Here is a 43,037-nt window from a genome sequence, read left to right as displayed (position 1 = left end):
TAAACTACAAAACTCCACGGGAACTATTCACTAGTTTCTGTGGAGTTTAGAAATGTACTTTTCTGGTACTGATATATTTCGTATTTATTTTTGGACAAGTGGCTAACTTGTTCTTGTAATTTTCGATAATCATTTAATTCCAATTCTTAAAAATAAAAACAATATATTTTAGGAAGAAATGGAGAGAAGAAAATGAAACGATTAATTAGTTCACTGATTCTGATAACTACTGTCTTATCACTTGGAGCATGTTCAAATAATAAATCAACTGCTTCTTCTAACAAAAAGGAAAATAAATCTTCTTTAATTTCAAAAAAGAAGAAAACCAATAATAAAAAGAAAGTTTCTCCTACCAAAGAAAAAACATCAAAGGAATCTACGGACAAAAATCAATCTAAAAACGATTCTCAAAATACGAATCAAACGGCTAGCAAACAGCCAATAAATAACAATCAGCAGTCACAAGGACAAGTACCTAACCAATCTTCACAATCATCGTACTCATCAAATAACAGCACCCAACAAAGTCAGCAGCAAACTCAGCAAAGTGCTGCACCATCTCAGTCCCAACAAACAAATGATAGTAATATTTCTTATGATGAAAACACTTTGAGTGGTTTTGTTAACAAATATGGCGTATCTCCTGCTCTTTACAAAACGCAACAAGGTATGTCTACATTACAGGCTTTACAAAGTACTCCTGATAACATGAAGACATTTGGAGAAAAACAGACTCAACAGCAAATGGAAAATGGCTCATTAAATTCTAATGGTGATCCATCAAATCAATACGGTTATTAATCGGAAAAATATAAGCCTTTCTAAAGTTTTTTAATCGGTATATTCAAATAAGCACAGATAAGTTTTTTACCTTATCTGTGCTTATTTATATCTAATAGTACATCTAAAAAAAGATCAAATCCTCAAAACTACTTTTCAACAAAATCATGAATTATTGGATTTAGGTGATTGAACGAGTATTCTAATCCTTTTTCAACTTCAGCATTATTTGCTGCAAATCTTCTATCTTCGTGTTCAATACTGAAACAACCATCAAATCCAATTTCCTTCATAACATCATAAAATTGAGACCAATTAATATCACCTAATCCTGGAATAACCGGTGTCCAGAATCCTAAATCTTCTGGTTGAGTTCTATTTAATTTTTTGCCATAAATTCCATAATAAGAAAATTTATTCTCGTCGACAATCATATCTTTTGCATCAATGTGAAAAATTCTATCTTTATAATCTCGTAATGCTTGAAGATAATCAATGTGAAGCCAGTCAAGATGAGATGGATCAAAATTTAAGCCAATACTTTTGCTTGGAATTCTTCTAAACATTTCATCCCATAGTTCAGGAGAATATGAAATCGTTGCTGGTAAACCGTCTTCTTGCCAACCAGGCATTGGACAATTTTCTATCATTAATTTGACATTGCTATCTTCAGCAAGTTTTACATACTTTGTAAAGATTTTTCCATATTCATCAAAGTTTTCAGTTAAAGACTTGGTTTGATCTTTTCCAACAAAACATCCGACCAAAGGGGTACCTAATCGAGAAGCTGCTTTAATCACAGCCACTAAATGATTGGAAAACTTTTTTCTAGTATCTGGATTAGGATCTAGCATATTGTCATAATAAGCCAAGCTAGAGAAACTAATATTATATTTCTTTTGAGCTGCTTTTAAAGTCTCTACATCTTTATCTGTTAAGTTTTCAACATCAATATCGCTACCCGAAAAATCTCTGGAATTTTGCTTAGGCCAACATGAGATATCTAATGCTGTAAAACCCACCTTATGAGCATATTCCATTTTTTCCTCAAGAGTCATATTTTTCAAACAGCCAGTTAAAAATCCAAATTTCATAATTATTTCCTTTCTATTAAAGAATTTGAGCAAAATAACTTAAATTACTCATTACAACAGCACCTAAAACTGCAACCACCGTACCAGCGGTGATTAATTTCATTTGATGATGCGTCTTTGTTTCATGCAGTAGAAAAATCCCACCAAAGGCTCCAACAATAAATCCTAAGGAACTAAGAGTTGATGAAACAGCCTGGCCCAAATTAGGATTAGCAATAGAAACAAATAATGCCACATTACCAATGGCCCAAATAAACCCGGTAATACAATTTTTAAGCGTCGAAATATCAAACATGTTCTTCGTTTCATGCGTAATCAAATATACAAATAAGAAGCCGCCTATTACCATCCCGATTGATTGTGGAAAAATAATAGCAATCATGTATTGAACACCATTATCCGCATTTATAACAGCACTGGAAACATTGAGCCAACGCTGAAGCAATTTAGGAGCAATAAAATAGCCCATAAATCCTAATGTAGAAAAAATTAATGGAATATATCCGCTCAATGAACTGCTCTTTTCTGAGTCTGAGTAACTTTTTTCTTTTGTTTGAATCCAAAAAGCACCAATAACAATTAAAATGATTCCGATGATGCCTACAATCCAAGTTTGAACAGTTTGCCATTCTCCTAAAATTGCAGCACCAAGTAATGCATTCCCGACAATTTGACTTGTCATTGATAATGGAACTGCTCTTGAGACTCCCATAGACTTGATAGCTACAAATTGAAATCCTTGTCCCACGGTCCATAAAATACCCGAAATAAGACCAATTATAATAATCTTGCTATTCATTACGTAACCATGTGGAATAACCCAGAAAAAGTAAGTCAGAAGTCCAAAGATCAAGCCGCCAAATGTCAAACCAAGGGTTTGTTGCGACGAATTGCCTCCAAATTTTGTAGAAAATAATCCAATGGATCCCCAACAAAGCGACGGAATTAATGCGATTAAAATAGCCATTCTTCATCCCTCATTTTTAATTATTTTTATTTATTACAATATTCTTACCTGTTTTGCTTGATTCAATACTTGCAAAAATTGCACGCATTGTATTGATTACTGAGCCAGAATCTGAACTGGGTTCTCTGTCTTCAACTAACGATGAAATAAACTCATCCATTACGCCTGACTTAGTTTGGTTATTATTTGTTTGAATCTGATCGATGTTGTATAAAATTTCTCCACCGTCCTTTAAAATTACTTTGATTGAATATTTGGGGTCATCATAAATTTTCATAATCCCTTTAGTTCCATAAATAATAGTAGAATTGTCTTCTTCACCATAATATGTCCAACTTGATGTGACAGTCCCTAAAGCACCATTTTCAAGTTCATAAATACTGATGGCATTATCGTCCACGCCAATTAAATTACCTTGGGAATCTTTTTTATCTAAAGTTGCCAATTTAGCTGTAACATCTTTGACTGTGCTCTCCAGAAGATATTGAATCAAATCAATCTTATGCACTCCTAAATCAAAAATAGCACCGTATTTGGACTTATTTTTATCGAAAAACCAAGTATTGGGACCACCATCAACGCTCCATGTTTCTGGGCCACCATGTCCGAAGTTTGATTTAAAAGTTAAAACTTTTCCAATTTGACCTTCTTTTAAGAGTTTCTTAGCGTAAACATGCGATTTTGCAAAACGTTGATTTTGATCAATCATCAGTGTCTTGTGATTATCTTCTGCTGCTTTAACCATGGCCTCGCTTTCTTCAAGACTTGTTGCCATTGGCTTTTCGCAAAGAACATTTTTCCCAGCATTTAATGCTTTGATAGAAACAGATGCATGAGCGGAATTAGTCACACAAACGCTGACAGCATCAATATTTGAATCTGCTAGCATTTGATCGACTGAAGCATAAACTTTGCCTCCAAATTTTTTTGCAATTTCTTTAGCACGATCCTCATTAAAATCAAAATATCCAACAATATTAGCATTCTCATTAGATGCATATTCTGGAATATGTCTAGTTTGAGCAATACGACCACACCCGATAATTCCAACATTAATTACTTTTTTCTCCATTTTTCTCCTCAACTTTCTCTTAATTCAACAAAATTAATCTTATTTTATAACCGCTTACATTTCAATAATTACTGAAAAACTTGAAATATTTCATTTAGCTTATAAATGTATTGTTAAGTTAAAGTCAGTATTAATATGATATTGAAACCGTTTTTTCACAATGTTATGATATTTATAATTTATGAAATTTTTTGAAATAATTAGCAATTTTTTTGGAGGTCAAATTAATGGCTAAAATTAATGCTTACCAAGTGGCAAAAGAAGCAAATGTTTCGCCCTCCACTGTTTCCAGAGTCTTAAATCATCGCTCTAAAGTAAATACTGATACTGCTCAAAAAGTTGATGAAGCAATTGATAATCTTAAATTTAATTCAATAAAAAATAATAAGAAAAAAGATTTAATTATTGTAAATGTTCCTGAGCTGACAAATATCTTCTACTCGGAAATACTTGAAGGATCTAAAGCTTCTGCCACTGCAAACAACTTTAGAATCCTTATCGACCAAACTGAAATTTCTAAAGAAACCATCGAAGGATTCATCAATTTCTTAGATACCTCAAATGTTTATGGAATCATTTTGTTAAACCTATTGCCAACCTCTTTATTAAATATGCTATCTAAACATACGAGAGTTATTCAATGTTGCGAATATAATATTGAATCGAATATTCCTTCCGTTTCTGTTGATGACTTTGAAGCTGCTAAAAAAGCCACTAATGAGCTGATTTTTTCTGGGAAGAATAAAATTGCCATTTTAAATGGTCCAACGGACTTCAAGTATTCTAAAGAACGTTTACGAGGATTTAAAAGTTCATTAAAAGAACATAACATTTTATTCAATCCTAAATGGTGTATTTCTCTGCCTTCAATAAGTTATGACATTGCCTACCCAATAGTTTCTCAAATGTTAAATTCCTCTGATCGTCCCAATGCTTTTTTCTGTGTTTCAGATACACTCGGGGCAGCTGTTATATCAGCCGCACGAAAATTCAAATTGAAAATTCCAGAAGACGTTTCTATTATTGGTTTTGACAACACAATAATATCCAAAATCATTAGTCCATCTTTGACAACAATCAATCAGCCAAAGTTTCAAGAAGGATATTCAGCTGTGGAATTATTGCGAAGTAGCAATCATAAAAGAAACCATCTATTCCTAAAAACCGAGTTGATTGGTAGAGAAACTACCTAAACTAAAATGATTATGGGTTCTAACGAACTCTCTCAAAGGGTCATTTTAGATATGTAAGAAACTTTCTCTATAAACTAAACAAGTATTTAGTAAAGGCTCAAAATTGTATTATTTTTAAATTACACGTCCAACATCTGAAGACATTAAAAGCTGAAACCACATTAAAGGGAGATTTATTTATGATCATCAGACTACTAGGTTGGGGGTTAGTACTCTTAGTCATCGTAGCAATAGTAGGTTTTATCAGTAATTCTAAAGAATTCGGCACAAAAATATTATCTGGAAAATTAGGCATGTATATCATTGCCCTACTGGTTGGTTTATATTTAGCTTTGTTCTAAATAGAAAGATAAACTATAAGTGTAAAAGATACGGCCATGTCTACCCTTATTGCTAAAAAAATTTAAATTTCATACAAAAATAGGAATGCTGATTTAACAGCATTCCTATATTCATATATATGAAAACTTTTGTTCTAATAAAGGAGAGTACAGGATTTGAACCTGCGCGCCCGTTATAAGACGGGTTCGTCGGATTTCGAGTCCGATGCATTACCACTCTGCCAACTCTCCATAGATAAGGCTTGAATCGCTTCAAGTCTATTTTAAATTAATATTGCATAAGAGTAAACATGTCGTACCCTTTTATTTTATCACGACCGTGTAAATCCGTTAATTCAATTAAGAAAGCCGTACCTACTACGATACCGCCTAATTTCTCAATCAAATCGATTGTTGCAGCCAATGTGCCACCAGTTGCCATCAAATCATCAACAACTAAAACTTTTTGACCTGGTTTGATTGCATCTTTTTGCATGTACAAAGACCCTTGGCCATATTCTAGATCGTAAGTAACTGAGACGGTTTCACGAGGCAACTTGCCCTTTTTACGAGCAGGTGCAAAACCGATTCCCATCTTATAAGCAACTGGGCAGCCTACGATAAATCCTCGAGCTTCAGGTCCAGCAATCATTTCTGCACCACGACTCTTGGCATATTTAACAATCTCATCAGTTGCGGCAGCGTAAGCTTTACCATCAGCCATCAATGGTGAAATATCTCGAAATAGTACACCAGGTTCTGGAAAATCTTGAACATTAGCTACATATTTCTTAAAATCAATATCCATTTTTTAAATTCCCCATTCAATCTAACAATGGCAATCATAATCACTTATCCAAGACAAGAGATCGTCAAAGTTGGATTCAATTAATATTTTTTCTACATCATTGCGTTTCAATCTCTTCAAGTAAGTCGGAGATTCAATCAATTCGCGTTGTTGTGAAGCATTAGCCTTTTCAACAAAGCCATTTACCATTTTAACAAAATTTAACTCAAAAAACACTTTTAAATAGAAATCAACGTCATTTTTTTGCATTTCTAAATATTTCGCGACCAAATCCATGCCATCAGCTTTGATATCAGGATGGGAGTATAAATATTTCAATAACGTTTTCATCTTTGCCATATCAGGTTCCAAGTATCTTTGCGTCAAATCCGTGTGGAAAAATAGCGCTGTGTGTTGCGTCTTATTATTTTTAATAAATTCTTTGAACAAGTCCAAATTATGTGGGCGGTCATAAATCAAAACATTATTCCCATCACACTTTTCATTGTAGTGAATCAATTTAGCCTTAACGTTAGAACGCTTAGCTGCTTCATAGTAAACATCATTGAAGAAAACAATGTCATCGAAGTGGTCTAAAACACTAGCAGATAAACGTTTATTACGATAATCCAAGTAAACTTTCTTCAATTCGCCAATCTTTTGAGCTTTTGGAGAAACTTGAAAATCATCTAGCATTAACTGGAGATTTTTTCGTCCAGCCCATTCGTTGATTCCCAGTTCACCGTAAACATCGCAAATATCAGAATTAAGATTTTGATACTGACTAAACATCGAAAATCCGATTGCACCAACCTGATGACCATTATCGGCCACCATCGTTTTCAAATGCGTGGCATCTTTTCCAATTGACCGTGCTTGTTCTAAACTGACATTGCTCAATTTCAAAACGGGTTTAGGATTACCCATCCCAAAGGGAGCTAATTGTTGAATCTCTTTTATTAAGTCAAAGTTCAAGTCACTGACCTTTAAATCCAAGTCATACTTTTTAACAATAGGTGCCTTTGGATCAAAATCTTGTTTCTTTGGTTGTGCTTGAACTAGCTTCGTTAATTCATCCAATTTACTCTCTTCAATCGAAAAACCACAGGCTTGGGCATGTCCCCCAAAACTCGTGAATAAATCTCGATGAGAATTTAGAGCTGTAAAAAGATTGAATCCTTCAGGACTGCGACCAGAACCTTTCATAACTTGACTGTTCTCGTCAAATTGCGTGGCTAAGACGGGCTTATTTTCTTGATCCATCGCCTTACTAGCGACGATTCCCAAAACGCCCTGATGCCAATTATTGCCTTTTAATACTAAGACGCCGTTATCTTTTTGGTCAGCAATTTGTGACTGGGCATCAGCAAAAGCTGCGGCAACTAATTCTTGACGTCTGGAATTAATCTCTTCTGTTTCATCAACGATTTCTTTGGCAAAGGAGGCATCCCCAGTCGTCAATAATTCAACGCCAGATGAGGCATTCTCCAAACGTCCTAAAGCATTGATTCGTGGAGCAATTTTAAAGCCAATATCTTCTTCACTAACAGAACTAGCCTTAATTTTACATTTTTTCAACATTGCACTGAGACCGACGTGATGATTTTGTTTCATCTGTTTCAAACCTTCAGTTACAATGACCCGATTCTCGCCCTTTAAAGCCACAGAATCAGCCACAGTACCAATGGCAGCCAAGTCAATCAGCTCCAATGCTTCGTCTCCTAACAGAGCGTCAGCAATCTTAAAAGCCACACCAGCCCCTGATAAGTATGGACAGATGTATTCAGAACCTGGAATGCTTGGATGAACGATTGCATCGGCTTCTGGCAATTCTTCTGGCAAATCATGGTGGTCCGTCACAATCACCTTCACGCCACGATCCTTCAAGTATTTGATTTCATCTTTTCCACTAACTCCGTTGTCGACCGTTATTAATAAATCGATGCCCTGGTCAGCTAAAAACTTATAACGTTCTAAATTAGGCCCGTAGCCATCCTTAAAACGGTCAGGAATATAAAAAATCGGCTTGTTGCCTAATTTTTGCAAAGTCAATTTCATAATTGAGGTACTGGTAACGCCATCAGCATCGTAATCGCCATAAATTGCAATTTTAGCTTGCGATTCAACTGCTTGATCGATTAAATCTAGCGCTTTATCCATATCGTGCAAGCCAAAGGGATCTTGTAATTCATCCGCATTGCTGTGCAAATACGATTCGATGTCGACTGTTTTTGTGATATCACGCTCTAAGAGTAACTCTGAAACTAAAGGTGTCAGTTTCTTCTCTTGAGCAAATTTAGTTATTTCTTCTTTTGTGGGATTTTTACGCTTTTCCCAATTTATTAATGTCAATCCATCACCTACTAACAACTTACTAATTATAGCAATCTTCAAACGTAAAAAAAAAGCCTTGAAAGATCATTTACTATTAATTTCGTAAATCGATTTTCAAAACTTTTCAGCTATCTTTAAGAAAATACTGCTAGAGTCTTTTTATTAGCTGGTTTACTGCTTACTAACGACCCCTGTAAAGCCCAGCGATTGGTCCCTCCATCAGCACAAGTAATCAATGTCAAAATACTTTGATCTTTGACATCATCCAATAAATAAACCGCTGTTGGGGGAACAATTTTTTTATAATAAATCTTATAAGTATAAACTCGTTTCATATTTGTGATATAAGCTAAATCACCAATTTGAGCATTTTCTAAGGGTGAAAACAAGGCACCTTTATTAGTCATATAATGACCCGCCAGTGCATAATTTGATTTACCCATCTTTTGATTTTTTTTCATGGTGCCACCACCAGTTGACAACGCATTGTCGCTTAAACCAACCACGATTGGTAGCTTAAGGTCAACTGAAGGAACGGCCATTTTTCCAATCACAGCTGCATCGTTGTTAACTGAAGCTTTGGCAACTTGTGAAGCTGAAATTGGTTTGACCTTACTAAAATCAAACTGTCCACTCTTCTTGGAATTAGCCTTAGCTTTTTTTGCCGTTAAAGTTGTTAAATTACGTTGTGCGATTCGTTTGACCGCATACTCTTTAATCGGCTGATTAAAAATCAAGACTAATGCAATCAAAAGTAAAAGGACAGTTCCAAAAATTGAAAAGAATTTCTTCATTTTTTTCATTCCATTTCAATGAATTTTGCATTATAAATTAATACTAGCTTATCTCGAAAGAAAAGTTAAGTTTTAAATTTTTCCGACTTTTCTATTATTTAACTCCCTTTAAAACTCGTCAAGTAAGTTATAATAAACCTATAAATGAATCTGGAGGTAATTTTATGAGCATTCTTGTTTTAGGTGGTGCCGGATATATCGGTTCACATACTGTCGACCACTTATGTGAAATGGGATACGACGTCATTGTAGCAGATAACCTATCAACAGGTCACGAACAAGCAATAAATGAAAAAGCCAAGTTCTATCAAGGCGATGTTCGTGATAAAGAATTTTTGATTAAATTATTCCAAAATGAAGATATCACTGATGTCATTCATTTTGCGGCCTTTTCTATCGTTCCTGAATCAATGAAGGATCCATTGAAATACTTCGATAACAACACTTATGGAATGATTTCACTCTTGCAAGTTATGCACAATTTTGGAACTAAGCATATTGTCTTCTCCTCAACTGCCGCAACTTATGGAGAGCCAAAACAAATTCCTATTAAGGAAACTGATCCAACAGTTCCAACTAACCCTTATGGCGAAAGCAAGTTAGCAATGGAAAAAATCATGCACTGGTGCGATGTTGCTTACGGCATCAAGTTTGTTGCCTTAAGATACTTCAATGTCGGTGGTGCTAAGCCTGATGGGAGTATCGGTGAAGACCATAATCCAGAAACTCACTTGATTCCAGTTGTTCTTCAAGTAGCTGCAGGACAACGTGACGAATTGACGATTTTTGGTGACGACTATGACACAAAAGATGGTACCAATGTTCGTGATTACGTCCACGTTGAAGATTTAGCTGAAGCTCACCGTCTAGCGATGGAATACTTGCGTGATGGCAATGACAGCGACGTCTTCAATCTTGGTTCATCCAATGGCTTCTCTAATAAAGAAATCTTGGAAGCTGCTCGTAAAGCTACTGGCAAAGAAATTCCTGCTAAAATTGGTCCTAGACGTGCCGGCGACCCAAGTACTTTGATTGCAGACTCAACTAAAGCTAGAACTGTTTTGAAGTGGCAACCAAAGTATGACGATGTTCAAAAAGTCATCACTGATGCCTGGAATTTTAAGTCAAAGCATCTCAATGGTTATGAAGAAAATTAAATATTAAAAAAGAGCTCAGATATACTGAACTCATGAATTTATTAAAGCCGATTTTTCAGTCAAAAAACTGAGGAAGCGGCTTTTTATTTTCTAAAAAACAATTACTCTTTTGCCTTGATTACTACCTTTTTCAAAATCCAAGTGAGATTGCTTAACATCATTTAAATTAAATTGATATTTTTGACTAATGTTTACTTTAAGTTTGTCGTTACTATACAAATCAATCAATTTTTCTAAAGTGTCTTGTGACAAGTCACCAAAAGCATAAGTAGCCGTAATTCCATATGCAGTAGCCTTTACTTTACTTGGCATTCCATTGACTGAAACAAGTCGACCACCCTTTTTAATAATTTGATAGCTAGATTTTAAGGTTTTAGGCCCAGTTAAATTAACTACTAAATCCAAATCATTAACCAACTTACTAAAATCTTGCGTTTGATAATCAATTACTTGGCCTGCTCCTAAAGACATTAAATAATCTTTATGCTTTGCTTTTGCTGTTGTAATAACATAGGCGCCAAAATCTTTGGCTATTTGAATAGCCATCGTACCAACTCCGCCAGCTCCACCATGAATCAAGACTTTTTGTCCCTTTTTTATTTCACCATTATTTACAACTGCGCTCCAAGCCGTAGCAGCTTCTAGTTCAAATGCTCCTAAAGGTACAAGGTCCAAATCATCGGGAACTTTGGCTACTGAATCAGTCTCGTTCAAGACCAAAAATTCAGCATAAGTCCCATTTTTTGAAAAACCAATTACATGATCACCAACTTTAAACTTAGTAACTGAGGCTCCAACTTCTGAAACAACTCCAGAAAAATCTTGACCTAACATGTGAGGTAAAGTTGGTCTCATTTCTTTTGGCATAGTAGGAAAAGGGCCACTTTTTCTCATCACTACATCGGGATCATTTACTCCAATAGCAGCCGTTTTAACTAAAATTTGATCAGGTTTTAGATTCGGTTTTGAAACTTCAATTTCTTTCATTACATCTACAGAACCATAAGCGTCAACAATAATTTTCTTCATTAAAAATATTTCTCCTAACCTTTTGTATCGGTTCACTATACAATATACAAATAATTTTAAATAGTACTAATAAGTTTAATAGCTACTATCTTTTTAGATTGTAATGAACGATATCAGTACTTATGGCTGAGTGAATTCTGAATTTATTTTTGATTATCTTGTTCGTACTCTATCGCAAATTTTTCTAAAGCATCGAGTACAGGAATAAATTTTTTACCCATTGCTGTTAATGAATATTCAACCTTAGGTGGAACTTGTGGATAAACTTCCCGGTGAATTAAACCATAATTTTCTAAAATTCGTAATTCTTTAGTCAAATAAGCCTGTGTTACCATCGGCATTTTACGATTTAGTTCGCCAAATCGAAGAGTGGACTGACTGAGAAAATATAAAATCACGGTTGTCCATTTACCTTTAATAATATCTTGGATTCCAGCGACTGGACAATCTAAAAAGCTTTTATCTGAATTTTCTTGTTTTAACATCTTCAATACCTCTCTTTTTTGAAAGTACATGCTTTGTAAAGTATACGCAGATATTATCATTATTTAAATAAAAATCACTTGAGCTGATTTTATTCAGGTTAAATGATTGGAACAATTAAATTATAGATTATTAGAATTTACATAGCCATCAATCCAAAAACTGTTCCTGACTTGGTCAAGCAAAGTAACTAAAGTCTTTGGTAAGCCGTCAATATTAGGAATAGTTGAAATTGATCTTTATAATCATTAATAACAAATTAACAAGTAAAAAAGCATCCCATAATAATTATGAGATGCTTCCAATCAATTTATAAATTAATTATTTTTCAATGAAATTCAAGGCTTCTAACAAGCAATCATCTGCTTGAGAGAAATCGCCTACCTTATCCATAAAGGCATGAATCATACCATTATATCTAATGTAAGTAATATCGCCACCAGCTAACTTCATTTTGTTGTAAAAAGCCTCACCTTGTAAACGCAATGGATCAAACTCACCCACCATAAATAAAGTCTTCGGCATTTTTTTCAAGAGACTCTCAGGTGCATTCAGAGGTGACAAATACATGCTTTCAGAATCATTACTCTTAATATACCAATCGTTAATCATTTTTTGACTACCATTAAAATTATTAATAAAAGTATCGATTTCTTTAGCATCTTTTTTAGCAGCTAATTGTTTAGGTGAATCAAAATACTTTCTTCTAGCAGAATCATTTCCTTGATAAGTTACTGGATACAAAGTGATGGCCTTATCAACATAATTTGTTCCAAGTTGTCGATCCAACAGAGATACACTATAAGTCAAATTACCACCTGCAGAATCACCCATGACAGTAATCGTTGAAATATTAAGTTTTTTCTTGTTAGTAGCCAGATAATTCAAAACATTATAACTATCGATCAATCCTTGTGGATAAGGATTTTCAGGACCCAATCCATAATCGACCGAAACCACCTTAACCTGTCCATAATCAGCTAAAGCTTCGCAGGGAAACTCGACATTATCCAAACTGCCACCAATGAAACCACCACCATGAATAAATAGAATCGTCGGCAAAATTTTTGTCTGCAAATCTTCTTGAACATAACTTCTAACCTTGACTCCTTGAAAGACTTGATTCTCAATGTTTAACTTGTTTATCAAAGTGTGATTGGCTTTCTTCCATCCCATTGAAGATCTGATTTCGTCAACATTAACATCTTGTTCAACCTCGCTTCCAAATGAACCAGTGTTAGTTTGTTTAATAGAATCTTCAAGCTCATCTTTTGCCTTAGGATCCAAGTACCCTTCTGAATCCATTCCTGGAACTAATTTCATTTGATAATCTGTATTTAAAACATTAACCTTTTTCATTAATTGCAATTTATTACTTAACAACTTTTTTCACTCCTTGAACAAATTTTTGGTATACATAAACCAATCCAGAAAGAACAAATAAGATAGCAAATCCATATGAACAAACTTTCATGTTGACATCTGGAGTAGTTGATCCAAACAAACTTGATAAATAATTAATTAAAGTTGGCGATAAGAAAACTCCAACATTAGTAAAAATCAACATAATTGACGATGCTAAATTTTTAGACCCAGCTGGTGCAACTGTATTAATAATTGTATAAATAAAGGGAATAACAATTGCAAATCCAAGGCCGATAATTACTGTACCAACTGTAATCATAGTTAAAGAACTTGCGCTAGCTAAAACTAAAAATCCAACTGACATTAGAAAGAAACCAATAATTAAAGTTAAATTTTTCAAAACTTTATGGACAAATCCATAAACAAAACCAACGAGCATTGAAACTAAGGTGAACCCTCCTAAAATAGTTGCTGCTTGGCTGGCAGTGCCAATTCCTTTATAATCCAACAAATTAGCCAATTTAACAGTTACAACCATAAAGAAAACATAGACAAAGAACGTCAAAACAGAAATCAACAAAACTTCCCAATTTATTTTTTGATGGACTTTTTGAGCAGATGATGTCTTTTCTACTTTGACATCAGGGATTACTAAACTAAAAATAATTAAAATTGGTAAAGCTATTGCATAAATCCAGAATGTAGCGTGCCATCCAAAAATCAACAAATAACCAACTAAAAAGGATAAAATCGAACTTCCTAGAGAACTGACAGAACTTTGAAATCCCATCATTGTTGACATTTCATCTCCATGATAAAAATCTGAAATCATACTAATAGCTAAAGAATTGAAAAATCCAATCCCGACCCCAAAAAGAAGTCTAGAGCTCAAAACCAAATAATAATTATTCGAGAAAACTGGAGTAACACCAAATATTAGTGCAATCAATAAACCCAAAATAACTGTTTTTTTCTGACCTAAATAATTAACTAAAATACTACTCAGAAAAATACCAATAATAATACCTACATTAGGAATCGTTGAAATAGTTTCAATAGCTGAATCCGATTGTCCAACAAAGGTTTTACTCATCAAGGGTATTGCAGCTGCAATGTTTGGTGCAGCCATCAATAACATTGAAATAGATAACAAAGCGATTTTAAAAATAAATGACTTTGAATTGACTTTTGTCAAAATTATCAACTCCTTCTTTTTAAAGAACAAGTTAATAATATTATGTAATCGCTTACTGTAAACGTTTTATCTTAACCTATTTTCAGTCAATTACTGACCTTTTTAAATCTAATCGATATTTTCCTGGTGTTTTTTGGTAACTTTTTTGAAATAACATTCGAAAGGCTTTAGGATTAGGAAAACCCACTAAATCAGAGATGGAATCAATCGTTTTATTAGTATTCGTCAACATTTCAAATGCTTTAATCAAACGAACCAAGTTAACATATTTCATGATGCTAGTTCCCATTTGCTTTTTGAATACTCTCGATAAATACCCTTCACTTAAATGAACATTATGAGCAATTTTAGAAACACTTAATTTTTCATTACTGTGCTGGTCAATAAACGTAATGACTTTTGATAGCTTATTTAGAATCGGTGGCGTTACAATATTAGGCCTGTTTTGACGTTTGGTAGCTAAATAATTTACTAAATCTAATAGAATTTGATAGATATCACGCTTCAAGAATAAATTTTTATTTTTAGATAATTTAGTATCTTTAAAATATTGATATAAATGTTTTTCTACGATTGTTTTTTCTTTGGAATTGGGTGAAATTAGCCAAAGACCATCAAGCTGTGAAATCTCCTTTTTCAAAAATTCATATGGTAATAAAAAGGTTAAAGACAATGTATTTTGCTTAACTCCAAGTGGCTGAACTGAATGGATTTCATTCGAGTTAATTACCACTAAGTCACCACTTTGAACAATTATCTCTTCGCCACTAACAACAAATTTTGCCGCACCATCAACAATATAATCGATTTCTACTGCCAGATGCCAATGACGTAAAACTGTTTGCGCTTCAATATTTTTAGTGTGGACAACCAATTTAACCGGAATTTTATTCGTAAGTACTTGCTCATGACGATACATAATTTCTTCTCCTAATAAAAAAATCGTGATTACTCATCACGATTATCTTACTATTTAGCTTTATTATTTAAAACAAATACTCCAAATCACTGGCGTCAGTAGGATAAGCCATAATCTGCTTAGTAACATCCTCATGCGTCATCTTATCTTTAATAGCCATAGTCAACAAATTAATCAAGCTATCAGCTTCACTGCTCAAAACAGTGGCACCAATGATCTGGTCTTCATTATTCAAAACAATTCTAATTTCAGCTTTAGGTTCATTAGTCCGGTGATAAGTAAACCAACTAGTAACATCTTGATCAACGACTTTAGCACCATCTTTAGCGCCTACTTCGGCCAACTTGGGACTGCCATAAACCGTTGTTGGAATCAATGGGAATTCAATATCATCTGAAGTCTTACCCAAAATAACGTCATCGACATAATTTGCTTCAAAACCTGCTACTGGGGTCAATTTAGGCTGTTTTGTCGAAACAACATCCCCAATGGCAAAGATTTTATCGTTACTTGATTGCAATTTACCATTAACAATCACACCGTGACGATCAACTTTGACGTTAGCTTTTTCAATATCCAAGGCATCAACGTTAGGTATCCGTCCTGTTGCACCAAAGACTAAATCAGTCGTCAATTCAAAATCATCCGCTTTAATGATATATTTGCCATCTTTTGCTTCAATCGACTTAGTATCGATATTGAAATTGAAATCAACGCCTTTATTTTCCAATTGCTTAACTAATTCCAAAGCATATTTTTCATTGAATCCTTTTAATGGATGGTCATTATGATGGACAACATGCACTTTAGCACCAGTTGCGTTAGCAATTGTTGCTAGTTCAAAGGCAATATAACCGGCACCAATAATCGTGATGTCTTCTGGCATTTTATTCAATGACAAGAAGTCGGTACTTGATAACAAGAGGTTTTTCCCGGGGATATCCAAATAACTTGGACGTTGCCCGGTCGCAATGATGAAGTGGTCGGCTTGGTAATTTTCGCCATTAACAGTCAACTCATTTTCAGAAACGAACTTGGGCTGGCCATCGATTGCCATAATCCCTGCTTTAACGATTCCTCCACGGCTGCCACGAGAAACGGGATCTGTGAAGGTTTCTTTAAATTCTTCTATCTCTTTCCAATTTAAGTAAGGAACGTCTGAAAAGCCCTTATTTTGCAACTGAAGTACTTTATCACGTGCTTCAACTCCTGCAATGAAGACTTTTTTAGGATCACAGCCCCGATTAGGACAAGTTCCACCCCAGAGGTTATTTTCAATCACGGCTACTTTTTGGCCGCTGCTCTTCAATTTATAAGCAGCTGCAAGTCCGCCAGGGCCGGCACCAATGATAATCGAATCAAATTTTTCCATAAGAATTCCTCCAATTAAAAAAACGCTTATAATGTATTCACTAATTACATTATAAGCGTTTTCTTATTTTTTACTGTCTTCTTTGCCTCGATTGAGATTCAAGACTGACATGAAGGCTTCCTGAGGAATCGAAACTTTTCCGACTTCCTTCATCCGTTTCTTACCTTCTTTTTGCTTGTTCAACAGCTTATCACGACGAGTTCTGTCACCACCATAGAGTTTAGCAGTAACATCCTTACGATAAGCTTTCACGTTCGAACGAGCGACAACCTTGTTCCCAACTGCAGCTTGAATTGGAATTTCAAACATTTGACGTGGAATAACTTCTTTCAAACGAGCCACGATATCACGACCACGCTTTTGCGCAAAGTCTTTATGGACGATAAAACTCAAAGCATCGACTGGTTCGCCATTCAACAAGATATCCATTTTGACCAATTGACTTGGTAAATAATCTTCCACTTCGTAATCAAGTGAAGCGTAACCTTTAGTATTCGACTTCAAATCATCGAAGAAATCGAAGATAATTTCGAGTAGCGGCAACTTGTAAATAACGTTCACACGATATTTATCCAAGTAGTCCATCGTTACGAACTCGCCACGTTTTCTTTGACAAAGCTCCATAACTGGACCCACGAAGTCTTCTGGTACCATGATTTCGGCACGGACATAAGGTTCACGAACTTCTTTGATTTCTGAAGCATCTGGTAACTCGGAAGGGTTATCGACGATGATCTCTTTGCCATCGTTAGTTGTGACATGATAGTCAACTGAGGGCGAAGTTGTAATCAATTCAAGATTAAAATCACGTTCCAAGCGTTCTTGAACGACATCCATGTGTAATAGTCCTAAGAAACCACAACGAAAACCAAAGCCCAAAGCTTCAGAAGTTTCTGGCTCGAACTCTAACGCTGCATCATTTAATTGCAGCTTTTCCAAAGCTTCGTGTAAATCTTCATATTTAGCATTATCAACTGGATATAAACCAGCAAAGACCATTGGCTTACTCTTGCGATAACCAGTCAAAGGTTCATCAGTTGGATTACTTGCTAAAGTAACCGTATCACCAACTTGAGTTTCTCGAACTGACTTGATACTAGCGGTGATATAGCCAACATCTCCTGCCATCAAGTAGTCGCGTTTAACGGCCTTAGGCGACATAACACCAACTTCTGTGACTTCAAAGGTCTTCTTATTGCTCATCAATTCAATCGTGTCTCCGACCCTTACAACGCCTTCACGGACCCTTACATCTAAGACGACGCCACGGTAACTGTCATAAACAGAATCAAAGATTAAAGCCTTCAATGGTTTATCCAAATCGCCGGTAGGTGCTGGAACGTCAGAAACGATTCTTTCAAGCAATTCGTCAACGCCAACACCAGTTTTAGCACTCATCAAAATTGATGATCCAGCATCGATACCAATCATTTCTTCAATCTCTTCTTTGACCTTATCGGGTTCAGCTGATGGCAAATCGATTTTATTGATAACTGGCACGATTTCCAAATCGTTATCAATTGCCAAATAGGCATTAGCTAGCGTTTGTGCTTCAACACCTTGAGCGGCATCGACAACTAATAAAGCTCCTTCACAGGCAGCCAGAGAACGTGAAACTTCATAAGAGAAGTCGACGTGTCCCGGTGTGTCGATCAGATGGAAGATATAAGTCTTGCCATCCTTTGCTTCATATTCTAGTTCTACCGCGTTTAACTTAATAGTAATCCCACGTTCACGTTCCAAATCCATATCATCCAGGATCTGTGCTTTCATTTCACGTTTAGATACAGTCTTAGTTTTTTCCAAAATTCGATCGGCAATGGTTGATTTACCATGGTCGATATGCGCCACGATAGAAAAATTACGAATTCTTTTTTGTCTTTCTTTTAACTTATCAAGATCTAAATCCATAAATTATTCCCTTCTATCAGATATTTTCTCATTCTTTCTATTTTACACTATTGTACCGTGATGTTCTAGATAGCAAAAAAGAAGAAGCTTCTCACTTCTTCTTTTAAGAGCTTATTCGCCTTTAAAGGCATCTTTTACTTTATTGAAAAAATTGCTATCTTTTTCTTTGACCTTGTCGCCACCGGCTTCAGCAAACTTCTTCAAAGCACTTCTTTGTTCGCTGGATAATTTACGAGGTGTAACGATATTAACTGTTACCTTTTCGTCACCGATACTCTTGCTATTCAAAACTGGAGCACCTTTGCCACGCAATCTGAATGTTGTTCCTGTTTGAGTACCACTAGGAACATTCAATTCAACTGGTCCGTGAACTGTATTGACTTTAATCTTATCTCCCAAAGTTGCTTGAGGGAAACTGATATTTACTGAGGCGTAGATTGTAGCGCCGTCACGTCTGAACTCTTTACTTGGAGCGACGTGGAAAACGATATACAAATCACCGTATGGTCCACCGTTAGTTCCGGCTTCACCTTGGCCATCTAAGCGCATTTGTTGTCCGTCTTCAACACCGGCTGGCACAGTAACCTTGAGTTCATGCTTTTCATTTACCTTACCTGAACCGTGGCAAATATTGCACTTTTCTTTGATTTCCTTACCAGTACCATTGCAGACATCACAGACAACTCGAGTACGCATACGACCAAGTGGAGTTTGACGATCAACTTCAACATAACCTGAACCGTGACATTTTGAACAAGTTTGTGGATGTGTTCCAGGTTTGGCACCAGAACCGCCACAAGTTGAACATTCTTCTTCACGATTGTAGGAAATATTAGTCTTTTTACCAAAGACTCCTTCTTCAAAAGTTAGATCCATCCGATATTGTAAGTCAGAACCTTGTCTAGGGGCATTAGGATTTTGACGAGCACCGCCGCCGCCGCCAAAGAATTGACTGAAAATATCTTCGAAACCGCCGAACTGATCTCCGGAAGCTCCGCCACCGAAGCCGCCAAATCCACCTTGGCTACCATTTATTCCAGCAGAACCATATTGATCATATTGAGCACGTTTTTGAGGATCCTTTAAAATCTCATAAGCCGCATTTACTTCCTTGAACTTATCTTCAGCATCAGGAGCCTTATTGATATCAGGGTGATACTTCTTAGAAAGTTTCCGGAAGGCTTTTCTTATCTCATCATCAGAAGCGTTTTTATCAACGCCTAGTACATCATATGGATTTCTATCTGCCATTAAATCACCTTTATGTGACAGGACATTTTTGTCCTATTCCTTTTTAACGCTCAAAAGAGCAGTTATTATTTTACTATACCATAACTGGCTTTAGTAATTAAACCACTGCTCTTTATCACAATAATTAATAATTTTGATTATTTCTTATCTTTATCAGGATCTACTTCTGAGAAGTCGCCATCAACGGTATTGTCGTCGCCTGACTTCTTGCCATCAGTTGAGTCCTTGCCAGTTGCGTCTTTGTCGCCGCCAGCTTTTTGTTGTGCTTGTTGAGCTTGTTGATAAAGTTTTACAGATAAGTCTTGAACGATCTTATTCAAATCGTCACGTTTCTTCTTCATGTCTTCAAGATCGCCAGAGTCTTGAGCTTTCTTCAAAGCGTCACGAGCATCTTGAGCTTTCTTGATTTCATCGTCAGAAACCTTACCCTTAACGTCTTTTAGAGTCTTATCAGTTGCGAACAATGTTTGTTCAACATCATTTTTAACATCGACTTCTTCCTTACGCTTGTTATCTTCTTCTTCGTTTTCCTTAGCTTCTTTCATCATCTTGTCGATTTCTTCATCGCTCAAGCCTGATGAACTCTTGATAGTAATCTTTTGTTCCTTGTTGGTACCCATATCCTTAGCAGAAACATTAACGATACCATTCTTATCAATATCGAATGTAACTTGGATTTGTGGTACGCCACGAGGTGCAGCAGGAATATCTGTCAATTGGAAACGACCTAAGGTCTTGTTATCTGCAGCCATTGGACGTTCACCTTGTAAGACGTGAATATCAACAGCATTTTGGTTATCAGCAGCAGTTGAGAAGACTTGTGACTTGCTTGTTGGAATTGTAGTATTTCTATCGATTAACTTAGTGAATACTCCACCCATTGTTTCAATACCTAATGAAAGTGGTGTGACATCAAGTAGAACAACGTCTTTAACATCACCAGAGATAACACCACCTTGGATAGCAGCACCTAAAGCAACAGCTTCATCAGGGTTGATTGAGTGATCTGGTGTCTTGCCAGTCCACTTAGCAACAGCATCTTGAACAGCAGGAATACGTGTTGAACCACCGTTTAAGATAACCTTGTCGACATCAGCGTTTGTTAAGTTGGCATCTTTAAGAGCACTGTCAACTGGGACCTTAGTTCTTTCAACAAGATCTGATGTTAATTCATCGAACTTAGCACGTGTCAAAGTTTCTTCCAAGTGAAGTGGGCCATTGTCGCCAGATGAGATAAATGGAAGACTGATTGATGTTTGAGCAACACCTGACAAGTCCTTCTTAGCTTTTTCAGCAGCATCCTTTAATCTTTGCAATGCCATCTTGTCTTGACTCAAGTCAACGCCATTCTTAGCCTTGAATTGAGCAACTAGCCAGTCGATGATCTTTTGGTCAAAGTCATCACCACCAAGATGTGTATCACCATTTGTTGAAAGTACTTCGAAGACTCCGTCACCTAATTGAAGGATAGAAACATCAAATGTACCACCACCAAGGTCATAAACAAGAACTTTTTCGTCACCCTTGTCATTATCAAGACCATAAGCAAGTGCTGAAGCTGTTGGTTCGTTAACGATACGTTGAACGTTTAGACCAGCAATCTTACCAGCATCCTTAGTAGCTTGTCTTTGTGAATCGTTGAAGTATGCAGGAACTGTGATAACAGCATCTGTAACTTTTTCACCAAGATAATCTTCTGAGAACTTCTTGATATGTTGCAAGATGAATGCTGAAATTTCTTGTGGCGTATATGATTTACCAGCTACAGTAACTTTGTAATCTGCTTCACCCATGTGACGCTTGATAGATGAAATTGTATCAGGATTTGTGATAGCTTGTCTCTTAGCAACTTCACCAACTTGGATTTCACCATCTTTGAAAGCAACAACTGAAGGAGTTGTTCTTGCGCCTTCTGGATTAGTGATAATCTTTGGAGAGCCACCTTCAAGAACGGCTACAGCAGAGTTTGTAGTACCTAAATCAATACCAATAACTTTTGACATAAACCTAAACCTCTTTTAATTTTATATTATTAAATTTATTAACTTTATTATTGTGCTACAACGACCATTGCTGGACGAAGCACACGATCTTCTAATTTATAACCCTTTTGCAAAACTTGAACGACTGTATCCTTTTGATGTTTGTCATCAGCGGGAACAGTTTGAACGGCTTGACTTGATGCTGGGTCAAATTTTTCACCAGCATTATCGATTACAGTCACATGATTATCTTTGAGAGCTTTCATCATATGTTGTTGCACCATTTCGATACCCTTCTTTAGTTGCTTGCTAGATTCATCATCAGCTTTAACATCTAGGGCACGTTCAAGATTATCGATCACTGGAAGAATTTCAGTTGCCAATTTTTGACCGTCATACTTCAGAATGCCAGCAACTTCTTTCTTATGACGATTATTCATATTTTGAATTTCAGCTTGGCTTCTTAAGAATTTATCTTCCAAATCCCCATTCTTTGCCTTCAGATCTTTTATCTCTTGATCCTTAGGATCTTGATGAGCATTTTCTTTCTTAGCTGATTTCTCAGTTGCCTTATCAGTCTTTGAAGTATCCTTTGCAGCTGTTTTTTCTGCTGTATCTTTTGCAGTAGACTTTTCTGCAGTTTCTTTTGACTTCAAATCTTGATTTTTTTCTTTATCTGCCATTGCTTCCTCCTAATTTCAAGAATCATCATACCTTGAGTAATAGTCAATCAATCGTTTGGCTAATTCAACTCTGAATTCTCCTAACAATCCAATCAGTTGTGAATAATGCATTGTTGTCGGACCAAGTAACGCAATTACACCTTTACCATGGTGACCAACATCGTAGTTCGCTGTAATGATACTATAATTCTTTAAAGCATCGCTACCTAATTCACTACCGAGACGAACTTTGATGCCGTCATCACTAATACTTGGGTCCAATAACTTTCTTAAATCATTACTTTGATTGATAATCGAGAATAACGACTGAACTTGCGATAGATCATCATTGTTAGCGTAATTTAACAGGTTCAATTGCCCATCGACGTAATACTTCTCTGAGCCAGCTTTCTTAAACAGTTGATCCATCATATCTAACAGACCGCTAGTTGAGTACATGTACTCGGAAAGAATTGCTGGAACATCGTTATGCAACATCCTAATAACTTTTGGCAAGGGTTGTCCAACCAATTTGTCATTAACGATATTGACGATTTTTTCAATCAGTGAAGTATCAAAATCATCATCAATTGTATAAATATTATTCTCAACATTATTATCACTTGTGACAATGATTGCCATAAGTTGGTGTGGATTCAAAGGCACGATTCTAAATCCCGTTAAGAGAATCGAACTGCTCTCTGGACCCAAGGTGATTGCTGTATAACTTGTAAGATGAGACAGAATCTTTGCGGATTGTTCAATGATATCACCGATTTGATGATAAGTTTTCCCAAAGTCCTCATCGATTCTTTGTGCAATATCTTGCGGTACACTAGTTGGTTGCACCAAATTATCAAGATAATAGCGGTATCCCATCGCTGAAGGAATTCTTCCTGAAGAAAGATGAGTTTTCTCGAGATAGCCCACTTCTTCAAGAACTGCCATTTCATTTCTGATTGTCGCAGAACTTACATGGAACGGTAATTCATTCATCAATGTCTTCGAACCAACCGGCTGGCCGGTATCTGTAAATATGCGCACGACTTCTCTCAAGATTGCATCTTGACGTTGTGATAGCATTATACCGTCCTCCTTTTTAGCACTATTCATACCTAAGTGCTAACAATGTAAAATATAACAATCTATCCTATTAGTGTCAAGTATGCAAGCTTATTTTTCAAAATTATTTCCATTTTTATTTTAAACAAGAGTTTATAATGATATTCAGAAGTAAAAATCGATTAGAGAGGTTCAAAATATTGAAAAATCAAATCATTGGCGTCAAATTTTTGACTACTTCAGATTATCAAGATTTAATTGAAACACCAAGTTTACTTTCATTAACAGCTGGCAAAACCTATGCCTATATCAGTACCGGTTTTAAAGTTCACGTTGATGATCTCGTAATCGTACCTAATAGTGGTTATAATCAAACGCCTGTGGTCTGCGCAGTCGTAACTAATGTCGATTATCAAGCTGGATTAGAATTCGCTAAAAAGCCAATTTTAGCCGTCATCCCTCAAGAACAGATTTACCAAGTTGAGGAATATTCTAAAGAAGTGTATACGCAACTTAGAAAGCGTGAAACAATTGCTGAAGAACTTGACGACGCTTATCAAAGAATCAAAAAACGCAAGGAAATCGAAAAATTGGCACAAGACGATCCTAACCTGAAATCACTGTTAAGAAAGCTCGATAAACAGGATCGAATAATCGAACAGCTGCATCCCGTCGTTTACGGCAAACTTACTTTTAAAAATTCAGACAACAATCAAAAAGGAAACTCGGATGATAATCAATAATTTATCCTTGTTTCCTTTTTTTATAGAATTTCAATTGAATTTTTCTTGTCTAATTCTAATTGTGCAATCAAACCTTCTGCTCCAGAGAATTTGATTTCACCACGTAAGTATTTGACCCACTCTACACTCACGTGTTTTCCATAAATATCACGATCAAAGCCAAAAATATTGGTTTCAACAGTTATTCCCGTATTTTCTTTAAAGGTTACATTGTAGCCAACAGAAGTCATCGATTTATACCAAACGCCGTCAACCTTGATTCTCGTCGCATAAACCCCAATTGAAGGCAGAACTTGGTCGCCATCAACAGCAATATTAGCTGTCGGAAAGCCTAAGGTCCTGCCCCTTTGCAGTCCGTGAATTACAGTTCCCTGATTTTGGTAATTGTAACCTAAAAATTCATTGGCCATTGCAATTTTATCGCTAGTAATGAATCTCTTGATGGCACTTGAACCAATCTTTTGATTATTGATCAACTGTTCAGGAACCGTCACAGTTTCAAAACTATTGCGGGCATAATTTGGCAAATTAGCCATATTGGCAATATCTTTTTTCCCATAAGTATAATCAAAACCTGCGACAACATATTTGGCCTTTAAATCAATCATATATTGGTCAACGAATTCTTGTGGTTTTAATTTAGCAAACGCTTCACTGAATTTAACAAAATATAGATAATCGACTCCTAATTTTTCAACCAACTCAGCTTTTCGCTTTGGCGTCGATAAATACTTAAAATTCTTTTCATGTTGATAAACCGTTCTTGGTGAACGATCAAACGTTAAGAGGATGGACTTTAGGTTATGTTCCTTAGCCAATTCGACTCCAGTTTTAATAACTTTTTGATGACCCAGATGAACGCCATCAAAAAAGCCCATGATTAAAACTGTATCTTCAAGCGGACGTTGCTTTTCTTGCAACGGATGCTCTACGTTTATAATCTGCATTTTTACCCTCTTTTACTTATTGTTCAATAACATTAAATCAGGAATCCACATATCCCTTACTTTATCATACTTGTAAAGAGCCTTAGTTATACCTTGACGTGTGACACGTAGCTGCTTTGTTTTATCTGAATCAATTTTTTCTAAAAAGCCACCGTGCAAGACGCGGACTTCCCACTCTTCATCTGTCAATTCATGACTAGGAACGTCTTTTAGGACTTCGTCGATTGTCTTCAAAAAGCTGTGATCATTATTGTCCATCATTTCTCTGATTTGGCCTAAGGTAAAGGTCTCTGATAGTTTGAAGCCAGCACTCTTAACACGAGTCAATTGTGACATAAAGGCCGGCATATCAAGTATTCGGCCGAATTCAACTGCTAAAGTCCGGACATAAGTCCCTTTGGAACAGCGGACGTGAAACTTGATTTTTTGATAACCAGTTGCTTCATCGAATTCCGGTTCACCGACCATTTGAAAATCATAGATATGGATTTCTCGCACTGGACGTTCAACTTCAATACCTGCGCGTGCATATTCGTACAGTTTCTTACCCTTGACTTTGACGGCCGAAAACATTGGTGGAATCTGTTTAATATCACCTGTCATTTTGGCAAAAGTCTCTTGTAATTGTTCCTTTGTAAATGGCTGCGTCAACTTATGCTCTTTTACTGTTTCGCCTTCCCGGTCTTCAGTGGTCGTTGACTTACCTAAAGTGATTTCCCCGTCGTATTCTTTCGGCGTCCCCGTTAAAGTATTCACTAATTTAGTCGCTTGTCCGACACAAATTGGCAAAACTCCATCGACCAAAGGATCCAGTGTTCCTGTGTGGCCAATTTTTTTCGTATACAATATTTTTCTTAATTTATAAACATAATCAGAACTTGTTTGACCAATTTCTTTATTTAATGGAATTACTCCGTCCATATTAAATCTCCATCTCGTGATAATATCATAGACAATTTTACTAGTCTTTTTTAACAATAGGAAGATATTCTTCTCTAAAAGTAAACTAGCAATGTCAAATTAGGTGCTTTCTTAAGTTAGGTTAATACTAGTCCATTCTACTTTATGGACGCTGAAACGTACTGGACACAACCTAAAATTAATTCCATAACCTTGTACTGAGCATCCACAAAACTGTCACTACCGACCAGATAACGTCACATATTGCTTATTCCAAGCGATTACCAATCAAAAACATAACCACTATCTAGTCCGGCATGACGCACTAACCAAAATCTACATAATACTAAAAATACTACTAACCCCTAAGGAAATTAGTAGTATCTTTGTTCAATTTAAGACTTAGAAATTAACGATTTGCTTCGTCTTGATGTAACTTAGCAATCAACTTATCAATCTTTTCACCATAACGAACAGATTGATCTTGTTTAAATTCAAGTTCAGGAACCTTAAACAAAGTTAGATTTTGACCTAATTCACGTCTAATAAGTCCAGTGGCTTTATCTAAACCTGCTTGTGTCTTTTCAACGTCGCTAGCTTTTTCAGAAAGGATACTGTAATAGATAGTTGCTTGTTGCAAGTCCCCTGTCATCTCAACACCAGTAACCGTCACACCTTGAACTCGTGGATCACGAACTCGTTTTAAAAGAATCTCGTTGACTTCTTTTTGAATCTCTTGTTCAACACGACCAATACGATGCTTTACCATGTTGTACCTCCATTAATACTTTTTATTACTATTTGAAAACTCAATAGTTTACTTGTCGCTTTTTTATTCATCACTGCTTGATTATATCACATTCAAGCTGAAAATCTTTTCTTCCAAATTGGAATTGATTTCAAAAAAATAAAGTCAAAATGTTTTTTAAAACATAATGGCTTTATTTGATTTATTAGCTTTATTTAACTGGAACTTGTTCCATTACGTAAGCTTCGATTTCGTCACCAATCTTAATATCGTTGTAGTTTTCGATTGTGATACCACATTCGAATCCAGCACGAACTTCTTTGACGTCATCTTTGAAGCGTTTGAGTGAACCAAGCTTGCCTTCGGTGATAACAATACCATCTCTGACAAGTCTTACGCCACTGTCACGTTCAATCTTACCGGTGTTAACGTAACAACCAGCAATAGTTCCGACCTTAGATGCGTTGTATGTTTCACGAACTGAAAGATTACCAATAACTTTTTCTTCGTAAACAGGTTCAAGCATACCCTTCATGGCAGCTTCAACTTCATCGATAGCCTTATAGATAACTCTGTGAAGACGGATATCAACATTTTCATCCTTAGCTTGTACTTTAGCTTGAGCAGTTGGACGAACATTAAATCCAATGATGATAGCGTTACTTGCAGAAGCTAAGTTAACATCACTTTCAGTAATAGCACCAACGGCTTGGTGAATAATATTGACACGAACGCCCTTAACTTCAATCTTCTTCAAACTTCCGGCAATGGCTTCAGCAGAACCTTGAACATCGGCTTTAATAATAACGTCGACTTGTTTAAGTTCTCCTTCTTTCATTGTTTCGAATAAGTTGTCAAGTGTAACAGGGTTAGTATTTTGACGTTCTTTTTGAAGAGCACGACTAGCACGTTCTTCACCAGCTGCACGAGCTGTCTTTTCATCGTCGAAGACAACGAACTTATCAGCTGATTCAGGAACATCATTTAGACCTGTAACCTCAATTGGTTGTGAAGGCTTAGCCTTGTCGATTTCTTTACCATTGTAATTAGTCATGGTTCTGACACGACCAAAGGTATTACCAACAACGATTGGATCTCCGACATGCAATGTACCTTGTTGTACCAATAGTGATGCAACTGGTCCACGGCCCTTATCAAGTTTAGCTTCGATAACAGTACCGATAGCCTTTTGCTTAGGATTTGCCTTCAATTCCAAAACATCAGCTTCAAGCAAGATCATTTCCAACAATTCATCGATGTTTGTACCGACTTTAGCAGAAATATTAACAAAAATCGTATCGCCACCGTAACTTTCAGGAACTAAGTCATACTTCATCAATTCTTCAGTTACGTGTTCAGGATTTGCACCTGGCTTATCAATCTTATTGATCGCTACGATAATTGGGTCATTTGCGGCCTTAGCATGGTTGATAGCTTCAACTGTCTGTGGCATAACGCCATCATCAGCAGCGACAACTAGGATAACGATATCAGTGATATCAGCACCACGAGCACGCATGTTAGTAAAGGCAGCGTGTCCTGGAGTATCCAAGAATGTAATCAAGCGGTCCTTTAAACGAACTTGGTAAGCACCGATATGTTGAGTGATACCACCAGCTTCGCCGGCAGTAACATGAGTATGTCTCAAGTGATCAAGCAAGGTTGTCTTACCATGATCAACGTGACCCATGATTGTTACTACTGGAGGACGACTTTCAAGGTTTTCTGTTGTATTAACTTCAGCATCGAAGTACTTGTCGATATCGGCAACATCTTCTTGAACCTTTTCTTTAGCATCGATTCCATAATCAGTTGCCAAAAGTTCAATTGTATCCTTATCCAAGGACTTGTTTTGGTTGATCATGATACCAAGCATGAACAACTTCTTAACAATTTCAGCTGGTTCTCTGTGAATCAACTTACCAATATCTTGAGCGTTCATACCAACGGTGTAAACCAATGTATCTGGTAATGGACGATCTTTTCTTTGTGGCATTGGCTTCTTTGGTTCAGTTCTTTGACGTTGTTGACGTTTGCGAGCTTTCTTCTTCTTACGAGTACCAAATGGGTTAGCCAAGTTTTGTTTATGACCGAAATCACGATTATTATTCGTTGGTTTTGGCTTCTTGTATTCTGGTTTTGGAACATTTACCTTAGCGACAGTTGATTTAGGAGTTTCCTTCTTAGCAGCTGTATTGTTATTGTTTCCTGGTCTTCTGTTTTGGTTATTATTATTGCTATTACGGTTATTATTGTTGTTATGGTTGTTATGGTTATTGTTGTTATTGTTTCTATTAAAGTGGTTCTCATTGTTGTTAGGACGGTGATTGTTCTTATGGTTGTTATCGTTATTACGATTGTTAGAACGATTATTGTTATTTCTAGTTGGGTGACTAGGAATGTGACTAGCATCTTGGATATTAGTCTTAAATTGTTCTAGATACTTATTACCTGCACTTTGTCTTGGACGTGGAGCTTGTCCTTGTACAGTTGAACGATCACGTCGGTTATTATTGTTACGATTGCGGTTATCACGTGATTGTGATGGACGGTGGTCATTTCTTCTATTATCGTTTGAGCGATTGTTGTTATTATTGCGATTATTATTATTGTTGCTGTTGTTGTTATTGTTGTTACGATTGTTATTATTGCGCTCATTACGATTATTATTGGCATTATTATTATTGCCATTGTTTGGACGGTGGTTATTATTGCTGTTTGTACGATTACTGTTGGATGTGTGATTGTTGTTACGATGGTCAAAGTGACCCTTACCCTTATTAGCATCTCTTCTTACAGCAGTAATCTTAATCTTAGTCTTATGATCACCTGAGTTGTGATTACTACTTTCGTGTTTTTCACCTGAAGATTTAGGTGCATGCTGTGCACTGTGTTGTTGAGTCATGTTTTGTTTGGCAGGCTTCTTGTTACCTTTCAAACTACTTACGATTTTCTTTTCAACACTTTCATCTACTGATGACATATGGTTCTTAACGTCGATACCTAATTTTTCTGCGGCATCGAGTACTACTTGATTGTCAACACTATTTTCTTTTGCAATAGTATAAATTCTTTTTTTGACCATCCTATCACTCTCCTTAATTGTCCATAATTTCTTTTAACCTTTTAGCAAAACCTTGATCAGTTACTCCCATAACTTTTCTGTCTTTTCCAATAGCCTTTTTTAATTCATCATCATTCAATGTATCTACCACAGGTACATTATAATAACTAGCTTTATTGTGCAAATCTTTTTTTGTTCGTGGACTACAATTATTTGCCATGACCACTAATTTAACTTCATTCTTACGAATGCCATCAATTGTGAACTCAGTTCCACTAACTACTTTACGAGCTCTGACAGCTAGACCCAAAAGGTTTAAAAAGTTATTCATTAGTGTTTCTTGCCTAAATCACCAAAGAGGTCCATACGAGCTTTTTGATGATCGACGAATTCAAACAATTCATCATAAAAATCACTCGGAACAGCATGTGAAAAAACTTTTTCTAATGATTTCTTTGATTTAGCTTCCTTAACGGCTTTTGGATCTAGTCCTACATAAGCACCGCGACCGGGCTTTTTGCCAGTTGGATCTATTGAAATGTTGCCTTCTTTATCTTTGACAATTCTAACCATTTCTCTTTTGGGATACATCTTGTTGGTCAAAATATCTTTACGCATTGGTATCTTACGAGTTGCCAAATCCATCACCCCTTAATCTTGTGAGTCTGTGTTATCTGAATCTTTGTCGTCTGTATCTGTATCTTCTGAATCAGCTGTTGTATCTGTTGAATCATCAGTTGTTTCATCTGAATCGTCAGCAGCTGGATTCTTTGCGTCATCAGCATTAGCCGCATTTTCACGAGTCTTGTCGATATCGATTTTGCCGCTTTCAACATCCTCAAGGTTAACGTCTTGATCGTTATCATCAACGAACTCAACTTGAGACTCTGGTTTGATATCAATCTTATAACCAGTTAACTTAGCAGCTAAACGAGCATTTTGACCCTTCTTACCAATAGCTAGCGATAAGTGGTAGTCAGGCACGATTACGATACATTGTTTCTTATCATTTTCATCAAATTGAACAGCAATGACTTCAGCTGGGTTCAAAGCATTAGCAATGAAATCAACTGGATCATCGACATAAGGTACAACATCGATGTTTTCGCCATTTAATTCATCAACAACTGCTTGGACACGCGAACCCTTTGGACCAACGCAAGTACCCACTGGATCAACGTCAGGATTATCTGACTTAACAGCAATTTTTGTTCTGTCGCCAGCTTCACGGGCAATCGAAACGATTTCAACTGTTCCATCATATATTTCTGGAACTTGTTGTTCAAATAGACGTTTGACCAAACCTGGGTCTGTTCTTGATACGAAGACTTGTGGTCCTTTGGTAGCATTTTCTACCTTAGTAACATAAACTCTGATTCTATCACGAGAGTTATATGTTTCGCCAGGCATTTGGTCTGCTTTTGGCATAACTGTTTCAATTTTACCGTAAGTAATATAGACATAGCGATTATCGCTACGTTCAACAGTACCTTGAATTATTTCATGTTCATATTGACTATATTCATTATAAATGATATCGCGCTCAGCTTCACGTACTCGTTGCATAATTACTTGTTTTGCAGTTTGAGCAGCAATTCTACCAAAATCCTTTGGAGTAACTTCTTCTTTGATATGATCGCCGATTTCATAACCCTTGCTCTTTTGTTGGGCATCTTCAAGACTAACTTCTAAACGGTCGTCAGCTACTTCTTCAACAACTTCTTTAACCGCATAAACATGTATATTACCCTTTTTAGCATCAAATTCAACATCAACATTTTGAGCTTGGTTATAATTTCTCTTATAAGCGGCAACTAGAGCAGCTTCTAATGATTCAATTACGTATTCTTTTTTAATACCCTTTTCGCTTTCAAGTGCATCAAGGGCCTCAACCATTTCTTTACTCATGATTTTCTCCTTAGAATTCTATTGCAAGACGAATCTTAGCGATGTTGTCACGACTAAGCTCCACTTGCTTCTTTAAATTCTTAACTTTAACGATCAAAGTTATCTTGGTATCCGTTACCTCAGTCATTGTTCCTTCAAAAGCCTTTTGACCATCTTGTTTTTGATAAAGAGAAGCATGAACATAATCGTCAACATAGTCAGTTAAACTAGCATCATTTTTCAAGGGACGTTCAGCACCTGGAGATGAAACTTCTAAATAATACGCTGGTTCGATTGGATTCAATTCATCCAATTTTTCACCGTATTCTTCACTGATGACGGCACAATCATCGATACTGATTCCGCCTTTTTTATCTGCATACACTCTTAAATACCAATCTCCGCGTTCGTGTACGAACTCTAAATCAACTAAAAAGAAATCATGTTGATCTAAGATTGGCTGTAAAATGGCTTTTAATTCTTCAACTTTTGTATCCAAGGACATTCCTCCAAAGTAATTCGGCAATAAAAAGAGTGAGCATCTCTGCTCACTCATTAATCAATAATTAACTAGTAGTTAATTTAACATATATTAATTACTAAAGCAACTTATAATGCCCGTACCTAGAATAATGATAACTGATTTTCTTCCGGCATGCCATCTAAAACATGATTTTCTGTCATATATTCAATAATTGTTTTAGAAACTTTGCCTCGCGTTCCCAAATCTTGCTTAGATAAGAAAGGCTTTTCTTCTCTAGCAGCAACGATTTGTTTAGCAACGTTGTCACCCAAACCAGGAATAGCATTGAATGGAGCCAACAATGTTTTATCATCGATAATCTTAAAATTAAAGGCATCTGACTTATCCAAGTCGACCATTTTAATCGTTAGACCACGTTCTAAACATTCATTAGCTAGTTCCAAAACGGTCAATAAGTTTTTCTCTTTAGTAGAAGCATCCATCCCTTTATCATTGATAGCTTTCATAGCCGATTTAACAGCTTCTTTTCCAGTTGTCATTGCAACAAGATCGAAGTCGTCAGCACGAACAGAGAAATAAGCACTGTAGTAATAAAGTGGATAGTGTACTTTAAAGTAAGCAATTCTAAGCGCCATTAAAATATAGGCTGTCGCATGGGCCCGTGGGAACATGTATTTAATCTTCAAACAAGAGTCGATATACCAATCAGGAACATTAGCATCTTTCATCTTCTGTTTCCATTCATCAGGAATACCGCGACCCTTTCTAACATGCTCCATAATTTGAAAGGCAATTTGCGATTCCATTCCGTAGTGAATCAAATCCATCATGATATTATCACGACAACCGATAACATCTTTTAAGGTAACTATACCCTTGTCGATCAATTCTTCAGCATTACCTAACCAAACATCGGTACCGTGAGATAGACCAGAAATTTGCAACAATTCCGCAAACGTCGTTGGATGTGTTTTTTCTAACATTCCGCGAACGAAACGCGTTCCAAATTCCGGCACACCTAAAGTTCCAGTCTTAGAGAAAATTTGTTCTGGCGTAACACCTAATGAATCCGTCCCTCTAAACAATTCCATCACATCGGGATCATCAACCGGAATCGTCTTAGGGTCGATACCAGATAAATCTTGCAGCATACGAATCATCGTTGGGTCATCATGGCCTAAGATATCGAGTTTCAAGATATTATCGTGAATCGAGTGGAAATCAAAGTGGGTCGTCTTCCAAGCCGCATTTTGGTCATCAGCTGGATATTGAATAGGCGTAAAGTCAAAGATATCCATATAATCGGGCACAACAATGATACCCGCAGGATGTTGACCGGTCGTTCGCTTGACACCAGTCGAACCCTTAGCTAAACGTTCTTCTTCAGCATTGCGCAAATTCTCGCCAGTCAATTCTTCATAATTTTTTACATAACCAAAAGCTGTCCGATCGGCAATCGTACCAATCGTACCAGCGCGGAATACGTGATCTTCACCAAACAAAACTTTGGTATAGTTGTGAGCTACTGGTTGATAATCACCGGAGAAGTTCAAATCGATATCAGGAACTTTATCACCTTTGAATCCTAAGAAAGTTTCAAAGGGAATATCCTGACCATCTTTTTTCAATTCGGTACCGCATTTTGGACATTTTTTGTCTTCCAAGTCATATCCAGAACCAACTTCACCTTTAGTAAAGAATTCGGAATACTTACACTTAGGACAACGATAATGTGGTGGCAAGGGATTAACTTCAGTGATTCCTGTCATCGTCGCAACGAAACTTGAACCGACAGACCCACGGGATCCTACCAAATACCCATCTTTATTTGATTTATAAACCAAACGCTGAGCAATCAAGTAAATAACGGAGAATCCATTACCGATGATACTCTTCAGTTCTCGATCCATTCGTTTTTGAACTAACTCTGGCAATGGGTCGCCGTACAATTCGTGAGCTTTGTTCATCGTCAAATTGCGAATTTCTTCTTCAGCTCCATCCATCTTTGGAGTGTAGAGCTTGTCTTTGACCGGAGACATCTCATCAATTGAATCCATAATTTTCTTTGGATTGTCAACGATGATTTCTTGTTGAGTGGCTTTATCTAAATAACTAAATTCATCAAACGTTTCATTTGTCGTTCTAAATTGCACATCAGGCAACTGCGGTCTTCTTGCCAAAGCATTACTTTTAACTGCTTTAATAACGATGTCTCGATAAACCTTATCATGAGGATCTAAATAATGAACATCACCAGTTGCCACAACTGGTTTCTTCAATTCTTTACCTAATTTAATAATATTTTTAATAATTTCTTTTAAAGCATCTTCATCTTTAATAATCTTGATATCAATCAAGTGTTGATAAAGCGAACGTGGCATAACTTCAAGATAGTCGTAATACTCAGCTAATTCTCGAGTATCATCATAACCCTTTTGCATCATACTTGTGAAGACTTCGCCGTTTTCGCAAGCTGAACCGACAATGATTCCTTCACGATATTTATTCAATAAACGACGAGGAACACGAGCTGTTCGATAATAATATTGCGTCATTGAATAAGAAACTATCTTAAACATATTCTTCAAACCGGCTTGCGTTTTGGCAATCAAGATGGCATGGCTTGGACGAGCTTGTTTATATGCATCCTCTCCACCAATATGGTCATTTAATTGATTGACATTGGTCGTTTCAAACTTATCTTCTAGCTCATCGAACAGTTTGTACATCAAGTAACCAGTGGTTTCCGCATCGGAATCGGCTCTATGGTGATGTTCCAAAACGATATTGTAACGTTTAGCCAATGAATCCAACTTATGATTCCGATATTCAGAGTGCAAAGTCCGCGACATTTCCAAAGTATCGATTACGGGCATCTGCAACCTGTCTCGATCCATTCTGGTCAAAGCGGCATTCATGAAGCCCATATCAAAGGTTACGTTGTGACCAACCAAAATGTCATCACCGATAAAGTCCATGAATTCTGACACAATCGTTTTTTCATCAGGAGCATCTTTGACCATATCGGTTGTGATACTAGTTAAATTAGTTGTCACTTCAGATAACGGATGACCCGGATTGATAAACTTATCAAAACGGTCGATTACTTCGCCATCTTTCATTTTGGTAGCACCAATTTCAATCATTGAATCATAAACTGCTGAAAGTCCAGTAGTTTCAGTATCAAAAATAACGTATTCTGCACCCTTGAGTTCTTGATCACGAAGATTAAAGGCAATAGGATTGCCCTCGTCAACCAAGTCAATTTCAACGCCGTAACCAATTTTAACGCCAAACTTTTTACCTGCATTATAGGCTTCTGGAAAGGCTTGAAGAGCATGATGGTCAGTGATAGCAATCGCTGGTTGACCCCATTCGCTAGCTCGTTTGATAAGTTTCGTGGCACTAGGAATAGCGTCCATTTGACTCATATTAGTGTGCGCATGCAATTCGATTCGCTTATTATCTTCATCAGCTGTATCTTGACGAGACTGATGTTTAATAACATTGATATCGTTAGCCATAATGACCAATTCACGCGAAAAGTTGTCTTCTTGAACATTCCCACGCACTCGAATCCAGGCTTCCTCATCTAAATTATCAAAGAATTTTTCATCATCTTCGCCGTTGGAAAATTTCTTGATACTAAATGATGAAGTATAGTCGGTCACTTTTAATATCAACAAAGAACGCCCGGATTTTAATTTACGGACTTCTTTGTCGAAGATATGTCCTTCAACTACTTTATTGCGGTCTTCTTCAACTATATCAACCATTTGCGTGATTTCCTGGTCATCAGAAATCTTGCGTCCAACTTTTGAAACATTCCCTGCTGGCTTGGCAGCTTTTTTCTCGCTGACTTCTTTAGCCTTAGCTTGAAATTTCTTGGTCTTCTCAGCATTGGCAGCTTTTAAGGCGACTTCTTTAGCTTGCGACTTGACTTCATCAATATTCGTCCGAATTTTAAAATCTGGAAAACCCAAGCTAGTATATTCTGACTGCAAGCCATTGATTAGTTTGCCATCGACAAAATCAGCCATGAAACTATTAGAAACATCTAAAAAGACCTGTCCATTTTCAATTCGAGGCGGCGTTTGACTGATTTTATCGATTACCATCGGAGAATCGATATCAGCATCATTGAGAACATAATTCCAATAATCCTTAATATCGTTTTCCTTCAATTGAGCTTGCGTCGTTGAAATCTCAAAATTAACTTGAGCGATTCCTTCAAAACTAGCTTTTAAGGCTTTCACAAAAATCATAAATTCCTTAAATGGAATCACGTCTTTGAATTCAAAATAGAATGTCCAACGTTTACTATTTTTATGAACTTCTAATTTATCTAATTTACCATCAGCAAATGAATTGTCAGGACCTAAAAGGTCATTGAGCTTGATTTGCTTAATTAAAATTTCAAAAAGTTGTTTTGTATCTGACATATTCTATCCTTTACAAATAAAAAAGGCCTAAGCCTCATTACTGATTCTTAAGCAATATTTTTACTGAATTTACTAATTCATCTTTACTTACTTCAATTGTTTCACCAGTACTTCTAATCTTTAGTTCCACAATTTGGTCTGCTGCTTTCTTACCAACAGTGATTCTGATTGGAATACCAATCAAATCTGAATCGGCAAATTTAACACCAGGACGTTCTTTTCGATCATCAAGGAGAACATCATAACCTTCATCTTGTAACAATTCAACAATCTCATCGCTGAGTTTTCCTTGAACATCGTTATTGTATTTAATTGGCACAACGTGAACTTGGTATGGAGCCAAACTTTCAGGCCAAATAATACCATTTTCGTCGCTATGTTGTTCAATAATAGCTGACAACAAACGAGAAATTCCGATACCATAGCATCCCATGATCAATGGATTTGATTTTCCATTTTCATCTAGGAAGTTAGCACCTAAAGCTTTGGAGAACTTTGTACCCAATTTGAAGATATGACCAATTTCAATACCACGAGTAAATTTGATTTGGCCGTGACCATCAGGTGAAGTTTCATCCTCTTTGATGACACGTAAATCTCTAAATTCTGGCATTTCAGCAGTGATATCTTCAAAGTTTGCGTTGATAAAGTGACGATCCGCTTTGTTAGGACCAACCACGAAATTCATCAAGCCAACTAATGAACTATCATAAAGAACTTTAACATTTTCATCAATGCCCTTAGGACCAATAAATCCAGGAACACTGTGGAAAACATCTTTAACTTCATCAGGAGTTGCTTCACGTAAGAAGTCACAACCTAAATAGTTCTTCAATTTAACATCGTTAACATCATAATCGCCACGAATCATAACCATGACAGGTTCATCGTCAGCTATATAAGCAACAGCTTTCATGATACGTTTTGATTCAACTTTTAATAATTCAGCAAGACTTTCGATGGTGTGAACGTCAGGAGTATCAACCTCTTCAATTTCTTTTTTATCCTCTTTAGGATTTTCTTCCATCTTGCTTGCGGCCATTTCAAGGTTAGCAGAATAATCAGAATCGTCTGAATAAGCAATCGTATCTTCACCGATAGCAGCAATAGCAGAGAATTCTTTTGAATCTGTTCCACCCATAGCTCCAGCATCACCAATAATAGCACGATAATTCAAGCCACAAATATCAAAGATATTACGATAAGCTTGTTCCATCTGATTGAAAATTACGTCTAATTGTTCTTTGTTAGCTGTAAATGAATAAGCATCTTGCATCAAGAATTCACGACCACGGAGCAATCCGTAACGTGGACGGTCTTCATCACGATATTTCATTTGCATTTGATACAAAATAAGAGGCAATTTCTTGTAACTATTTAAACCTTCTTTAACTACACTTGTAAAAGTTTCTTCATGTGTAGGTCCTAAAACAAACTCACGGTCATGACGATCCTTTAATTTGAAAAGATTATCGCCATATGTTTCATAACGACCACTTTCCTTCCACAAATCAGCAGGCAAGATTGCTGGCATTTGCATTTCAACACCATCAACCTTTTCCATTTCTTTGCGAATAACATCTTCAATCTTACGAATTACTGACCAAGCTAATGGTAAGTAACTGTAGACACCAGCAGAAACTTGTCTAACATAACCTGCTCTCAGCATCAACTGGTGACTGATAGCCTCAGCATCTGAAGGAGTTTGTTTCAACGTTGGAATATATAATTTTGATTGTTTCAAGTCTTTTTATCCCCCTATTTTATAAAGAAACGCTGAATATCATTCCAAGTGACAGCAATCATCAACAGAACTAAAATTACAACACCGATTAGAGTGATGACATTTTCATACTGTTCTGGAATTGGTTTTCTTCTGATTGCTTCAACAATATTCATTAAAATCTTTCCACCATCTAAGGCAGGAATTGGAATCAAATTAACGATTCCTAAGTTCATCGACAACATCGAAGTGAATAAAACAATATTAAGCAAGCCTTGCGAAGCCACTTTTGAAGTCATGGAATAAATTCCGACTGGACCCGACAATTGATTAATATTGAATCCACCTGATACCATCTTTCCTAAAGCTTGGAAAATCATTACGGTCGTTCCCCAACTGTAAGTGAAGCCATACTTGATTTTTGCCATTGCACTTGAATCACGCTTTGGAATAATCCCAATCAAGCCATACTTTTGTCCACCAGATTTAACTGTTTTTGGCGTCAATTTAACGTTTCTGACTTTTTTACCAGATTGAACTTTCAAAGTAATCTTTTTACTAGGATTATTTTGAATATTCTCTGACAAAGCCGTCCATGAACTAGTATTTTTCCCATTAACGCTTAGGATTGTATCATTTACTTTTAAACCAGCTTCTTGAGCAACTGAATTCTTTTGGATTTGACCTAATTGATTAGTTGCTACGCCGTTCATCATAAAAGCAGCAATGATTGCTGCGACGATTGCCAGAATAAAATTATTAAATGGTCCAGCAAAGTTTGTGATCATTCGTTTCCAAACAGAAACTGATTGCAGCTGCACATCCCGTGGCGCAATCTGAACTTCTGTTCCATCTTCTTCAACGATTGTTGCATCATGGTCGACAGAATACTTTTTAGTAACTGTCTCATCACCATTTTCGTAGCCTTCGACTACTAGATCATCAACAAGGTCAGCCTTGGAGATTTGAACTGGAACCGCGTTTGCATCATAAACCTTACTGGAAGTTATTATCTTTGTTACTTTATTGTCATCATTTAAAACTAGAGATGCCATCGTTCCTGGTTGAATCTCGGAATCATCTTCTTGGGCACCTGCCATACGAACATATCCACCTAAAGGTAAAAGTCTCAAAGTATATGTCGTATGATTTTTTCTGTACGCCACAATTTTAGGCCCCATACCAACAGAAAATTCCCGAACTAAGATTCCGGATTTTTTTGCTGCGTAATAGTGCCCAAATTCATGAACAATTACTAGAATTCCAAAAACGATTATAAATGTAATTATCGCGGTCATTTTAACCTCCACGAGCTGTTTATACTAAACCAAAAATGTGTAGCAACGGTAGTACGATCAACATACTATCGAATCGATCCAAAATCCCACCATGACCCGGTAAGATATTTCCTGAATCTTTTACTTTGTAAAAACGTTTATAGGCTGATTCGATCAAATCGCCCATTTGTCCCATGATTGAAAGTACAAAAGCAATCATTAACATAGTAACCATTGAATACTCTTGTGGGACGAAATACATATAAACTCCAGAAAGAATCAATGCCATAATTATACCAGAAATTGTTCCTTCCCAAGTCTTATTTGGACTGATAGCAGGCCATAACTTGTGCTTACCAATCTTGCGACCAAACGTATAAGCAAATATATCAGTTGACCAAACAACTATCAAGGCATACATCAACAAACCAAGACCTGGATCAGAATTTCTCACTGCTGCTAAATAGTGAAAACCAGTTCCGATATAAAGCATTGAAGCAATCGAAACCCCAGCATCTTCAAAGTTAAATTTATTTTTACTCAAAACTGTAATCACTAATAAGATTACGGCAAATATATAAAATAAATCTAATCGTGAAAAGTGAGTTGGCAACCAGCCACTGTAAAATCCATTTGGTACTACTAAAGCTAATGTTCCCAAAATAGTAACTAAGAAATCAATGGAAACAATAATTCTCTTACGCATAATATAAATCTCAAATACGCCAACTAAGGCTAAAGCAGCTGCAGCTACTTCAAGCCAGATTCCGCCTGCCAGCAATATGGGAATAAAAATTGCTAAGGCAATAACGGCGGTAATTACTCGTTGTTTCATAATTTTCCCCCAAATTAACTAAACTGACCCAAAGCGACGATCTCTGCGATCGAACTCCTTAATATCTGCAATCAAATTATCAACAGAATATTCTGGCCAGTATGTCTTATCAAAAATCATTTCTGAATAAGCCAATTGCCACAGCATAAAATTAGAGATTCTCTCTTCTCCACTTGTTCTAATCAACAAATCAGGATCTGCGAGTTCTCCTAACTGCTTAGTCAACAACTGTTCAGCAAACATTGAATCATCTATTTTATCAGGATCTATTGACCCATCAGCTGCCTTACGAGCCAAATTTTTTGCAGCATTAATAATTTCGGCACGACCACCATAATTAAAAGCAAAGTTGAGGATCATCCCAGTATTATCCTTTGTGTCCTCAACTGCTTTCAATACTACTTTTCTGGTTCTATCAGGTAAATGATCAGTAAATCCAGTCACTAGTACTTTAATATTCTCTTTAATTAGATCCGGCATGAATGTTCCAAAAAAATCTACGGGGAGCTTCATCAAGAAATTTACTTCTTTACTAGGGCGACTCCAATTCTCAGTTGAAAAAGCGTATAGACTCAAAACTTTTACACCTAAATGACTAGCTGCTGTAGCAATCGTCTTAACGTTATTCATGCCTTCTTTGTGTCCAGCAATCCTTGGTTGACCCTTTTTTTTAGCCCAACGACCATTACCATCCATAATGATAGCAACGTGTTTAGGAATAGACATTTCTGGATCTAATTGTTCTTTAATTTCTGTCATGAAGAGATTATCCCTCAGTGATTTCTTTTTCTTTATCTGCTGCAACTTTATCAATATCAGCAATCGCTGCATCAGTTACTTTTTGAACATCTTTTTCCAAAGTATGGAATTCATCCTCAGTTACATCATTAGCCTTTAATTGCTTCTTTAAGTCGTCCATAGCCTCACGACGAACATTCCTAACGGCAATACGGCCACCTTCAGCCTCTTTACCTACTTCTTTAGCAATTTCTTTTCTACGTTCACCTGTGAGTTGTGGAATGACCAAACGAATAACAGTTCCATCGTTAGCTGGATTCAAGCCAAGATCAGCTGAATTGATAGCATGTTCAATGTCATCAAGTGATGATTTGTCATAAGGAGTGACCATTAGAACACGTGCTTCAGGAATATTGATTGAAGCAACTTGATTCAATGGTACTTCAGTTCCATAATACATAACTCTAACATTATTCAAAATTGAAGCATTAGCTTTACCAGCACGAATATTGCTCAAGTCATGCTTTAAAACATCAATTGATTTGTTCATGTTTTCTTTAGCTTTTGTTATCGCTTTATTTGTCATCATTACCACCCTTTATAATTGTTCCGATATTTTCTCCTTGAACAACCTTTTTGATATTTTCAGGTTTATTCAAGTTGAATACGATCAATGGAATGTTGTTATCCATTGATAGCGATGAAGCAGTTGTATCCATAACACCCAAGTTCTTATTGATAATATCAAGTTGTGTTAATTCAGAATACTTCTTAGCTTTTGGATCTTTCTTAGGATCAGCTGAATAAACGCCATCAACATTATTCTTAGCCATCAAAATAACGTCAGCTTCAATTTCAGCAGCACGTAAGACAGAAGTAGTATCAGTTGAGAAGTAAGGATTACCTGTACCACCAGCAAAAATCACTACACGGCCTTTTTCTAGATGTCTAACAGCTTTTCTTCTAATGTATGGTTCTGCAACTTGACGCATTTCGATTGATGTTTGAACACGAGTTGGAACGCCAATGTGTTCAAGACCATCTTGTAAAGCCAAGCCGTTCATAACTGTAGCCATCATTCCCATGTAGTCAGCCTGAGCACGATCCATTCCCATTTCAGCACCAGTTTCACCGCGCCAGATATTTCCGCCACCACAGACGATTGCAATTTGTACACCTAAGTCATGGATACTTTTAACTTGTTCAGCAATTTTCTTGATGACAGGTGGGTTAATGCCAAAACCCTTTTCTCCAGCTAAGGCTTCACCGGAAACCTTTAAAATTATTCTTTTATACTTGATATCAGGCATAAGTACTCTCCTTTAATTTTGCTATTAAACATTTTAACATATTCACTACACTAAATTTATCTAATCACTATTTTTAAATAAAAAGGCTGTTCGTCAAATTAAGTTGATGGCAGTTTACATAAGCAGTTAGATCATAATTGGTCTAGCTGTTTTTTATTTGGCTGACGAGCTTGCTCGGAGCCAAAAAATTTGAAGATTGATACGCTTAAT

At 36.4% G+C, this 43,037-nt stretch carries 37 protein-coding genes and 1 tRNA gene; 5 read left to right on the top strand and 33 right to left on the bottom strand.

What is annotated here, in order from left to right:
- Positions 1-192 precede the first annotated feature (192 nt).
- Positions 193-801, top strand: a complete 609-nt coding sequence (locus FHL05_RS07620) for a hypothetical protein (protein WP_153384553.1) — start codon at positions 193-195, stop codon at positions 799-801.
- Between the two features lie 128 nt (positions 802-929).
- On the opposite strand, the gene FHL05_RS07615 is transcribed toward FHL05_RS07620, so the two are convergent.
- From FHL05_RS07615 to FHL05_RS07605, 3 genes are read right to left on the bottom strand one after another with little or no spacing between them, the layout of a single operon-like run.
- Complete coding sequence (locus tag FHL05_RS07615) at positions 930-1,874, bottom strand: sugar phosphate isomerase/epimerase family protein (protein WP_153384552.1); 945 nt, start codon at positions 1,872-1,874, stop codon at positions 930-932.
- A 16-nt stretch (positions 1,875-1,890) separates the two neighbouring features.
- The gene (locus FHL05_RS07610) at positions 1,891-2,841 is read right to left on the bottom strand and encodes a GRP family sugar transporter (protein ID WP_153384551.1); all 951 of its coding nucleotides are present in this window, start codon (positions 2,839-2,841) and stop codon (positions 1,891-1,893) included.
- A gap of 16 nt (positions 2,842-2,857) precedes the next feature.
- Positions 2,858-3,913, bottom strand: coding sequence for a Gfo/Idh/MocA family protein (locus FHL05_RS07605; protein ID WP_153384550.1), 1,056 nt, complete (start codon positions 3,911-3,913; stop codon positions 2,858-2,860).
- 227 nt (positions 3,914-4,140) lie between these two features.
- On the opposite strand from FHL05_RS07605, the gene FHL05_RS07600 reads away from it, so the two are divergent.
- Together FHL05_RS07600 and FHL05_RS07595 are read left to right on the top strand one after the other, a co-directional pair.
- On the top strand, positions 4,141-5,106 hold the full coding sequence (locus FHL05_RS07600; protein ID WP_153384549.1) for a LacI family DNA-binding transcriptional regulator: 966 nt from the start codon (positions 4,141-4,143) through the stop codon (positions 5,104-5,106).
- A 179-nt stretch (positions 5,107-5,285) separates the two neighbouring features.
- Positions 5,286-5,447, top strand: coding sequence for a hypothetical protein (locus tag FHL05_RS07595; RefSeq protein WP_153384548.1), 162 nt, complete (start codon positions 5,286-5,288; stop codon positions 5,445-5,447).
- A 141-nt stretch (positions 5,448-5,588) separates the two neighbouring features.
- On the opposite strand, the gene FHL05_RS07590 is transcribed toward FHL05_RS07595, so the two are convergent.
- The 4 genes from FHL05_RS07590 to FHL05_RS07575 form a co-directional block, all read right to left on the bottom strand.
- Positions 5,589-5,678, bottom strand: a tRNA-Ser gene (locus FHL05_RS07590).
- A 37-nt stretch (positions 5,679-5,715) separates the two neighbouring features.
- Positions 5,716-6,234 carry an adenine phosphoribosyltransferase gene (locus FHL05_RS07585; RefSeq protein WP_153384547.1) on the bottom strand — a complete coding sequence of 173 codons (519 nt, stop codon included), beginning with the start codon at positions 6,232-6,234 and terminating at the stop codon, positions 5,716-5,718.
- Positions 6,235-6,255: 21 nt separating this feature from the next.
- Positions 6,256-8,565 (bottom strand): single-stranded-DNA-specific exonuclease RecJ, encoded by a 2,310-nt coding sequence (gene recJ / locus FHL05_RS07580; protein WP_153384546.1) that lies wholly within the window; start codon positions 8,563-8,565, stop codon positions 6,256-6,258.
- A gap of 116 nt (positions 8,566-8,681) precedes the next feature.
- Positions 8,682-9,341 carry a class A sortase gene (locus tag FHL05_RS07575; protein WP_153384545.1) on the bottom strand — a complete coding sequence of 220 codons (660 nt, stop codon included), beginning with the start codon at positions 9,339-9,341 and terminating at the stop codon, positions 8,682-8,684.
- 164 nt (positions 9,342-9,505) lie between these two features.
- Here FHL05_RS07575 and galE point away from each other — a divergent pair, with 164 nt between their 5' ends.
- Positions 9,506-10,498 carry a UDP-glucose 4-epimerase GalE gene (galE, locus tag FHL05_RS07570; RefSeq protein WP_153522393.1) on the top strand — a complete coding sequence of 331 codons (993 nt, stop codon included), beginning with the start codon at positions 9,506-9,508 and terminating at the stop codon, positions 10,496-10,498.
- A gap of 90 nt (positions 10,499-10,588) precedes the next feature.
- On the opposite strand, the gene FHL05_RS07565 is transcribed toward galE, so the two are convergent.
- The 11 genes from FHL05_RS07565 to hrcA form a co-directional block, all read right to left on the bottom strand.
- On the bottom strand, positions 10,589-11,527 hold the full coding sequence (locus FHL05_RS07565; RefSeq protein WP_153384543.1) for an NADP-dependent oxidoreductase: 939 nt from the start codon (positions 11,525-11,527) through the stop codon (positions 10,589-10,591).
- 143 nt (positions 11,528-11,670) lie between these two features.
- On the bottom strand, positions 11,671-12,012 hold the full coding sequence (locus tag FHL05_RS07560; RefSeq protein ID WP_153522391.1) for a winged helix-turn-helix transcriptional regulator: 342 nt from the start codon (positions 12,010-12,012) through the stop codon (positions 11,671-11,673).
- Positions 12,013-12,331: 319 nt separating this feature from the next.
- A complete protein-coding gene (locus tag FHL05_RS07555; protein WP_153384541.1) occupies positions 12,332-13,393 on the bottom strand; it encodes an alpha/beta hydrolase in 1,062 nt (353 codons plus the stop codon).
- Positions 13,383-14,570: an MFS transporter gene (locus FHL05_RS07550; protein WP_153384540.1), complete on the bottom strand. Its 1,188-nt coding sequence runs from the start codon at positions 14,568-14,570 to the stop codon at positions 13,383-13,385. The genes FHL05_RS07555 and FHL05_RS07550 overlap by 11 nt, the downstream gene beginning before the upstream one ends.
- An 82-nt stretch (positions 14,571-14,652) precedes the next feature.
- Positions 14,653-15,489 (bottom strand): AraC family transcriptional regulator, encoded by an 837-nt coding sequence (locus FHL05_RS07545; protein WP_153384539.1) that lies wholly within the window; start codon positions 15,487-15,489, stop codon positions 14,653-14,655.
- Positions 15,490-15,556: 67 nt separating this feature from the next.
- A complete protein-coding gene (locus tag FHL05_RS07540) occupies positions 15,557-16,861 on the bottom strand; it encodes a dihydrolipoyl dehydrogenase family protein (RefSeq protein WP_153384538.1) in 1,305 nt (434 codons plus the stop codon).
- Between the two features lie 63 nt (positions 16,862-16,924).
- On the bottom strand, positions 16,925-18,772 hold the full coding sequence (lepA, locus tag FHL05_RS07535; protein WP_153384537.1) for a translation elongation factor 4: 1,848 nt from the start codon (positions 18,770-18,772) through the stop codon (positions 16,925-16,927).
- A gap of 111 nt (positions 18,773-18,883) precedes the next feature.
- Positions 18,884-20,023, bottom strand: a complete 1,140-nt coding sequence (gene dnaJ, locus FHL05_RS07530; RefSeq protein ID WP_153384536.1) for a molecular chaperone DnaJ — start codon at positions 20,021-20,023, stop codon at positions 18,884-18,886.
- A 137-nt stretch (positions 20,024-20,160) separates the two neighbouring features.
- On the bottom strand, positions 20,161-22,026 hold the full coding sequence (gene dnaK / locus FHL05_RS07525; protein WP_153384535.1) for a molecular chaperone DnaK: 1,866 nt from the start codon (positions 22,024-22,026) through the stop codon (positions 20,161-20,163).
- Positions 22,027-22,073: 47 nt separating this feature from the next.
- A complete protein-coding gene (gene grpE / locus FHL05_RS07520; protein WP_153384534.1) occupies positions 22,074-22,688 on the bottom strand; it encodes a nucleotide exchange factor GrpE in 615 nt (204 codons plus the stop codon).
- Between the two features lie 15 nt (positions 22,689-22,703).
- Complete coding sequence (gene hrcA, locus FHL05_RS07515) at positions 22,704-23,750, bottom strand: heat-inducible transcriptional repressor HrcA (protein ID WP_153384533.1); 1,047 nt, start codon at positions 23,748-23,750, stop codon at positions 22,704-22,706.
- A gap of 179 nt (positions 23,751-23,929) precedes the next feature.
- On the opposite strand from hrcA, the gene FHL05_RS07510 reads away from it, so the two are divergent.
- The gene (locus tag FHL05_RS07510) at positions 23,930-24,472 is read left to right on the top strand and encodes a hypothetical protein (protein WP_153384532.1); all 543 of its coding nucleotides are present in this window, start codon (positions 23,930-23,932) and stop codon (positions 24,470-24,472) included.
- A 20-nt stretch (positions 24,473-24,492) separates the two neighbouring features.
- Here the strand turns inward: FHL05_RS07510 and ribF are convergent, their stop codons facing one another.
- From ribF to pyrH, 15 genes are all read right to left on the bottom strand, one after another.
- On the bottom strand, positions 24,493-25,419 hold the full coding sequence (gene ribF, locus FHL05_RS07505; RefSeq protein ID WP_153384531.1) for a riboflavin biosynthesis protein RibF: 927 nt from the start codon (positions 25,417-25,419) through the stop codon (positions 24,493-24,495).
- A gap of 12 nt (positions 25,420-25,431) precedes the next feature.
- Entirely contained in the window at positions 25,432-26,340 is a 909-nt protein-coding gene (truB, locus tag FHL05_RS07500) for a tRNA pseudouridine(55) synthase TruB (protein ID WP_153384530.1), read from the bottom strand.
- A 388-nt stretch (positions 26,341-26,728) separates the two neighbouring features.
- Positions 26,729-27,088 (bottom strand): 30S ribosome-binding factor RbfA, encoded by a 360-nt coding sequence (gene rbfA / locus FHL05_RS07495; protein WP_153384529.1) that lies wholly within the window; start codon positions 27,086-27,088, stop codon positions 26,729-26,731.
- Between the two features lie 190 nt (positions 27,089-27,278).
- Positions 27,279-30,152: a translation initiation factor IF-2 gene (gene infB / locus FHL05_RS07490; RefSeq protein WP_153522389.1), complete on the bottom strand. Its 2,874-nt coding sequence runs from the start codon at positions 30,150-30,152 to the stop codon at positions 27,279-27,281.
- A 13-nt stretch (positions 30,153-30,165) separates the two neighbouring features.
- Positions 30,166-30,462 (bottom strand): L7Ae/L30e/S12e/Gadd45 family ribosomal protein, encoded by a 297-nt coding sequence (locus FHL05_RS07485; protein ID WP_153384527.1) that lies wholly within the window; start codon positions 30,460-30,462, stop codon positions 30,166-30,168.
- Entirely contained in the window at positions 30,462-30,770 is a 309-nt protein-coding gene (gene rnpM, locus FHL05_RS07480) for an RNase P modulator RnpM (RefSeq protein WP_192917936.1), read from the bottom strand. Before rnpM ends, FHL05_RS07485 begins: the two co-directional genes overlap by 1 nt.
- Before the next feature lie 12 nt (positions 30,771-30,782).
- Complete coding sequence (gene nusA, locus FHL05_RS07475; protein WP_153384525.1) at positions 30,783-32,039, bottom strand: transcription termination factor NusA; 1,257 nt, start codon at positions 32,037-32,039, stop codon at positions 30,783-30,785.
- A gap of 10 nt (positions 32,040-32,049) precedes the next feature.
- Positions 32,050-32,523 (bottom strand): ribosome maturation factor RimP, encoded by a 474-nt coding sequence (gene rimP, locus FHL05_RS07470; protein WP_162853729.1) that lies wholly within the window; start codon positions 32,521-32,523, stop codon positions 32,050-32,052.
- A gap of 119 nt (positions 32,524-32,642) precedes the next feature.
- A complete protein-coding gene (locus FHL05_RS07465; protein ID WP_153522387.1) occupies positions 32,643-36,944 on the bottom strand; it encodes a PolC-type DNA polymerase III in 4,302 nt (1,433 codons plus the stop codon).
- A gap of 37 nt (positions 36,945-36,981) precedes the next feature.
- Positions 36,982-38,688 carry a proline--tRNA ligase gene (locus FHL05_RS07460; protein ID WP_153384522.1) on the bottom strand — a complete coding sequence of 569 codons (1,707 nt, stop codon included), beginning with the start codon at positions 38,686-38,688 and terminating at the stop codon, positions 36,982-36,984.
- A 14-nt stretch (positions 38,689-38,702) separates the two neighbouring features.
- Positions 38,703-39,965, bottom strand: coding sequence for an RIP metalloprotease RseP (gene rseP / locus FHL05_RS07455; protein ID WP_153522385.1), 1,263 nt, complete (start codon positions 39,963-39,965; stop codon positions 38,703-38,705).
- Between the two features lie 19 nt (positions 39,966-39,984).
- Positions 39,985-40,779 carry a phosphatidate cytidylyltransferase gene (locus FHL05_RS07450; protein WP_153522383.1) on the bottom strand — a complete coding sequence of 265 codons (795 nt, stop codon included), beginning with the start codon at positions 40,777-40,779 and terminating at the stop codon, positions 39,985-39,987.
- An 18-nt stretch (positions 40,780-40,797) separates the two neighbouring features.
- Positions 40,798-41,538, bottom strand: coding sequence for an isoprenyl transferase (locus FHL05_RS07445; RefSeq protein WP_153384519.1), 741 nt, complete (start codon positions 41,536-41,538; stop codon positions 40,798-40,800).
- 7 nt (positions 41,539-41,545) lie between these two features.
- Positions 41,546-42,103 carry a ribosome recycling factor gene (frr, locus tag FHL05_RS07440; protein WP_153384518.1) on the bottom strand — a complete coding sequence of 186 codons (558 nt, stop codon included), beginning with the start codon at positions 42,101-42,103 and terminating at the stop codon, positions 41,546-41,548.
- Positions 42,093-42,827, bottom strand: coding sequence for a UMP kinase (pyrH, locus tag FHL05_RS07435; protein WP_153384517.1), 735 nt, complete (start codon positions 42,825-42,827; stop codon positions 42,093-42,095). The genes frr and pyrH overlap by 11 nt, the downstream gene beginning before the upstream one ends.
- Between the last annotated feature and the right edge of the window lie 210 nt (positions 42,828-43,037).

This window comes from Companilactobacillus halodurans (assembly GCF_009600995.1).
Classification (GTDB): domain Bacteria; phylum Bacillota; class Bacilli; order Lactobacillales; family Lactobacillaceae; genus Companilactobacillus; species Companilactobacillus halodurans.
The sequence above is the reverse complement of the archived record's forward strand: the minus strand, read 5'-3'. Positions and strand labels throughout refer to the sequence as shown.

What these genes read in the sequence shown, in the direction of transcription:
- dnaJ (WP_153384536.1), bottom strand. Translation starts at nt 20,023, where the DNA reads ATGGCAGATAGAAATCCATATGATGTACTAGGCGTTGATAAAAACGCT.
- FHL05_RS07610 (WP_153384551.1), bottom strand. Translation starts at nt 2,841, where the DNA reads ATGGCTATTTTAATCGCATTAATTCCGTCGCTTTGTTGGGGATCCATT.
- rimP (WP_162853729.1), bottom strand. Translation starts at nt 32,523, where the DNA reads ATGTCCTTGGATACAAAAGTTGAAGAATTAAAAGCCATTTTACAGCCA.
- FHL05_RS07545 (WP_153384539.1), bottom strand. Translation starts at nt 15,489, where the DNA reads ATGTATCGTCATGAGCAAGTACTTACGAATAAAATTCCGGTTAAATTG.
- lepA (WP_153384537.1), bottom strand. Translation starts at nt 18,772, where the DNA reads ATGGATTTAGATCTTGATAAGTTAAAAGAAAGACAAAAAAGAATTCGT.
- frr (WP_153384518.1), bottom strand. Translation starts at nt 42,103, where the DNA reads ATGACAAATAAAGCGATAACAAAAGCTAAAGAAAACATGAACAAATCA.
- FHL05_RS07575 (WP_153384545.1), bottom strand. Translation starts at nt 9,341, where the DNA reads ATGAAGAAATTCTTTTCAATTTTTGGAACTGTCCTTTTACTTTTGATT.
- FHL05_RS07445 (WP_153384519.1), bottom strand. Translation starts at nt 41,538, where the DNA reads ATGACAGAAATTAAAGAACAATTAGATCCAGAAATGTCTATTCCTAAA.
- FHL05_RS07465 (WP_153522387.1), bottom strand. Translation starts at nt 36,944, where the DNA reads ATGTCAGATACAAAACAACTTTTTGAAATTTTAATTAAGCAAATCAAG.
- truB (WP_153384530.1), bottom strand. Translation starts at nt 26,340, where the DNA reads ATGGACGGAGTAATTCCATTAAATAAAGAAATTGGTCAAACAAGTTCT.
- FHL05_RS07585 (WP_153384547.1), bottom strand. Translation starts at nt 6,234, where the DNA reads ATGGATATTGATTTTAAGAAATATGTAGCTAATGTTCAAGATTTTCCA.
- pyrH (WP_153384517.1), bottom strand. Translation starts at nt 42,827, where the DNA reads ATGCCTGATATCAAGTATAAAAGAATAATTTTAAAGGTTTCCGGTGAA.
- infB (WP_153522389.1), bottom strand. Translation starts at nt 30,152, where the DNA reads ATGGTCAAAAAAAGAATTTATACTATTGCAAAAGAAAATAGTGTTGAC.
- FHL05_RS07605 (WP_153384550.1), bottom strand. Translation starts at nt 3,913, where the DNA reads ATGGAGAAAAAAGTAATTAATGTTGGAATTATCGGGTGTGGTCGTATT.
- FHL05_RS07595 (WP_153384548.1), top strand. Translation starts at nt 5,286, where the DNA reads ATGATCATCAGACTACTAGGTTGGGGGTTAGTACTCTTAGTCATCGTA.
- FHL05_RS07560 (WP_153522391.1), bottom strand. Translation starts at nt 12,012, where the DNA reads ATGTTAAAACAAGAAAATTCAGATAAAAGCTTTTTAGATTGTCCAGTC.
- FHL05_RS07450 (WP_153522383.1), bottom strand. Translation starts at nt 40,779, where the DNA reads ATGAAACAACGAGTAATTACCGCCGTTATTGCCTTAGCAATTTTTATT.
- grpE (WP_153384534.1), bottom strand. Translation starts at nt 22,688, where the DNA reads ATGGCAGATAAAGAAAAAAATCAAGATTTGAAGTCAAAAGAAACTGCA.
- dnaK (WP_153384535.1), bottom strand. Translation starts at nt 22,026, where the DNA reads ATGTCAAAAGTTATTGGTATTGATTTAGGTACTACAAACTCTGCTGTA.
- FHL05_RS07620 (WP_153384553.1), top strand. Translation starts at nt 193, where the DNA reads ATGAAACGATTAATTAGTTCACTGATTCTGATAACTACTGTCTTATCA.
- hrcA (WP_153384533.1), bottom strand. Translation starts at nt 23,750, where the DNA reads ATGCTATCACAACGTCAAGATGCAATCTTGAGAGAAGTCGTGCGCATA.
- FHL05_RS07485 (WP_153384527.1), bottom strand. Translation starts at nt 30,462, where the DNA reads ATGAATAACTTTTTAAACCTTTTGGGTCTAGCTGTCAGAGCTCGTAAA.
- rseP (WP_153522385.1), bottom strand. Translation starts at nt 39,965, where the DNA reads ATGACCGCGATAATTACATTTATAATCGTTTTTGGAATTCTAGTAATT.
- ribF (WP_153384531.1), bottom strand. Translation starts at nt 25,419, where the DNA reads ATGCAGATTATAAACGTAGAGCATCCGTTGCAAGAAAAGCAACGTCCG.
- FHL05_RS07600 (WP_153384549.1), top strand. Translation starts at nt 4,141, where the DNA reads ATGGCTAAAATTAATGCTTACCAAGTGGCAAAAGAAGCAAATGTTTCG.
- rbfA (WP_153384529.1), bottom strand. Translation starts at nt 27,088, where the DNA reads ATGGTAAAGCATCGTATTGGTCGTGTTGAACAAGAGATTCAAAAAGAA.
- FHL05_RS07615 (WP_153384552.1), bottom strand. Translation starts at nt 1,874, where the DNA reads ATGAAATTTGGATTTTTAACTGGCTGTTTGAAAAATATGACTCTTGAG.
- FHL05_RS07565 (WP_153384543.1), bottom strand. Translation starts at nt 11,527, where the DNA reads ATGAAGAAAATTATTGTTGACGCTTATGGTTCTGTAGATGTAATGAAA.
- FHL05_RS07540 (WP_153384538.1), bottom strand. Translation starts at nt 16,861, where the DNA reads ATGGAAAAATTTGATTCGATTATCATTGGTGCCGGCCCTGGCGGACTT.
- nusA (WP_153384525.1), bottom strand. Translation starts at nt 32,039, where the DNA reads ATGAGTAAAGAAATGGTTGAGGCCCTTGATGCACTTGAAAGCGAAAAG.
- galE (WP_153522393.1), top strand. Translation starts at nt 9,506, where the DNA reads ATGAGCATTCTTGTTTTAGGTGGTGCCGGATATATCGGTTCACATACT.